Annotated in this window: 41 protein-coding genes and 2 pseudogenes; 20 read left to right on the top strand and 23 right to left on the bottom strand. The window is 44.8% G+C overall.

Annotated elements, in window-relative coordinates:
- Positions 1–97: 97 nt before the first annotated feature.
- The 3 genes from dpaL to AB6E78_RS15350 all read right to left on the bottom strand — a co-directional run bounded on the left by dpaL (position 98) and on the right by AB6E78_RS15350 (position 2,468).
- The gene (dpaL, locus tag AB6E78_RS15360; protein ID WP_017072480.1) at positions 98–1,276 is read right to left on the bottom strand and encodes a diaminopropionate ammonia-lyase; all 1,179 of its coding nucleotides are present in this window, start codon (positions 1,274–1,276) and stop codon (positions 98–100) included.
- A gap of 108 nt (positions 1,277–1,384) precedes the next feature.
- Positions 1,385–1,768: a RidA family protein gene (locus AB6E78_RS15355; protein ID WP_004732389.1), complete on the bottom strand. Its 384-nt coding sequence runs from the start codon at positions 1,766–1,768 to the stop codon at positions 1,385–1,387.
- Positions 1,769–1,790: 22 nt separating this feature from the next.
- Positions 1,791–2,468, bottom strand: a complete 678-nt coding sequence (locus tag AB6E78_RS15350; RefSeq protein ID WP_017068123.1) for a transcriptional regulator — start codon at positions 2,466–2,468, stop codon at positions 1,791–1,793.
- A gap of 324 nt (positions 2,469–2,792) precedes the next feature.
- Between AB6E78_RS15350 and AB6E78_RS15345 the strand changes: the two genes are divergently transcribed.
- From AB6E78_RS15345 to AB6E78_RS15320, 6 genes are all read left to right on the top strand, one after another.
- Positions 2,793–3,956 (top strand): Xaa-Pro peptidase family protein, encoded by a 1,164-nt coding sequence (locus AB6E78_RS15345; protein WP_017068124.1) that lies wholly within the window; start codon positions 2,793–2,795, stop codon positions 3,954–3,956.
- Between the two features lie 95 nt (positions 3,957–4,051).
- Complete coding sequence (locus AB6E78_RS15340) at positions 4,052–4,822, top strand: aspartate/glutamate racemase family protein (protein ID WP_017068125.1); 771 nt, start codon at positions 4,052–4,054, stop codon at positions 4,820–4,822.
- A 26-nt stretch (positions 4,823–4,848) separates the two neighbouring features.
- Positions 4,849–5,811 carry a DMT family transporter gene (locus AB6E78_RS15335; protein ID WP_048662518.1) on the top strand — a complete coding sequence of 321 codons (963 nt, stop codon included), beginning with the start codon at positions 4,849–4,851 and terminating at the stop codon, positions 5,809–5,811.
- Positions 5,812–5,891: 80 nt separating this feature from the next.
- Positions 5,892–6,887, top strand: coding sequence for a DMT family transporter (locus AB6E78_RS15330; RefSeq protein WP_048662517.1), 996 nt, complete (start codon positions 5,892–5,894; stop codon positions 6,885–6,887).
- Between the two features lie 3 nt (positions 6,888–6,890).
- On the top strand, positions 6,891–7,853 hold the full coding sequence (locus tag AB6E78_RS15325) for a DMT family transporter (protein WP_048662516.1): 963 nt from the start codon (positions 6,891–6,893) through the stop codon (positions 7,851–7,853).
- Between the two features lie 24 nt (positions 7,854–7,877).
- Positions 7,878–9,029, top strand: a complete 1,152-nt coding sequence (locus AB6E78_RS15320; RefSeq protein ID WP_048662515.1) for a M20 aminoacylase family protein — start codon at positions 7,878–7,880, stop codon at positions 9,027–9,029.
- Between the two features lie 98 nt (positions 9,030–9,127).
- On the opposite strand, the gene AB6E78_RS15315 is transcribed toward AB6E78_RS15320, so the two are convergent.
- The 3 genes from AB6E78_RS15315 to AB6E78_RS15305 all read right to left on the bottom strand — a co-directional run bounded on the left by AB6E78_RS15315 (position 9,128) and on the right by AB6E78_RS15305 (position 12,290).
- Positions 9,128–9,757, bottom strand: a complete 630-nt coding sequence (locus AB6E78_RS15315) for a bifunctional 4-hydroxy-2-oxoglutarate aldolase/2-dehydro-3-deoxy-phosphogluconate aldolase (protein WP_050052612.1) — start codon at positions 9,755–9,757, stop codon at positions 9,128–9,130.
- Positions 9,758–9,774: 17 nt separating this feature from the next.
- The gene (locus tag AB6E78_RS15310) at positions 9,775–10,743 is read right to left on the bottom strand and encodes a sugar kinase (protein WP_372132126.1); all 969 of its coding nucleotides are present in this window, start codon (positions 10,741–10,743) and stop codon (positions 9,775–9,777) included.
- 113 nt (positions 10,744–10,856) lie between these two features.
- Positions 10,857–12,290 carry a PTS transporter subunit EIIC gene (locus AB6E78_RS15305; protein ID WP_372132129.1) on the bottom strand — a complete coding sequence of 478 codons (1,434 nt, stop codon included), beginning with the start codon at positions 12,288–12,290 and terminating at the stop codon, positions 10,857–10,859.
- A gap of 260 nt (positions 12,291–12,550) precedes the next feature.
- Here AB6E78_RS15305 and AB6E78_RS15300 point away from each other — a divergent pair, with 260 nt between their 5' ends.
- Positions 12,551–13,750: an enolase C-terminal domain-like protein gene (locus tag AB6E78_RS15300; RefSeq protein ID WP_017065858.1), complete on the top strand. Its 1,200-nt coding sequence runs from the start codon at positions 12,551–12,553 to the stop codon at positions 13,748–13,750.
- Between the two features lie 221 nt (positions 13,751–13,971).
- On the opposite strand, the gene AB6E78_RS15295 is transcribed toward AB6E78_RS15300, so the two are convergent.
- A complete protein-coding gene (locus tag AB6E78_RS15295; protein ID WP_372059050.1) occupies positions 13,972–14,679 on the bottom strand; it encodes a GntR family transcriptional regulator in 708 nt (235 codons plus the stop codon).
- A 277-nt stretch (positions 14,680–14,956) separates the two neighbouring features.
- On the opposite strand from AB6E78_RS15295, the pseudogene AB6E78_RS15290 reads away from it, so the two are divergent.
- Positions 14,957–15,576, top strand: a pseudogene (locus AB6E78_RS15290) (HAD family hydrolase).
- Positions 15,577–15,781: 205 nt separating this feature from the next.
- Here the strand turns inward: AB6E78_RS15290 and AB6E78_RS15285 are convergent.
- Together AB6E78_RS15285 and add are read right to left on the bottom strand one after the other, a co-directional pair.
- The gene (locus tag AB6E78_RS15285; RefSeq protein WP_017061090.1) at positions 15,782–16,357 is read right to left on the bottom strand and encodes a sugar O-acetyltransferase; all 576 of its coding nucleotides are present in this window, start codon (positions 16,355–16,357) and stop codon (positions 15,782–15,784) included.
- A 165-nt stretch (positions 16,358–16,522) separates the two neighbouring features.
- Positions 16,523–17,521, bottom strand: coding sequence for an adenosine deaminase (gene add / locus AB6E78_RS15280; protein ID WP_372132133.1), 999 nt, complete (start codon positions 17,519–17,521; stop codon positions 16,523–16,525).
- A 127-nt stretch (positions 17,522–17,648) separates the two neighbouring features.
- Between add and AB6E78_RS15275 the strand changes: the two genes are divergently transcribed.
- Positions 17,649–18,596: a LysR family transcriptional regulator gene (locus AB6E78_RS15275; protein ID WP_017061092.1), complete on the top strand. Its 948-nt coding sequence runs from the start codon at positions 17,649–17,651 to the stop codon at positions 18,594–18,596.
- A gap of 118 nt (positions 18,597–18,714) precedes the next feature.
- The gene (locus AB6E78_RS15270; protein WP_372132136.1) at positions 18,715–20,169 is read left to right on the top strand and encodes a glutathione synthase; all 1,455 of its coding nucleotides are present in this window, start codon (positions 18,715–18,717) and stop codon (positions 20,167–20,169) included.
- A gap of 101 nt (positions 20,170–20,270) precedes the next feature.
- On the opposite strand, the gene AB6E78_RS15265 is transcribed toward AB6E78_RS15270, so the two are convergent.
- The 9 genes from AB6E78_RS15265 to AB6E78_RS15225 form a co-directional block, all read right to left on the bottom strand.
- A complete protein-coding gene (locus AB6E78_RS15265) occupies positions 20,271–20,651 on the bottom strand; it encodes a hypothetical protein (RefSeq protein ID WP_061032033.1) in 381 nt (126 codons plus the stop codon).
- A gap of 63 nt (positions 20,652–20,714) precedes the next feature.
- Complete coding sequence (locus AB6E78_RS15260; RefSeq protein ID WP_372132139.1) at positions 20,715–22,763, bottom strand: glycoside hydrolase family 3 N-terminal domain-containing protein; 2,049 nt, start codon at positions 22,761–22,763, stop codon at positions 20,715–20,717.
- Between the two features lie 272 nt (positions 22,764–23,035).
- Positions 23,036–23,539: a YgjV family protein gene (locus AB6E78_RS15255; RefSeq protein WP_146491109.1), complete on the bottom strand. Its 504-nt coding sequence runs from the start codon at positions 23,537–23,539 to the stop codon at positions 23,036–23,038.
- Positions 23,540–23,668: 129 nt separating this feature from the next.
- Entirely contained in the window at positions 23,669–24,295 is a 627-nt protein-coding gene (locus AB6E78_RS15250; protein ID WP_017068137.1) for a bifunctional 4-hydroxy-2-oxoglutarate aldolase/2-dehydro-3-deoxy-phosphogluconate aldolase, read from the bottom strand.
- A 9-nt stretch (positions 24,296–24,304) separates the two neighbouring features.
- Positions 24,305–25,297 (bottom strand): sugar kinase, encoded by a 993-nt coding sequence (locus AB6E78_RS15245; RefSeq protein WP_372132142.1) that lies wholly within the window; start codon positions 25,295–25,297, stop codon positions 24,305–24,307.
- Between the two features lie 3 nt (positions 25,298–25,300).
- Positions 25,301–26,713 carry a glucuronate isomerase gene (uxaC, locus tag AB6E78_RS15240; RefSeq protein ID WP_102394443.1) on the bottom strand — a complete coding sequence of 471 codons (1,413 nt, stop codon included), beginning with the start codon at positions 26,711–26,713 and terminating at the stop codon, positions 25,301–25,303.
- A gap of 12 nt (positions 26,714–26,725) precedes the next feature.
- The gene (locus AB6E78_RS15235; RefSeq protein ID WP_372132145.1) at positions 26,726–28,189 is read right to left on the bottom strand and encodes a fructuronate reductase; all 1,464 of its coding nucleotides are present in this window, start codon (positions 28,187–28,189) and stop codon (positions 26,726–26,728) included.
- A gap of 96 nt (positions 28,190–28,285) precedes the next feature.
- Positions 28,286–29,593, bottom strand: coding sequence for a TRAP transporter large permease (locus AB6E78_RS15230; RefSeq protein ID WP_017068141.1), 1,308 nt, complete (start codon positions 29,591–29,593; stop codon positions 28,286–28,288).
- 15 nt (positions 29,594–29,608) lie between these two features.
- Positions 29,609–30,121, bottom strand: a complete 513-nt coding sequence (locus AB6E78_RS15225) for a TRAP transporter small permease (protein WP_017068142.1) — start codon at positions 30,119–30,121, stop codon at positions 29,609–29,611.
- A gap of 299 nt (positions 30,122–30,420) precedes the next feature.
- Here AB6E78_RS15225 and AB6E78_RS15220 point away from each other — a divergent pair, with 299 nt between their 5' ends.
- From AB6E78_RS15220 to uxuA, 3 genes are all read left to right on the top strand, one after another.
- Positions 30,421–31,404, top strand: a complete 984-nt coding sequence (locus tag AB6E78_RS15220) for a TRAP transporter substrate-binding protein (RefSeq protein ID WP_372057303.1) — start codon at positions 30,421–30,423, stop codon at positions 31,402–31,404.
- Positions 31,405–31,511: 107 nt separating this feature from the next.
- Complete coding sequence (locus tag AB6E78_RS15215) at positions 31,512–32,294, top strand: FCD domain-containing protein (RefSeq protein WP_017068144.1); 783 nt, start codon at positions 31,512–31,514, stop codon at positions 32,292–32,294.
- A gap of 207 nt (positions 32,295–32,501) precedes the next feature.
- A complete protein-coding gene (uxuA, locus tag AB6E78_RS15210) occupies positions 32,502–33,689 on the top strand; it encodes a mannonate dehydratase (RefSeq protein WP_017068145.1) in 1,188 nt (395 codons plus the stop codon).
- A 99-nt stretch (positions 33,690–33,788) separates the two neighbouring features.
- Here uxuA and AB6E78_RS15205 read toward each other — a convergent pair whose 3' ends face one another.
- The gene (locus AB6E78_RS15205; protein WP_136978647.1) at positions 33,789–34,562 is read right to left on the bottom strand and encodes a helix-turn-helix domain-containing protein; all 774 of its coding nucleotides are present in this window, start codon (positions 34,560–34,562) and stop codon (positions 33,789–33,791) included.
- A gap of 97 nt (positions 34,563–34,659) precedes the next feature.
- Here AB6E78_RS15205 and AB6E78_RS15200 point away from each other — a divergent pair, with 97 nt between their 5' ends.
- The 4 genes from AB6E78_RS15200 to AB6E78_RS15185 all read left to right on the top strand — a co-directional run bounded on the left by AB6E78_RS15200 (position 34,660) and on the right by AB6E78_RS15185 (position 38,849).
- Positions 34,660–35,793 (top strand): multidrug effflux MFS transporter, encoded by a 1,134-nt coding sequence (locus tag AB6E78_RS15200; protein ID WP_372132309.1) that lies wholly within the window; start codon positions 34,660–34,662, stop codon positions 35,791–35,793.
- A 155-nt stretch (positions 35,794–35,948) separates the two neighbouring features.
- Complete coding sequence (locus AB6E78_RS15195; protein ID WP_065583851.1) at positions 35,949–36,467, top strand: TetR/AcrR family transcriptional regulator; 519 nt, start codon at positions 35,949–35,951, stop codon at positions 36,465–36,467.
- Positions 36,464–37,519, top strand: coding sequence for an alcohol dehydrogenase family protein (locus AB6E78_RS15190; RefSeq protein WP_372132149.1), 1,056 nt, complete (start codon positions 36,464–36,466; stop codon positions 37,517–37,519). Before AB6E78_RS15195 ends, AB6E78_RS15190 begins: the two co-directional genes overlap by 4 nt.
- Positions 37,520–37,754: 235 nt before the next feature.
- Positions 37,755–38,849: an HDOD domain-containing protein gene (locus tag AB6E78_RS15185; RefSeq protein ID WP_372132151.1), complete on the top strand. Its 1,095-nt coding sequence runs from the start codon at positions 37,755–37,757 to the stop codon at positions 38,847–38,849.
- Positions 38,850–38,945: 96 nt separating this feature from the next.
- On the opposite strand, the gene AB6E78_RS15180 is transcribed toward AB6E78_RS15185, so the two are convergent.
- The 4 genes and pseudogenes from AB6E78_RS15180 to AB6E78_RS15165 form a co-directional block, all read right to left on the bottom strand.
- Positions 38,946–40,466 carry an SgrR family transcriptional regulator gene (locus tag AB6E78_RS15180; RefSeq protein ID WP_372132154.1) on the bottom strand — a complete coding sequence of 507 codons (1,521 nt, stop codon included), beginning with the start codon at positions 40,464–40,466 and terminating at the stop codon, positions 38,946–38,948.
- 10 nt (positions 40,467–40,476) lie between these two features.
- On the bottom strand, positions 40,477–41,487 hold the full coding sequence (locus tag AB6E78_RS15175) for a Gfo/Idh/MocA family protein (RefSeq protein ID WP_372132157.1): 1,011 nt from the start codon (positions 41,485–41,487) through the stop codon (positions 40,477–40,479).
- A 113-nt stretch (positions 41,488–41,600) separates the two neighbouring features.
- Complete coding sequence (locus AB6E78_RS15170) at positions 41,601–42,500, bottom strand: homocysteine S-methyltransferase family protein (RefSeq protein ID WP_372057284.1); 900 nt, start codon at positions 42,498–42,500, stop codon at positions 41,601–41,603.
- A gap of 108 nt (positions 42,501–42,608) precedes the next feature.
- A pseudogene (locus AB6E78_RS15165) lies at positions 42,609–43,565 on the bottom strand (integron integrase).
- A 364-nt stretch (positions 43,566–43,929) separates the two neighbouring features.
- Here AB6E78_RS15165 and AB6E78_RS15160 point away from each other — a divergent pair.
- From AB6E78_RS15160 to AB6E78_RS15150, 3 genes are all read left to right on the top strand, one after another.
- On the top strand, positions 43,930–44,376 hold the full coding sequence (locus tag AB6E78_RS15160) for a DUF2846 domain-containing protein (RefSeq protein ID WP_372132160.1): 447 nt from the start codon (positions 43,930–43,932) through the stop codon (positions 44,374–44,376).
- 141 nt (positions 44,377–44,517) lie between these two features.
- A complete protein-coding gene (locus AB6E78_RS15155) occupies positions 44,518–45,450 on the top strand; it encodes a hypothetical protein (RefSeq protein ID WP_372132163.1) in 933 nt (310 codons plus the stop codon).
- A 135-nt stretch (positions 45,451–45,585) separates the two neighbouring features.
- Positions 45,586–46,215 (top strand): hypothetical protein, encoded by a 630-nt coding sequence (locus AB6E78_RS15150; protein ID WP_372132166.1) that lies wholly within the window; start codon positions 45,586–45,588, stop codon positions 46,213–46,215.
- The last annotated feature ends 102 nt before the right edge of the window (positions 46,216–46,317 follow it).

Here is a 46,317-nt window from a genome sequence, read left to right as displayed (position 1 = left end):
ACTCAGGCCTTGAAAGCCGCTTAACAGAAATGTCCAACTTTACGGGGTCACTTCAGTTTGCTGTGGCTTTGTTATTTTGGTGTCTTTTAGATATCAATTAGTTCGATTGATGCAAACCGTTCCAAACTATATCGCGGTAGCGTGCTTGGTTCGTGTCGCCTTCTGTACTAAAGACCATGATGGTTGCATCTCGGTTTAAACCTAGCTGATCACGTACTGCTTGGTCTGCACCTTCACGACAAAGTTGGTACAACAGACCTAACGTAATTGCACCTGACTCACCACTGACAATTTGGCTATCGCCGTGTAATGGGTTTCCTAAAACTCTCATACCATTCGCTGAAACACTGTCTTCAACCGATACAAAATGGTTGCTGCAATCGCGGAGTACTGGCCAAGTCACGGGATTTGGCTCACCGCAAGCAAGACCTGCCATAATCGAATTCAATTCACCCGATACATTGACCATTTCGCCTTTCACACCTGAGCGAAAGATACAGTCTGCTGCAGCTGGCTCAGCAATAATGGTTTCGAAAGTGCCCGCACCTAGCTTATCAACTAAGTAGCCCAATACACCGCCAGCCATTGCGCCAACACCTGCTTGTAAAAAGACGTGAGTGGGTGACCCAAACTCTGATGCCTGAACTTGTTCAACGGCTTCATCTGCCATTGTCATGTAGCCTTGTGAAATCCATGTTGGGATTTCTTCATAGCCGTCCCAAGCGGTGTCTTGAACAAGCATCCAACCATTGTCTTGCGCAGTTTGGTTCGCCATACGTACCGTGTCGTCATAGTTAACTTCTGTCACGATACACTCGGCACCTAGGCCTTGGATACGGTTTACACTCGCTTGAGATGAGCCTTTTGGCATATAAACTACGGCTTTTTGTCCCATTTCACGAGCTGCCCACGCTACGCCCGTACCGTGGTTACCCGCAGTCGCTGTAGTAAATACCAATGGTTTATCTAATTTTGAAGCCACCGTTTTAAGGTTGATCTCAGAGATATCAATACCTAGGTGTTTAGCTAATTGACGACCAAGTGCGTAAGAGCCACCCAGCACTTTAAAGGCATTTAAACCAAAGCGTTTTGATTCGTCTTTCACCAAGATGGCTTTGACGCCCAATTGTTTTGCCAAGTTAGGAAGAGAGACAAGTGGTGTAGGTTGGTAACCTTCGATCTGGCGGTGAAACTCACGCGCTTGTTGGGCTTGAGAAGCGGTGAATAGTTCGCAGACTTGACCAGTATAGAATGAATTTTTTGATAGTTTTAACATAGGACACACTTAGATACAGACAGATGAATTAAAGGTCATTAAGCGATGGTCAATGACCTTGTTTAGTCGTTCATAGCGACAGGTAGTATTGCGAAAAATGCTACGCGATTACTTGATGTAAGCGATCGCTTCCACTTCAACTAATGCGTCTTTTGGTAGACGAGCCGCTTCAACACAAGAGCGTGCTGGTGCATTCTCAGTCCCGAATACTTCTGTGTATACCTCGTTAAATGCGACGAAGTTTTCCATATCAGATAGGAAACATGTGGTCTTAATAACAGTGTCCAGTGAACCACCGCTTTGCTCTAGTACAGCTTTCAAATTTTCTAGTGACATACGAGCTTGCTCTTTAATGCCACCTTCAACAAACGCCATTGTTTTTGCATCAAGAGGCAGCTGACCAGAAGTGAAAATAAGGTCTTTGAATGCCATGCCTTGAGAGTATGGGCCGATTGCTGCAGGTGCTAGATCTGTATGGATTTTTGTTTTCATTTCATTTCTCTTTATAGGATTTTTAAGCTCTAAACTCGCGGATATATTTATAGATAGCGTGGCGAGTTATACCAAGACGTTCAGATACGAATGCTGTCGCCTCTTTCAATTCGAAAATACCATTCTCAAGCAATAGCTTGGTAATGGCTTTGTTTCGACCTTTCAAGTTGACTGACTCATCGTTGTCGACTTCAAAAATAGCGTGCTCAAGTGCTTGCTCAATCACTTCTGTTGTTGAAGCTCCAAAGTTCTCATGCACACCCACAGGGGCATGAGCAATGTCCGGCATTAAAGTTTTTATGATCTCAGGAAACGGGTGAGACAAATTCATGTTGATACAGAATAGTCCAATCGGTTTGCCATTTTCTCCAGCTAGCACACAGGTCGTAGATTTAAGCAGTGACCCATCTTTGCTGGTGGTGAAGTAACTCTTTGGCGTGACCTCACCAGTGCTCTCAAACACACTCAGCATTTTCAGCCCTAGATCGGTGATAGGTGACCCTACTTCTCGACCTGTGTGATGACCGTTCACGATCTTCACCACTGATTTTTCAAAGCTCTCGAATGAGTGAATCACTACCTCACAATGCGGACCAATAAAGTCGGCAATAGTTTCGGCTAAGCGAAAGTTCAGTGCGAGATGCTCTCTGTCATTGTCGGTGAATTCTACGTTAAACGATTTATATGCTGATGCGTTCATTTTAGACCACTGTTGTTAACTTTAATTGCCTTTCATTATCTTTGGTTACTCGATGGATTTCAAGTTGCCAATTAACTTTATGTAACTATAAAACTATACACTCGCTCCTTGCACAAGCCTAAAGTTACAAATAAGTACCTAAAATTGATCAAAATCAACAAAAATTCTGGTTCTAGATGCTTTTGGGTCACTATAGTTAACTGTGAGATTGTGGTCACATTATTTAACTAAAATGTCAGTAAGATGCTCATCGTAACGTAAACAAAATTGAACTATAGGGTCGGTTCGTAATTGCTGACCCAACAATAATAATTAGAGGCCCCAATGACTAACTACCTAAACCGAGGCTTTGAACAAGCTGAGTTTGAAAACAGAACATCACGCGCTCAAAAAGTTATGCATGAGATGAAGCTAGACGCGATGATTTTTACTACGGAACCAAACGTTCGCTATTTTACTGGTTTTCACACTCAGTTTTGGCACAGCCCAACTAGACCATGGTTCGTTGTTATCCCAGCAGAAGGTAAACCTATTGCTATTGTTCCTGAGATTGGTGCTAGCGGTATGGCAGGAACATGGGTTGAGAACATCATTACTTGGCCTTCACCAAGGCCAGAAGATGACGGCATTAGCTTGGTTGCAAGCACGTTGAACTCTTTACCTTGTCGTCACGGCAGAGTTGGCGCGACATTAGGGATTGAGTCTCACTTGCGTATGCCAGTAAATAACTACCTCAAATTAACCACCATGGTTAAGAAAGATTTTGTTGATGTGTCATTAGCGATGCATGAGCTTCGTCAGATTAAATCACAAGCTGAAATAGAAAAAACTCGCGAAATCTGTCGTATTACCAATGTGGGCTTTAGCAAAATTCCTGGGTATGCAAAAGCCGGCATGACCGAGCGTGAAATCTGTAAACAGTTCCGTATCGATATGTTGTTAGAAGGTGCAGATGAATGTCCTTACATCATCGCAGGCTCAGGACCTGATGGTTATGACAGCATCATCATGGGTCCTACCGATCGCATTATTGAACCGGGAGATGTGTTGATCATCGATACGGGTGCTGTACGCGATGGTTACTTCTCTGATTTCGACCGTAACTGGGCATTTGGTCATGCGAGTGAGCAAACCAAAGCGGCATACCGCGCTACTTACGAAGCGACCACGAAAGGCTTCGAGGCAGCGAAACCGGGCGCAACCACGACTGACATCTACAACGCGATGTGGGGAGTACTAGAAGCTAATGGTGCATTGGGTAACGACGTTGGTCGTCTAGGTCATGGATTAGGTATGGAACTGACAGAGCGTCCGTCTAACACCGCTACCGACAACACAGTACTTAAGCCTGGCATGGTGATGACGCTAGAACCGGGCATGGTTTACGCACCGGGTAAGTCGATGGTTCACGAAGAGAACATCGTGATTACTGAAGACGGCGCTGAATGGTTGAGCGAACGAGCTGAACCAGAACTGATCATTATTTAGCTAAAAATTTAGCACCGTACAAATTTAACACCCTACAAAAGCTGACTCTGGATTCTGGAGTCAGCACATAAAAACTATAAAAATACGAGTTTCTCATGCAAACAATAGAACAGTTTCGACAATTTGAAATCCCATTACAGCACGTTCAGGCTCCAAGGATTGGTCGAGTTCATATCGGTTTAGTGCAACTAAGTACTGACCACTCTTTAGAGATGGACTGGGCAAAATTACTGGGCACACAAGCAGGAGTGTTTAGCTCCCGTGTTTATTACAGCAGCGAAATGACTCCAGAAGCGCTCGACCAAATTGCGGTTGGTATCAGCGAAGCATCCGATCTAATAGCGACGGGTTTACCCATGGATGTCATGGCGTTTGGTTGCACTTCAGCTTCTATCATTATCGGTGAAGAAAAAGTCGCTAACCTTCTTACACAAAATCGCGGTGATATTCCCGCAACCAACCCATGGACAGCTGCTCAAGCCGCATTTAAGCACTTGGGTGCAAAGAAAGTTGCCGTGTTTTCCCCCTACCCAACAGAAGTGAATTTCCCTCTTTATCAACAACTGACTGCCGCTGGCTTTGAAGTCCCTGTTTTAGGTTCACTTGGCATTGAGAAAGACACTGACATCACGACGGTTTCAAAGGAATCGATGATGGAAGCGTTGAGCAAAATGTTGCCGGGCTCTGGTGCCGATGTGGTGTTTATGTCTTGCACCAACCTTCGTGTTCTTGACCACATTCAAGAGATTGAAGATCGATTTGGTATCCCAGTCGTGTGCAGCAACTCTGCGATGTTCTGGCACTGCATGCACTTAGTCGGCAACAAAGCTCAATGTCCAGGTTACGGACAATTGCTAAATCAATAGCAACCAATGAATAAAGGAATTTTAAGATGAGTAATACAACTAAAGGTTGGTTAGCTGCCATTTTCATTGGCATGCTTTGGGGTATTCCGTGGATCGTAGGGACACCTATTTTAGAAGTAATGGACGCACAAGTCTTGGTATGGGTTCGCTATACCGTCGCTTTCATTACTCTGTTTGTGATTATCCAAGTCAGCAATGCGATGGGTAAACCACAGAAAAAAGTCGATTTTAAACTTAATTGGGCAAACCGACACGACATCTTCTGGGCGGCATGTTGCGGCATTATTGGTCAAGGTGCTTTCAGTTTTCTATCGTTCCTATCTCTTGATTACATTACCGCTTCAGAAAACGGCGTGATCCAAGGCCTTATCCCAATCATCATTTTGTGTGTCGGTTTCCTTCGCCACGGCGAGCGTTTTACACCACTACAAATCTTGGCAGCTGTTGGCGCCTTCGTTGGTGTCGCTATTTTGGTTATGGACCCTTCTGTTGAAGGCAGCGGGTTTAACATTGGTCACTTGATCTGTCTGGGTAGTGCCGCGAGCTTCTCCACGATGGCTTACGCTCGTGCCAAGCTTGCTGAGAAATATGGTTCAGTGGCGACGATGTATCACCAGTTTGTTTTTGCGGCAATTGGCTTCGGTCTTTACCTACTGGTTGTCGGCGCCGATTTCTCTTCAGCTCTCGGTATTTTCAGTTCTCCACTTCGTATTGCTTGTATTGCAATTCTGGGTGTGGGTATTTCAGGTATCAGCTACCTAATCTACATCTATGCAATGGAACGAGTTGGCGTAGACGGAACGGGTATGGCACTTAACTTGATGCCTCTGTCTTCTTTCGTCCTGGCTGTGTTTGCTCTCGGTGAAGCGGTAACGCCAATGCGACTACTAGCGATTGCAGTCGTTATTGGCTCAATGATGTTGTTCATGAAGTTTGGTAAGGCGAAGAAAAAAGCGCCTCAGCTGAAAACGGCGACAGACGTTAACTAGCGAAAAACCACTAAATAAAATTATGAGTAATAAGGCGGTGTGCGCACCGCCGTTACCTAAAAATTATGGAAGATAGACAGATGAACACAACAAACAGAGACACATTTTTAGGATGGACTGCTGCCATTGCTGTTGCCTGTATCTGGGGCGTAACTGGGGTGGTATCTAAGCCGCTCTCTATGGCTGTTGACCCGATGACATTGGTATTTTTCCGCTACGTTACTGCGGTAATTGGCCTTTCCATCATTTTCTTTTTTACATCACGTAGTAAAAGCTTGAGCGCTGACTTGGGTTCTTCGTTAAAGATCGATACCAAAGATATTGGTCGCATTGCGCTTTGTGGCATCGTTGGACAAGGGGTGTTTTCACTGTTCAACTTCCTTTCTCTTTCTCACATTGGTGCGACTGAAAACGGTGTTATTCAAGGCATGCAGCCGTTCGCGACGGTTTTCTTTGGCATGATGTTTATGAACTTCCGCATGAACAAGATTCAGTGGGGTGCTTTTATTGCTTCGGCGGTTTGTATTTACGCAATGAGTGTTGGTCCGACAAACTCCATTGAAGGTGGTACGCCACTACTAGGTTACGTTTACGTGACGTGTTCAATGCTGGCGTTAGCGTGGACAGCTCACTTACGAGCTAGTTTAGCGGACAAATACGGTTCAGTTGTTTCTATGCTTTACCAATACATCTCAGTTGCAGTAATGGGCATCATCGTTGTATTGACCATGGGCTTAGACCTATCTCAGATTTACATTATCTTCTCTAGCCCGCTGTTAATTGCTTTGCTTATTTTCTTAGGTACGGGTATCTCTGGCGGTAGCTACTTGATTCAATTGTATTCTTTCAAGCGTATCGGTGTCGAAAAGGCAACGATGGCATTAAATCTCATGCCTTTGGTTGGCTACTTAGTGGCGGTTTTAACACTTGGCGAACAGATGGCAATGGGCAAAACCATCGTTGTTTCATTAATTGTGGTCGCACTTTACGTGTTCACGAAGTTTGAGACAAAGCAGGAAGAACAATCTTCAGAAAATTTAGCGTGCGATAAAAAAGCAACACCAGAAGCGAGCTAAGTGATGAAATCAGTGACTAAAGGTTGGATGGCAGCGATTGGCGTGGGGTTGTTATGGGGCTCTGAGGGCGCATTAGCTACCTTGCCATTACAAACCATTGATGCGCGATTGTTGGTGTGGCTACGCTACATGATGGCATTCTTTGTTTTATCTTTAGTCCTGATTTTCTCAGCAATGATCCACAAGAAAACTCAAAGCAAACCGAAGTTGGCGTTTAGTTGGGATAATCGGAGCGATCTATTCAAGTTGTTGGTATGTGGTGTCGTTGGCCAAGGTTTGTTTAGCTTTCTTTCGTTTCTCTCGTTGGACTATATTTCACTGTCAGAAAATGGCGTTATTCAGGGACTTGTTCCCATTGCTATCTTGGCGATAGGTCAGCTTTTTTACGGCGCTCGATTTACTCGTATGCAAATCGTCTCTAGCGGAATCGCTTTGGTTGGCGTCAGCATGTTAGTGCTAGCTCCTCCGTTTACGTCTCAAGATAGAGGAGTAAACATCGGGCACCTGATTTGTCTATTGAGTGTGCTGAGCTTTGCGTCGGTGACTCATTTGCGCGCTCAGCTTGCAGAAAAATACGGTGCAACTTGCACCATGCATTATCAATTTGGTTTTGCGGCGGTTGGATTTTTCATTTATTTACTGGTTTCAGGCATTGATGTACCAAGCCTGTTACTGGTAATTCGCCCTTCTTGGTCGTTACTCTGCATTATCGTGCTAGGTGGCTTTGTATCAGGGCTGGGCTACATCGCATACATATACGGCATAGAGCGTGTTGGTGTTGAAGGCAGCAGTATGGCTTTAAATCTGATCCCTATGTCTGCATTTTTCATCGCTGTTTTGGTGTTTGGAGAACCCATCACACCTTTTAGGGCGCTGGCTGTTGGCTTGATTATTGTGGCAATGATGCTGTTTGCTGCATCCAACAAGTCCCGCGAGATGACATCTAAAACAGTTTTAACAAATTAATTTTAAGTATTTATTGGAGTTTCCATGACTAACATTGCCAACGTTACAGAATGGCGCCGCCATTTACATCAGTACCCAGAGTTCGGTACTGAAGAGTTCATAACATCTGAATTTGTAGCGAACAAGCTCGAAGAGTTCGGCATTGAAGTTCACCGTGGTATTGGCGGAACAGGTGTGCTTGGAATTCTGAAAAATGGCACAAGCGATCGCTCGATTGGTCTACGTGCGGATATGGATGCGCTGCGCATTCATGAACAGAACACTTTTTGTCACGCTTCAAAACATGAAGGAGCGATGCACGCTTGTGGACATGATGGCCATACCGCGATGCTACTGGGTGCGGCGCAAGAGTTAGCAACCAGTAAGCAATTCGATGGCACTGTGTACTTCATTTTCCAACCAGATGAAGAGCGAGGCACAGGAGCGAAAGCGATGATCGCTGATGGCCTGTTCACTCGTTGGAATATGGATGCGATTTACGCGATGCATAACTTACCGGGTATCCCAGAAGGTAAATTTGTGACTCGTCCAAGCTCGCTTATGGCAAGTGAAAGCAGTTTTGAGATTGTGATCAAAGCGACGGGCGGTCACGCGGCGATGCCACACATGGGAACCGACCCGATTGTTGTTGGATCTCAGGTGGTCACAGCACTGCAAACCATCGTTTCGCGTAATTTGAGCGCCATTGATGAGACGGCGGTTATCTCGGTGACTAATTTTGTTACTAATGGCACCGTGAATGTGATTCCTTCGCAAGTGACTATTTCTGGTGACACTCGCAGCTTTACCGATCAAGCATTGCATAAAATTGAGAAAGCGATTGAGCGTGTCGTCGCTGGCCAGTGCATGTCGGCAGGTGTTGATTATCAATACCACTTCAACAACAGCTTCTTATCAACGATTAACACGCCTGAAGAGACGGCTCATGCAGTGAAAGCAGCACAAGCGGTTGTTGGTGAAGAGAATGTGAATGGAGCTTGTGAACGCTTCACCATTAGTGAGGATTTCTCGTTCATGTTACGCGAAGTAAAAGGGTGCTATATGCTAGTTGGGAATGGTGTTGGTGAATGTGGAGGCACTGCGCTCCATAACCCACACTACGATTTCAACGATAATATTCTGGAGCATGGTGTCGGATTCTGGAAGACTTTGGTAGAACAACAATTGTCACAGTAAGTTGATGAAAAAAAGAGCGAGAGGCTAACTTCTCGCTCTTTTTGTATCTAAGGTGTTCTCAAATTGGTGAACAGTTTGGCTGGCTTGGATTAGTTTGCTTAGCGATTCACTTGTTCAACAATCTCGCGTGTTAAGCGGGCAATCTCATCCCATTCTCCATTTTCAACGAGTTTCTTGTCGACCATCCATGTACCACCGCAGGCTAATACTTGAGGCACTGCTAAGTAGTTATCGATGTTTGATGGCGTGATACCGCCTGTAGGCATGAGTCGAATATCGCCGTATGGGCCAACGAGTGACTTAACCATGCTGATTCCACCTGAAGCTTCGGCAGGGAAAAACTTGAGAGTCGTTAGTCCCATCTCAAGTGCTGCTTCAACGGTGCTTGGATTGTTCACACCTGGAATGATATCGATGCCGATCTCTTGGCATGCTTTAACTGTGTTCGGATTAAAGCCCGGTGAAACCACAAACGTTGCGCCCGCTTCTTTTGCTGCGAGTGCTTGCTCACGGTTCAAGATGGTGCCCGCGCCGATCAGCATGTCAGGCTGAGCTTCTCGAAGCAGTCGGATAGCTTCAACAGCGGCGTCTGAACGGAACGTAATTTCAGCGGCGGGAAGCCCATTCTCAGCCAATACTTTGCCTAGAGGGATAATATCCTCTGCGTTATCAATGGCGATAACAGGGATAACTTTAAGTGCTTTTAGCTGTTCGTTAATTGTAGACATGGGTTTACTTCTTAATATCAGTTTGAAAGAGTGTCGGTGATGGGTTTTGGGATGATTGCGCCGTGATGTTGAATGACCAGTCTCGCCAGTGCATTGCCTTTGCGGCAGGCTTGCTGAACAGAGCCGCCAGATAGATAGCAAGACAAGAATCCGCCATTGAATGAATCGCCTGCTGAAGTGCTATCAACCACGGTTTCTACTGGCGTGGTTTCAATTAGGCTTGGTGTTTGGGCTGGAGTTTCACTGACCAAACAGCCTTCAGCACCGAGTTTTACAATGATGGTCTGCACGCCAAGCCTGTGTAGTCGGTCGATGGTGTCTTGAGGTGTTTGGTCGCCCCATAGTTGCTGTTCATCATCAAAGGTAACCAAGGCGATATCAGTGGTTTGATAACCCAGTCGATAGCACTCTTTAGTCGCGCTTTCTGATTCCCATAGTTTTGGTCGGTAGTTACTATCAAAGGCGATGGTAACGCCATGTTCACGTAGGCCTTCGATGATAGTGAGTAACTTTAACTGATCGCTGTGTGGCAATATCGCGAGGGAAATACCACTCAGAAACACCATATCAACATCGTGAAGTTGGTTGGCTATCTTATCGAAATCGGGGTGCTGTACCATGTAGCGAGCCGCCGAATCGTTGCGCCAGTATAGGAAGGTGCGCTCACCAACATCGTCGAGTTGAATGAGATAGAGCCCGGGTGAACGCTGCTCGTCAATAAGCACGAATTCGGTTGATAGTCCTTCATCTTGCCATCGGTTAAGCATCTCTTGGCTGATAGCGTCAGAGCCAAGCGCCGAGACATAGCTAGTTCGCATCGCTGGATTCGCAGTGTTATTGCAGTTCATGGGGTTGCTAACCGCAGCGCTGCGGTTCAAGTAGATTGCCGCGTTTAATGTGTCTCCACCATAGCTTTGATGCATGTCGCCAAATGGAGCCCCATTCAGTTCAATCATGCACTCACCGATGATTGCGATGTGGGTCATAATATAGCCTTAGAAAGGAAAGGTTGGGTTTGTTCGTATTGAGGAAAGCATGACCATAATGAGATATGGTCATGCTTTTTCGATTCTAATCTTACGGGAGTGAGACTAGCCGATTACTTGTTGTCTAGTTTTACGAACAACATCGTTAGGACGAAAGACAGTGCAAATACACCCACCACGCCCATCAGTGCTTGAATGAAGTTTTGCGTACCGCCTGCAAGGTAAGCTGGCAAGCTGAATACAGAAGAAAGAATGTAGCTTGTTAAGTGCGTATCGATTGTTACCGAGATAGCACCGAACACGCCTGCAGCCAAGCTCGCGGTCATCATCGCTTTGGTGTATTTCGTGAGTACACCAAATAGAGCCGGTTCCGTGATGCCTAAGATAGCGGTAACACTTGAGCCCATCGTAATTGAAGATTGCTCTTTAGAAACCGTTTTACGTTGCTTGTGCCAGATAGCCATTGTCGCGCCAGCAATTGCCATGTTACCCAAACACATGATTGGCATAAGTAGATCCTTACCATACAGTGCAAAGTTGTTCAGGCTGATTGGCGTCATGCTGTGGTGGATACCAAATACGATGGTGATCGGGCGAGTTAGACCAAACACAAAGCCTGTTAACGTCGGAGAGATTTCCAGTAGTGAGCTCATCACCCAACCTGCGCCATTACTTAGCCAGATACCAGCAGGGCCAACAAATGATAGCGTGATGGTCGAAGTTACCGTAAAGGCAAGCAGTGGTGTAAATACAGGCTTCGCAGAAGAAGGAACTAGGCGGTCAACTAACGGAGTCACTTTAGACAATAACCAGATTGCTAGAATCGCAGGAACAATCGCGCCGCCGTAGTTGAGCAGCTCAATAGGAACCACGCCAAGAACGGTCAGCTCCGGAGCAGCGCCTGCGTCTTTTAGCATTGTTGCTTTATCAACAAGCAGAGGCGCTAGCATTGCTGAAGAGACAGCAAGCGCAATGTATTCGTTTACTTTGAATACCTTAGCGGCAGAGAAAGAAACCAGCATAGGTAAGAAGAAGAACACAGCAACAGAGATCGAGCGGAAGAAATAAACTGTGTCTGAGGTTTCAGAGATAACATTGGTTGCAATAAGACCAGACAACAGGCCCATCAACATACCCGCGCCAGCGATTGCGGGTACAACCGGACCAAAGATGCCTGCGACAATACGCATCACGCTTTGGAACAGCTTGCCTTTCTCTAGCTCATCAGCCGGATTAGCGTCAGCTTGTTGAGTGTTTGATAGCGCGTTGAACCACTTCTCGACCTCAACACCGATGATGACTTGAGTTTGGCCTTGTTGAAGTACCACACCTTTCACATCTGCGATCTGCTTGATTGCTTCTTCGTCTACCAGCGACTCGTCTGCTAATTTGAATCTCAACCTTGTCATACAGTGCGTGATACTCACGATATTGTCTTCACCACCAAGTGCAGTGATTAATAACTGTATATTTTCTTTGAAATTTTTATTTTTCGATGATGACTTCGAGTTATTAATAACGGCATCACTTTTTTCTACCATTTGCATACTACACCTGTTATTGGAATATATTTAACTCGAGCAATCATAACGACAATCAATTTAAATCCAACGCAGTAGAAAGAGATCTCAATCACACTTAAAATTCGAAAAATTATTTTTCCACCGTTTTTAGCCAATTGGTATGTTTTGTTTATCAAAAAAATACTCTTAACGTACCAATTATTTTTACGAAAAATTAGTGCTTGAAATGTGCTTTTTAAAGCGGTTAGATAATAGGAGTTGACTTAAGTTTAGGTTATTTAATTGTGAAAGAAACTATTATATCTGATATCCATTGTATTATTACTAAGCCAGACAGACACAATCTCATTACCGTGGTAGTTGAAACGAATGAAGGCGTGACTGGGTTCGGTTGTGCGACATTCCAACAAAGACCGCTTGCTGTAAAAACAATGGTCGATGAATATTTAAAACCTATTCTTATTGGTAAAAACGCCAATAATATTGAAGACTTATGGCAAATGATGATGGTCAACGCTTATTGGCGAAATGGCCCTGTTATCAATAATGCAATTTCCGGTGTTGATATGGCATTGTGGGATATTAAAGCCAAATTGGCGGGTATGCCGCTACATCAATTATTTGGTGGTAAGTCTCGTGATGCTATTCCTGTATACACACACGCGACTAGCGACACGATGGAAGGTATTTATGAGCTGGTGGAGTCTTTCCTAGACAAAGGCTACAAGCATATTCGTTGTCAGCTTGGTTTCTATGGCGGTGTTCCAACCGATTTGCATACCACTCAAAACCCGACTGAAGGCTCGTACTACGACCAAGATCAGTACATGGACAATACTCTAACGATGTTTAAGTCGTTGAGAGAGAAGTATGGTAACCAATTCCATATTCTTCATGATGTTCATGAGCGCCTATTCCCGAACCAAGCGATACAATTTGCCAAAGAAGTCGAGCAATATAAGCCTTACTTCATTGAAGATATTCTGCCGCCAAACCAAACGGAATGGTTGGATAATATTCGTAGCCAAAGCTCAGTTTCATTAGGTTTAGGGGAGTTATTTAATAACCCTGAAGAGTGGAAATCTCTGATTGCTAATCGTCGTATTGATTTCATTCGTTGCCATGTTTCACAGATTGGTGGTATTACTCCTGCTCTGAAACTCGGCCATCTATGTCAGAACTTCGGTGTTCGTATTGCATGGCATTGCCCGCCAGATATGACGCCAATTGGTGCAGCGGTCAACACGCATTTGAATGTGCATTTACACAATGCTGCCATTCAAGAGCATGTCGAGTACAACGAGAATACGCACAAGGTATTCCCGAACGCTGCAGAGCCAATTAATGGCTACTTATACGCTTCTGAAATCGCAGGTATTGGTGTTGAAATCGACCAAGAGGTTGCAGCCGAGTTCCCTGTTATGTATCGCCCCCACGAGTGGACTCAAAGTCGCCTTCCTGATGGCGCGATTCACACTCCATAACTTATCGAGTTAATTAAAATGGCCGCTTAAAGCGGCCATTTTTTTGACTAGTATTAATTACTCAATTAAATTTATCAAAGGTCTATAAGTTATTTTTATATAGCAAGATTATAACTAATAAATATTTGAGTACAGTTATTAACTTATAGGTTTTTGATTGTAAATACTTAACTGGGTTAGTTATTTAAATTAACTAAAATGGTGGGAACCTAAATAAATTATTACTTCTTATCTCGGAAGCTCATGCTCTCACTGTTAAAAGGCGTGTGGTAGGTGCATTGGTAATTGATATCGATAATATCGCTGACGATGAACAGTTCACCCGATGCCAAGAAACCTCGGTTGGTGATATTCATCGCTGCTGCATTTTTTTTGCAGCCAAGTAGCTCTGCATCTTCTTTAGAAACATTGATCGCTTGGTAGGTCGTTAAGTAGCTATCGATCTGAAGGCCTTTCGCTAGCGCATGTTTCTGGATTGAGCTTTCAATGATCTCGGCATTCATCTCTGGGAAGACACTGACAGGGATCTTGGCTTCTTCAATCTGGACTACTTTATTGTTAATCAATCGAAGACGTCTAATTTTCCAAATGTAGTCATTGTCGTCTAAAGAAAAAATCTGCTGTTCGTGGTTATCGGGTAGCGCTTTATTTAGCTGGAGCTTTTTATAAGAGATCTCTTCAAAACTGTTTTCAGTAATGGAGTTGTACACCAGTGCTGTACCAATGAGAGAAGTGTTGACGAAGTAACCAGAACCCACCTTAGATTTCACCATGCCAATAGCCTCTAGCTTGGCTAGTGCTTTACGAATCGTGAAACGAGATAATCCATATATTTCAGACAGTTCTCTTTCTGCAGGAAGCTTATGGCTGATACTGTTTTGGCAAATTTTGCTCACAATATCTTGGACAACTAACTCGTACTTTTTCATAGATCAATAACTTTAAAGTGTATTCACTGTGACTAAAGAATAGTGAACTAAATCAGGGATTCAGTACGCTCTGAATGACTCATAATTGTAACATAGAAGGTTAAGTGGGTGATGATAAATAGGGTTAGTTAGGGGTACTAGTGACCACCTTTTGCGCTGACTTGATTACATCTTGTGATTCTAGTCCTCATTTTGTAAAACAAGATTATGAACTTTAACGTGCGGCATTTAATGTCTGTGTTGTTGCTATTTTAAGTGACTAATTCAGGAGTAGGGTATGAGTTCGAATCAAATCAAAATGTCGTATTTGATGTGGGTAATGTGATTGTGCGTTGGTCGCCGCTGGAAATTACTCAACTAACGTTTGGTAACATTGCCGACCCTGAAGCCCGAGCGCTTTCGATTTTCCAAAGTGCGATTTGGTCGGATTTGAACAAAGGGTTCTTAACCGAAAATGAAGCCAAACTTCGCTACCAACAAGAGCTCGATTTATCTTCATTAGAGTGCGACCGCCTGTTTTATTACGTTAAGAAAACGCAGATCTTATTGCATGGTTCTGTCGACCTTATCGAGCGCGTAAAGCGTGCTGGGTATGGTGTGTATGCACTTACCGACAACGTGGTCGAGATTGTTGAACACCTAAAAGCCACCTACGAATTTTGGCCTTTGTTTGATGGCGCAGCCGTATCCGCTGAACTTGGCATGCTTAAACCGCAGCCTGAGATTTACCAAGCGTTGCTTTCAAATAATGGACTGGAGGCTTCAGAAACGGTGTTCATTGATGATATGCCTTACAACGTAGAAGGAGCAAAAGCCGTAGGTATGGCGGGTATTCAGTTTATCGATTCTGCGCAATGTGAGAACGAACTTCGTGCTCTTGGCGTCGAATTTACGTGATCATGTAGCGAAATTCTCAAGCTATCTATTTTAGTCAGGTTTCTCTATGTAGATAATCTAGGTAGGCAAGATAAGTAGAAAAACGACGGATAGAAAAGACTGATAAAAGCTAAAATGAATCGATTAAAAAGAGGCGCTGTTTCATCATGAACATCGCCTCTTTTTCTATTTGTTCTTTTAATGAGCTTTATTTTTCTATTTAACTTTATTGCTCAGTATCCAAGTGTCGAATTAACTTCGCCGGCGTGCCACCGTATAGACAATCTGGCGGTACATCGCTGTTGACCACAGAGTTCGCCGCGATAACCGAGCGAGCCCCAATCTTCACGCCTTGGTTGATGACCGAGTTTCCACCAACCCACACATCATCTTCGATTGTTATCGGTAAACAGAAGGTTTCCCATTTACGACGGCTACGATAATCAAGGGAGTGTGATGGCGTATAGAATTGGACGCTTGGTCCAATTAAAACATTGTTTCCGACTTTGATTCTCGCACCATCTAGCATTACGACGTTCATATTGATGAAGGTGTCGTCACCAATCTCGATGGTTTTTCCAAACTCACAATGAAAAGGGGGCTGGATTAAGCTGCTACTCCCGACTTTACCGAATAGCTGCTCTTGCAATGTGTGTTGTTGATCTGGATTTTGATGGTTGTTGAAGGCCATTAACGCCTTTTTGGCATTGGTACGTATGGTATCAATTTCTTGGTCTGCACCATCATATACTTGCCCAGATAACATTTTATCGAGTTCAGTTTGATCGTTTGTATTACTCATGCTGCCCACTTTCCGAGAGTCTCGGTCTAAATGACGAATACTGCAAGATTAGCGATTTTTGGACATAAAAAAAGAGAAAAGCCTCAGCCTTTCTCTTCCTATTTTGTGCTTTAAGCACTAATGCTAAGTGAGCCCAGCTATTCAGCAAAAGGCGCGCTTTACCAATTAGATTTGCTCAACGAAACCCATTAGGTGCTGTTTCACTTCGTCTGAAGCAAAAGCGCTCTCTACAGAGTACTTGTAGATCTCTGCGTAGTCTTCTTGTGTTAGACCGAACGTTTCACATACACGCTTCACTTCGTTAGTCATGGTTGTGTTCGACACAGTGCGGTTGTCTGTGTTGATCGTTACAACGATGCCGTCTTTCTTGAATTCAGCAATTGGGTGGTCGCTGAATTTGTGAATACATTTAGTTTGCACGTTACTTGTTGGGCAAGTTTCAAGTGCAACTTGCTTCTCTTTAACGATGTTGTATGCGTCTTCGTTACCTTGGATGTGAACACCGTGGCCGATACGCTCAGCGTCAAGCAGTGTTACTGCATCGTAAACGTTCTGACCATGCCATTGCTCACCTGCGTGAACTGTCACACGGTAGCCTTTTTCGATCGCGTATTGCGTGTACTCAGGGAATTCAGCGCAGAAGCCCGGCTTTTCACCGCCAGCAATATCAAACGCAACCACGCCTTTACCTAGGTAAGGTTGGCCTGCGTCGATCACGTCTTTGATCGAATCTTTCGGGAACATACGCAGTACAGACATGATGTAGTTGCCCTTGATGTCGTATTTCTCTTCTGCACGCTTCATACCTTTAACCGCACTTGCGATGATCGTATCAAGAGACAAGCCCTTGTTTACGTGAAGAATCGGTGCAAAACGAACTTCTAGGTATTTAACGTTCTCTAGTGCTGCGTCTTCGTAAAGCTCAAAAGAGATACGCTCAATTGCTTCTTCCGTTTGCATCACTTGCAGTGGCAGGCTAAAGCAAGCTAGGTACTCATCAAGGTTTTTGCAATCTTCAGGCACTGTTAGAGACTTTACTACCGCTTCACGGTCTTCTGGAAGTTCGATTCCGTACTGTTTCGCCAGATCAATAATGGTGTCTGGACGAACACTTCCGTCTAGGTGGCAGTGCAGATCAATCTTAGGGAGTGCTAGAAAGTTCATGAGTATTCCTTAGGTCTATTATTTTTTTGAGTTATTAACTCATAGGTTACATGGGCTTAAATTAACAAGTTTGTGATATGATTTAAAGTGACATAAAGTCATCATTAATCTGAATCTAAGGAATATCATGGTAGATGTTAAAAGCTTACTCAAATGTGATATGAATTTACTGCTGTGTTTACATGTGTTGCTTGAAGAGCGCAGCGTGAGCAAAACGGCAGAGCGATTGTTCCTTAGTCAGTCCGCGGTGAGTAAGCAACTCACCAAGCTGCGTTCTTTATTTGATGACCCGCTGTTTGAACGTGAGTCAAAAGGCCTGTTTCCAACCCCGAAAGCCACCTCTTTAGCGCCTAAGATTCATCAGATCCTTCTGCAAGTTGAACAGCTAACCGTGCCGGATATTTTTGAGCCGAAAGACAGCGAACGCACTTTTAATATCGATCTAGTCGAAACCGCTTATACCGCGATTTACCCTAAATTTATGCCTAACGCGCTAGCTGATGCGCCGAACATTACGGTAAACAGCACTACTTGGAGCAGCGAAACTTTTAAGCGCTTGCTAAAGCGTGAGGTCGATTTTGGAATAGGGATTTTTGAGCTTGATGAAAGGGCGAGTACTCACATTCAAAACATTCCTGCTGAGCTAAACCACGTAGAATTGCTGCAAGATTATTCTGTGTGTTTGATGCGCAATGATCACCCAGTGCTTCAAGAAGAGTGGAATCTGCAAGCCTTCCTTAAATACCGTCATATTCAGTTAGTGACCGGTGGCGTTGGCGACTGGCTGCTACTGGAAATCTTGCAAGCCAAACAGCTTCAAATTAACAAAGCCGCCAACGTGTCGGACATCACCAGTGCAGTAAAGCTGTGCAAACAAAGTGATTTGCTGATGTGTTATCCGTACAACTCGGTTCGTGACTATATTGAGAGTGGCGAGCTGGTGATGAAGCCGATTCCCATTGAGTTGGTTCCCGGTGGTTTGTTTCTGCTTTGGCACCGTTACTTTGATTCTGAACCAAGCCACAAATGGCTTCGCGACCTTATAGTCAATAAGACCCAAGAACCTCAGCTGTAAACCGCGAGCTACGATGATCAAAACGGCGAAATAAGTTTTTTTAAATTTATTTCGTCTTTTTAGAATGAGCATCGTCTTATTACGGGTGCCAAATGCCCGCCAAGAATGAGATATCTAAATGAATCCAATGCCATCGATTTCGCAACAAGTTATTGAAGATGCTTGTGAGTGGGCAATTATGCACGGTGTCGCTTTTCGTCAGTCTGACAATACCGCGAGACATTGCCCTTTTAACCTTGCTCCAATGAGTATTGAGCGTGAGGTTTTTGAACACCTGTTGAAGGTGACGCCGCTGATCACCAAGCTCATCAATAATGTTTCTGAAGACCACGACTTTTTACAGTCATCATTGAGCGATATGGCGAAAGCCGATCCGTTTTTTGGTCGCCTGATGGAGTTGCACCGACAAGCCCATGGCAGTGCGGATGAGCGCTTGAATCCAGCGCGACAACCTTTGTTGTTGATGCGCACTGATTTCATGGACGATCGCCAACACGGTGCCAAAGTGATTGAGTTTAATGGCATTGCGGCAGGGATGGCGCCTTTTGGTCAACGCGCTACAGAATTCCACTCATTTATGCAAAACCAATGGCCAAACGTGTATAACAGTTGGTTGGAAGATTCGTCAGCAACGCCAGCTGAAAACCAAGGCTTAACCCAGCTGGCTTATGGTATCGCTAATGCTGCAAGGCAGGTGAAAGCCGACTTCAACGAGCCAGATAAACCGGTGTTCTTGATGGTGGTGCAGAAGAACGAAGACAACGTATATGACCAACATTTGCTTGAAGTTGAGCTACAAAAACAGGGCATTCGCACGGTTCGTCGTACCTTTGAACAATTGAGCTGTCAGCTTTCATCGGGTGATAATCAACGCTTGTTATTGAAAGATGTCGGCGCTGTCGATGTGGTGTACCTAAGAGCTGGCTACCAGTATTCAGATTACTGGGCTCCAGAGCTAAATGAATCGGTTTGTTGCCACACGCTAAGTCAGACTCGCTTGTTTATGGAACAACACCATGTCGCAATGAACGCAACCATCAGCCAGCAATTAGCGACCAGTAAAACCATGCAAATGCTGCTGACCATGATGTCAGCAGCAGAATACGCCCGCTGGGGTTTAACGCGAGAAGAAGCCGAACTGGTCAAGAGTGTCTTGGCCGATATGAAGCCTATCACCAATGAAGTAATTGAATGGTTTAACACCCAAGCTAATAAGCAAGAATGGGTGCTGAAAAACCAAGGTGAGGGCGGTGGCCATTGTGTCTTTGGTGACGATATCAGCGAGCAACTGAGCCAGCTTAAACCTGAAGAGTACGACGCGTGGGCATTGATGCAGCGCTTGTACCCGCATGAACGTGACGTGCCGACTATTGCAGTGCGTGATACTCAACAAACGTTCGTGACAGACTTAGTCAGCGAAGTGGGTTTGTTCACTGCTTACTTCAAAGGTGAACCAGTAACAGAGTTAGACGGCTATGCGGGCTATTTGATCCGCAGCAAACCCGCTAGCGAAAATGAAGGCGGGATCCACAGCGGCAAAGGTATTCTCGATTCGTTGGTGCTGATTGATTAGTTCCTGATTCCGACCGATAGCAGATAAAACAAAGGCCAGCGTGTGAACGTTGGCCTTTTTGTTGGTCTCGATTTTGTGGTTTGAACGAGTGCTTAGTCGCGTTATGCCGGAACCTTAAAACAAGAATCTTGATTGCTGTATTTTGGTACGAAACACAATTTGTCTGCCGACATTTTTAAGCCGTTTTGCATCTGGATATGTGTTACCGCCCAGATCACACAGCCGTGAGGCAAATTGAATAGCGAGCGAGTTTGAGTGAACAACACACCGTCATCATAGGCTGGTGTAATGTTCGTCGCTTTGCCTTGCCACGCCTTATGAGTGGTTTGCACATCAATATTTGGCACAATCAGTGAGAGCATTTCTGGCTCAACGTCTTTGACGACTTTCAAGCAGATACGACACCCATCGTAGTATTGTTCTATCCAGATTTTATGTGGAATAGCGTTGTCATCCCAACTCAGTTGTAAGATATGTTCCATGACTTTGTCCTTGGTATCTAAGAAGGAAAGGCAGTGCTCACACTGCCTGAATTAGCTCAAATATTATTCGTAACTTAAACCATGTCCGAACGGGTAAAGGGTGTCGGCTTGATCATACCCAGGGTAATCTGAGTCTTGGTTTTGAATGGCTTGGGCGCTGTTTGCTAAAGCAAATGGCAGTTTTCCTTGAGGAGCAAAGTTGCCTGAAAGCACTTCCATTAGGTTGCTGTCCGAGACACCAAATGTGGCTATCACGGCACCGGCTTGCTTAAGATTACTTTGATCGTCTAGCACGAAGGGTTGTCTAAAGTTGATGGACAAGACCGTTTTGTCAGCACCCACTTCGTCCATAACGGCTTTGATGTCGCTTAGGCTTGGTTCAATATGCCAAGATGCAGCTGCAGCCATTTCACTGAATGCAAGAATATCGAGTTCGTCTGGGTTAGCACCACCAAAGATAAGATCAGGATCTGAACCTTCGTTGGATACGCGAACACGAATAACCGCATAGTCCGTATCGGCTGGTACTGGTGGACGCGTTTCTCCCGCTTCGTAATCACCGGAAGTCACGGCAAAGTTGTACTTGTCGTCTCCAGCAATGTTTTCGTCCATTCCCATGACATACAGAGCAACAGGAGCCTGTGCGGTTGATTCAGCTAAAGGTAGAGTCTTATTGGTATTTTGAAGTAAGACGACAGACTTTTTCTGTGCGTAATCAGCGCGTTCTTGGTACTTCTCATTGCCTAAAATCTCTTGGGCTTTTTTCTCGTCAACGTAAGTGTTTTCGAAAAGGCCAAGCTTGAATTGTTCTTCAAGTAAGCGTGTTACTGATAGGTCGACACGTTCTTCGGTGATCAGATCCTTTTCGACCAGTTTCACGATGACTTCTTTATCATGGAAACCTGAAAGAACATCGACTCCAGCCTCGACCGCCATTGCAACTTGCTCATCAATTGTTTTGTGTTCCACACCCCATGCTCGCTCACCAATAATGCCAGTATCTGAGTTCACGTTACCTGTGTAGCCCAATTCGTCTCTGAGCAGGTCGGTGACAATACCTTTTGAAAACGACATGCCAACATCGTTTGGCATCCACTTTTGATCTACAGGGATGCCGTAGTAAGGCATGATTGAAGAAGCGCCAGCCTCAATCGCGGCAATAAACGGTTTTAGGTGGTAATCAAAATTGTTCTTTGGATAGACTTGGTTCTTACCAAAGTCATAGTGTGGGTCAGCGCCGTTTTCTTGTGGACCGCCGCCAGGGAAGTGTTTGATGGTTAGCGCGATACTGTCTTCGTTAACCTCACCGCCATCTTGCAAGCCTTTGATCAGTGAACGCATAATGTCAGATGCTAAATCGGCATCTTCGGTAAAGGTTTCGTGTACTCGATACCAGCGAGGCTCTGTCGCCAAATCCATCATGTATCCGTACATACTGCGCAGGCCAATTGAAGACCATTCTTCATTCATGATGCCAGCAAATTCAGTGATTAAATCCATGTCGCGAGTGGCTGCTAAACCTGCCTCTTTAGGCCAAGCAGAAAAGGCACCTGAAGAAACGTTGATCCCTGCTTTTGCCGATGGGTCAATGTGGTTACGAGCATTGGACTTGAATAGAGCGGGGATACCCATTCGAGTTTGTTCACGCAGTTCTTGAACACTATTCATGAACTGGGCAGCTTCTGTTGGGGTTATCTGACAGCCTGAACGGCCAGCACCACAATCAGGTGTGTTAGTTGGGGTTTCAACTACGCTGTTACGGAAGATAAAGCGCGTCATTTGAGCATCGGCAATCATGTCTTGCCCGGCACTGCTAACAAGCCCACCCTCGGCTGAGTTTAAGGTGTCAATGAGCATCATGCCGGCTTTCTCGTCTAGCGTCATTCGGCTAACCAAGTCTGCTGCTCGCTCTTCTGGAGATAATCGCCAGTCTTCAAAGGGTTCCAGTGTTCCATTGCCGTTAGAATCTCGGAACTGGTAACCCTCAATGTTCAATACATCATGAACACGAGAGTGAACTTGGGGTTGCTGGAGGTTATTGTCGCTATCAGATGAGTTGCATCCCGCAAGAAGCAACGCGATTGCTATAGGTGTCAGGGTAAGACGCTTCATGGTCACGATCCTATTGTTAGTATAATAATAAGCACATGACCAATTTTAATAATTAACGGATTATTGGTTAACCAAAATAAAGCAAACTAAAGATTTGGATCACCATATAAATTTAATTGGTGATTTAATTCAATTTAGTACTGGAAATATATTGACGACGCTTAAATAACGTAAACTTAATTAGATTTGATTTTTTGATATCCAATTAATTCCCCATTTAATTAGTGGTGTATTACTTCCATATTTTAAATCTAGAATAAAAAATTTATTGCCTATTTTATAGTTAACAATCTGCGCTGATGTAAACGATAGATAGTGACTATGTTGGTGACTATAAAGGTGATTTCGACAAAAGAGCCTCCAATTGAACCAATCCAAATGTTATGGCTAGCCCAACAGAAGGAATTGAATAAGATTAATGATCTCAAGGCGATGCCTTGTCTTGAAAAGAGTGCCCATGTCGCAACGGACGAACCAACAACCGTAATAAACTCAAAGAAATGGTTCATGTTGGGCAAAGTCATGCACCACATCAAGCCAATAAAGAACCACATCACTTTGCGCGATTGAGTTTTTATCGATACGTAACTGCGAATAGCATTAATAATTACGCCTATAGCAGCCACTATGGCACCCATTAATATGAAATGGATACTCATTACAAAACAAAAGATCATCATCTGGTAGCGAAAACGCATATCATCTTTTTGCCAAAAGGCCATTACACCGATACAAAAAGCCAGGCCGCCAACTCCTTGTGTTATCCAGTTTTCCATATTTAGCCTTTATTTTTAAGATGCTATCGAGCACGATTAAATATTAACTTTGAAAGAATAATGCTCAACCATAAAATAACCCTCCAAAAGGAGGGCTAGATATAACGTCAAAATGCTATTGCACTAGGTTTAATTGACTAACTTAACGGCTTCACGAGTTAAATGAGCCAGCTCTTCCCAATTGCCTTCTTCAATCAGCTTCTTATCTACCATCCAAGTACCACCGCATGCGAGTACTCGAGGTATCGCTAGGTAGTCTTTAATATTGTTTGGGTTAATGCCACCTGTCGGCATGATCTCAATATCCGTGTAAGGCGCAAGAAGTGACTTAACCATGTTGATGCCACCTGATGCTTCAGCAGGGAAGAACTTCAATGTGGTTAAGCCCATTTCTAGAGCGGCTTCTACTGTACTCGGGTTGTTGACCCCAGGAATGATATCAATACCAATCTCTTGGCAGGCTCTTACCGTGTTTGGATTAAATCCAGGAGAGACGACGAACGTTGCGCCTGCTTCTTTAGCCGCAATAGCTTGCTCACGATTGAGCACAGTGCCTGCGCCGATCAACATATCTGGTTGTGATTCACGAAGTAGACGAATAGCTTCAACTGCAGCTTCCGAACGGAATGTAATTTCTGCTGCAGGTAAACCATTTTCAGCTAACACTTTACCCAGAGGGATGATGTCTTCAGCGTTGTCGATAGCGATCACAGGGATAACTTTCAGTGTTTTCAGTTGTTGTTTGATGTTAGACATTGGTATTCCTTAAATGGCTGTGATGGCCGCTTGAGTGAGTTCTTTTGCAATAATGGCACCACGATGTTGGATAACGACGCCTGCCATGGTATTGCCGCGCTGGCATGACTTTGTTAAGTCTTCGCCCGCAAGGTAAGCCGATAAAAATCCGCCATTGAATGAGTCTCCTGCCGAGGTCGTATCAACGACATGATCAACAGGCAGGGTTGGCACCGCTAGTGGAGCCGAAGCGGCACCAGAATCTGGGTGTATGTTACTTTGAATGGTGGCATTTTGAATGAGACAGCCATCTGCACCCAGTTTGACGATGCATCGCTTAACACCCAGCGTCGTTAGACGTTCGATAGTTTGTTCTGGAGAGCTATCGCCCCAAATTAATTGTTCATCATCGAATGTGACCAACGCTAAATCCGTCAATGTATACATGGCCTGGTAGCTGTTTTTGACGGTTTGGTTTTCGTCTTGTGGCCAAAGTGCAGGGCGGAAGTTACTGTCGAAGGCAATCTCAACACCTTGTGCCTTCAACTCAACCAAGATGTTCAATAGCTCGATACGATCTTGTTCAGGCAGAATCGCTAATGTGATGCCGCTGAGAAAGACCATATCGACATTGCGCAGTGCCTGCTTTATCTGATTGAAATCTGGGTGCTGTAGCAGGTAGCGTGCAGCCGACTGGTTTCTCCAGTACAGAAAGGTACGTTCACCTGCGTCATCAAGCTGAATTAGGTATAGACCCGGAGTACGTTGGCTGTCTTGTAGAACAAGGTCCGTCGACACCCCCTCTTGTTGCCAGCGTTCTAACATTCCCTTGCTAATCGGGTCTGCGCCCAAAGCCGTGACGTAGGACACTTTTATTTCATCTTGATGGAGGTTCGCCTCGCAGCCGCGGACTAGATAGACCGCAGCATTGAGTGTGTCCCCGCCAAACGTTTGATGCATTGAGCCGAACGGTTTGCCGTTCAGCTCGATCATGCACTCACCAATAATAGCGATATGTTTCATCGGTTACGCCCTCTCTTCGAAGTAGCGTTTTGCGTTACCAAAGCAGATGTCTTCGACCATAGGGCCAAGCAGTGACATGTCGTTTGGTACCTCGCCGTTTTCAGCCCAACGACCAAGCATGTCACACAGAATTCGGCGGAAGTATTCGTGGCGTGTGTACGACAAGAAGCTGCGAGAGTCAGTCAGCATGCCGACAAACTGGCTAAGCAGACCAAGTTGAGATAACTGTTCCATTTGGCGTTGCATGCCGTCTTTCTGATCGTTGAACCACCAACCAGAACCAAACTGAACTTTGCCCGCGATGCCGCCACCTTGGAAGTTACCAATCATGGTTGCCATCATCTCGTTATCGCGAGGGTTTAAGCAGTAAAGAATGGTGCGAGGTAACTCGTTGCTTTGATCCATTTCGTCTAACAGGTGAGCCAATTCGAAGGCAAACGTCTTATCGCTGATCGAATCAAACCCTGCATCTGCGCCTAACAGTTGGAACATGCGCGTGTTGTTATTGCGCTGAGCACCAATGTGAAGCTGCATTACCCAACCCATTGCGGCGTAGCGCTTGCCTAACCACACCTGAACCGCTGTTGAAAACTGCGCACATTCTAGATCGGTGAGCGTTTCGCCATTGAGGCGTCGAGTTAACAGGGCATCCAAATCCGATTCTGATGGAATAGGTGCGTAGCGAACCACTTCAATACCGTGGTCAGCCGCACGACAGCCATGGGCATTAAAGTGGACTAAACGCTTGTCTAGCGCACTCAACAGATCATCAAATCGACGGATCTCGATATCGGCTACTTGACCAAGTTGGCGCAGGTAATCGACAAAGGTGTCGAGTTCGATTTTGAAGGCTTTATCTGGGCGCCAGCTTGGTAACACTTGTACATCAAATGAATTGTCTTGAGCGATCGCCTTATGGTGTTCAAGAGAATCAATTGGATCGTCTGTCGTACCAGCCATCACCACATTCATCTGCTTCATGATGCCGCGAGCACTAAATTCTGGTGTCGCTAATAGCTCGTTGCCTTCGTGCCAAATTTGGTCTGCGGTTTCTGGACCAAAGAGAGTGCCAGTAATACCAAATGGGCGGCGTAGTTCTAAATGAGTCCAATGGTAAAGTGGGTTGCCCAAGGTTTGAGGGACGGTTCTAGCCCAGGCCATGAACTTATCATAATCGCTTGCGCCTCCAGTAATCAGACGCTCATCAATCCCTGCTGAACGCATACCACGCCATTTGTAGTGGTCACCTTCAAGCCAAATCTTAGACATGTTTTCGAACTGACGATCTTGAGCCACTTCTGCCGGGTTTAGATGGCAGTGATAGTCATAAATCGGCTGGTGGCTTGCGTGTTCATGGTACAAACGACGTGCAGTCTCATTCGACAGTAAAAAGTCTTCACATAAGAAATTCTTCATTGTTTGTACTCCTTATAACGCAGCCACGGTCGCAACGGCACCGTGTTCAATTAATGATTGGTACGCTGAACTTACCGTATCAATGACCTGCGGGTCTTGGCCTAGCTCGGCAGGGAAAATCGCTTCAACCGCAAGTAATGCTGGAACCACAGAAACATTGAGTCCATGCTGGTCGCAGATCTGGCGAAGTGTGTCTGCCATTGGATCGCGGACATCAATCTCATTGCCTTGCTCATCAACGCCAGATACATAGCGCATCCAGCCAGCGATGGCGGTTGCAAGCCACGAGAAATCTGAGCCTTGATCTAAATGGAATCGTAAGCTGCCACCCATACGTTGAGGGATCTTCTGGCTGCCATCCATCGCAATCTGCCACGTCTTGTGCTTCAAGCTTGGGTTAGTGAAGCGGTTGATCAGCAAGGTTGCGTAACCTTCTAAATCAGTCCCTTCAGGCATCGTTAACGAAGGTGCCTGTGATTTCATCATCATGTCAAAAGCGGCTTTTCGGTAGCCAGCATCCGTCATAGTGTCGGAAATATGGTCGTAGCCACCAAGATATCCAAGGTAAGCAAGGAAAGAGTGACTGCCATTGAGCATACGCAGTTTCATCTCTTCGTAAGGCACCACATCTTCTACGAACTCTGCGCCAGCGACATTCCAATCTGGACGACCTGCCACAAAGTTATCTTCAATCACCCATTGGCGGAAGGGTTCACAGGCGATGCCACATGGGTCTTCACAACCAAGCAGTTCTGCAATTTCTGTCAGTGTTTCTTCTGTTGCTGCGGGTACGATACGGTCAACCATGGTGCATGGGAAGGTGACATTGGTTTCAATCCAATCACGTAATTCTGGGTCAAGCAGTTGAGCAAACTCAATGATCGCTGCTTTTGCTACATGACCGTTCTCTTGCACGTTATCGCAAGACATGACCGTGAATGGTGTTAAGCCACGTTCACGTCGAATTTTGAGCGCTTGCACAATGTAACCTAATGCTGATTTAGGTTCGCTTGGGTTAGCTAGGTCAGCGATGACTAATGGGTTATTTTTGTCGAGTTTTCCTGTCGCTGGGTCTGCGCAGTAGCCTTTCTCTGTGATGGTCATAGAAACGATAGCCACTTGAGGTTCGGCCATTTTTTCTAATACGGTTTCGATGCCGTCTAGGCTTGGGTGAAGAGATTCGGCCACTGAGCCGATCACTTTAACGTCTGTGGATTCAGCGCCTTTTTCAGCAACCGTGTAAAGGTGATCTTGCGTGCGAAGTGATTCAATTAAGTCTTCGCCTCCGAATAGGTTAATTTCGCAAATACCCCAATCAGTGCTGGTCTTGCTGAGCATTTCATTGGTGAACAACGCTTGATGCGCTCGGTGAAATGCACCGAAGCCAAGGTGCACGATACGGCTTTGGAGTGCTGAACGGTCGTAGTCAGGTCGTAGTACAGTGTTTGGCAGCGTAGAGTTAGCAACAGTCTTCATTATTCAGTTCCTTTTCCCGCCAGCGAACCAGCGGGATTTTATTATTTGATAAAGCGTTTGAGTGTTTAGCAGTCTTAGAATCTATCTGTGACCAAATTACGAACCGTAGCCCAGTACCAATTCAGGTAGGAACAAGCTCAGCTCAGGGATAAAAGTAACGGCCATTAGGGCTGCAATAAGTGCGGCATAGAATGGCAATAAAGGCTTGATGACTTTGTCGATGGCAATGTTGGCAACCGAACAACCGATGAACAGAGCACTACCTACTGGCGGTGTACAGATACCGATAGCAAGGTTGAAGGTCATCATGATGCCGAAGTGGACAGGGTCGATGCCTAGGTCTAGCGCGATTGGTAAGAAGATTGGTGTGAAGATAAGAACCGCAGGGGTCATATCCATAAAGATGCCAACAATCAACAGAATCACGTTGATAATCAGTAGGATCATTAGTGGGTCTTCGGAAACCGCGAGTAGAGCATCGGCAATCATGTAAGGGACATCGGCGTTCGCCATTGCCCAAGACATGCCCATTGATGCGCCAACCAGTAATAGAACGATAGATGTTGTTACTGCAGACTCAAGGATGATCTTTGGAATATCACCCCATTTCACTTCGCGGTAGACAAGCACAGCTAAAACAAACGTGTATACCACAGCAATTGCGGAAGCCTCAGTCGCAGTAAAGATACCGCCAATGATGCCGCCCATGATGATGCCGATCAGTGCTAAAGAAGGTGCTGCTTTTAGGAAGGTATTCCATACCATTGATGTGGAAGGACGAGCTGCGACTGGGTAGCCACGACGTTTCGCGATAATACCTGCCACCATCATGATGCTCAGCCCCATCAATAGGCCTGGGATGTAGCCTGCTAAGAACAATGCTGCAATAGAGGTACCACCAGAAACTAATGAGAACACGATCAGCGTGTTGCTGGGTGGGATAAGCAAGCCCGCAGGACATGACGTAATATTTACCGCAGCCGAGTAGTTTTCGTCATATCCATCTTTCTTTTGCAGAGGAGACATAGTGCCACCAACTGCAGCAGCCGATGCAACCGCTGAGCCTGAGATAGACCCAAACATCATGTTTGCCATCACGTTTACGTGGGCGAGTGAACCTGGTAGACGACCACCCAACACTTTCGCGAAGTTGATCAAACGCAGCGCGATGCCGCCTTGGTTCATGATGTTGCCCGCCAAAATGAAGAACGGAATTGCTAATAGTGCAAAGTTATCAAGGCCTGCCGCCATACGTTGAGCAACTACAGCAATTGCAGGCTCAAGCGGTAAGCTCATTAAGATGGTTGCTAGTGACGATAAACCAATCGCAAAAGAGACCGGTACACCGATTGTAAGCAGTACAGCGAAACTACCGAATAATGTCAGTATTACTTGCCATTCCATTGTGAAATCCTTCTATCAATCAAGTTGTGAGTCGGTGATCAAATCGTCACCTGACATTAATTGTTTAACGCGTTCGTAGGTAAATACGACTGAGTAAAAAATCATCAAAGCGCCACTAACCGGTAAGCAGAAGTAGATGTAGCCCATTTCTAAACCTAGAGCGGGAGTCAGTTGTCCCATCGCAAGTGTTTTAGCTGCAAGTTGGCTGCCACCGTGTACCAGAACGATATAAGAGAAAGAAGCGATGGCTATTTGGATAATGATTTCGTTGATTAATTTACGTTTGCCAGTCAGCTTCATCGTAAGTAGGTCGATGGCAAGGTGGCGTTTCAGACCTGTTGTGTAAGCAGCACCAATCAGGGCTACCCACATAAAGAGGTAACGAGCGAGCTCGTCGGTAACAGTACTTGGTTTGCCAATAACATAGCGGGATAGAACCTGCCATATCACGCATAGCACCAAGAAAGACGATAGAGACACTGTAAAGGCGGCCAACCCTCTATTTATGTAACTGACCAATTTATTCATGTTTATTTCCTTTCAACAAAATTGCGTATCTCATAACAATTGGTTTACCAATGTAAGAAATTGTTTCTATGTAGGGATGGGATGTTCAAAAATCTGGCTGAATCATAAGCTATTCATTTTTTGGTTGGCGTGAGCAACTTCACAAATGATTTTGGTTGACCAATTTATGGGTTTTTATTGTGACTTTGGTCAATCAATTTTAATTTCAGCTTTGACGGTTCCTTTTTTGAGCCCCAATATGAGCCCATAACAAAAAACACCCTACATTTTGGATAACCAATCCACGGAGAATAAGAATGATGATGACGCGTAAAACTTTGATTAGTGCGGTTGTCGGTGCTGCTTTGACTTTTGGAGCAACAGCTTCTGCTTATGCAGCGACAACATTGAAACTGAGCCATAACCACCCTCGTGACCATGCAGTACATGAAGCGATGACGTTTATGGCGAAAGAAGTACGTGAATTGACTGATGGTGAGGTGCGTATTCGTATTTACCCTGATGCTCAATTGGGTACACAGCGTGAATCTATGGAGCTGATGCAGAACGGCGCTTTAGATATGGTGAAAAGTAATGCTGCTGAGCTAGAAGCTTTTTCTCCTGCTTATTCATCATTCAACATGCCTTACTTATTCCGCGATCAAGCGCACTACTACAGTGTGACTGATGGTGAAGTAGGCCGTGACATTCTTAACTCTTCTCGTGATAGCGGCTTTATTGGTGTGACTTACTACGACGCTGGTGCGCGTAGCTTCTATACCAATAAGCCAATTAACACACCAGAAGATCTGAAAGGTTTGAAAGTTCGTGTTCAACCAAGCCCATCAGCAATTGCGATGGTGAAAGCGTTAGGCGGTAACCCAACGCCACTAGCTTACGGTGAGTTGTACACAGCACTGCAGCAAGGTGTCGTAGATGCGGCTGAAAATAACATTCCTTCTTTCAGCTTGAGCCGTCACAGTGAAGTGTCTAAATACTTCAGCTTAGATGAGCACACGATGGTTCCGGATGTGTTGGTTATCTCAACCAAAGCATACGATAAACTGACTGCAGAACAACAAGGTGCGCTAATGAAGGCGGCAAGTGATTCATCTGAATTGATGAAAAAATTGTGGGCTGAATCGGAAGCAAAAGAGCGTGCTAAAGCCGAGAAAATGGGCGTTACTTTTGTGGAACCAGACAAGGCTGCGTTCGCACTAGCGGTTCAACCTATGTACGACGCGCTAGATAAAGCGGACCCAGAATTGAGCGCATTGATTGACCGTATTCAGGCTGTTGAATAACGAGCAAATATAGAAAAAAGAGTAATACAAAAACAAGGTGTTACTGCATTTTAAGATATAGAGGTTGACCAATTATATTTGGTCATTATGATGGCGAGAGAAATACAATGGAAAGAAGTGACAATATCATCATGATGCCTTTCGAGCCGAAAAGACCTTATCAGGAGATAGGGTTAGTACTAAGAAAAGAACTGATTGAAGGCCTGTATAAGGTCGGAGATAGGTTACCTCCAGAACGCGATATTGCTGATCGTCTAGATGTAAGCCGCACTGTAGTGCGTGAAGCGATCATCATGCTAGAGCTTGAAAACTTAGTTGAGGTAAAAAAAGGGTCAGGTGTTTATGTCCTGAACATTCCTACTCATTCTCGCGAGAATGTGGTCAGCGATGACGCTGGTCCATTCGAGATGCTGCAGGCCCGCCAATTACTGGAAAGTAATATCGCGGAGTTTGCGGCAACTCAGGTCACTCCGGGCGACATCATTAAGATGCGCTCTGCACTCGAACTCGAGCGCGAAGAGCTTGCAAGCGGCACTACCGATTGCAGCGGAGATGAAAGATTTCACATGTGTATTGCAGAGGCAACTCAAAACTCTGTGCTGGTAGATATGTTGAAACAATCCTGGGATCGACGCGAAAAGAGTCCAATGTGGAATAAACTCCACTCTCACATCAGTGGTCAAGATTACCGTGAAGAATGGTTAGATGATCACGCTCGTATCCTCGCCGCCTTACAGCGCAAAGACCCTGTCGCTGCTAAGAACGCAATGTGGCAACACCTTGAGAATGTTAAACAGCGTTTGTTAGCGCTGTCAGACATTGATGACCCAAACTTTGATGGTTACTTATTTAGCTCCAACCCAGTGGTGCTGCTTAGCTCAGAAAGCTAGTTCTGAAGCTAATGTTGAATTCAGCGACAAGGCTCCTCTTGAAAGCTGATTCATTCAATAGGTTGTAGATAGGTAATCGTCTTTAGACCGGCGTAGACCGGTGCTATCTCGGGCAGTAATTGTCATTGCTGCCATTAAGAAGTCGTTATTGCATTTAGCTTGATTAATTCGAGCCGGCTAAGTGCGTCTTAAAGAAAGGTAAGTCTCATGGAACAAACGTGGCGTTGGTACGGCCCTAATGATCAAGTTTCGCTAGACGATATTCGTCAAGCGGGCGCAACTGGTATTGTGAATGCACTGCATCATATTCCAAATGGTGAAGTTTGGACAAAAGAAGAAATCCTTAAGCGTAAAGCCATTATCGAAGAGAAAGGTTTAACGTGGTCGGTTGTAGAAAGCGTGCCTGTGCACGAAGAGATCAAAACTCAAACTGGCAACTACCAGCAGTGGATTGATAACTATAAGCAAACTCTGTCTAACCTTGCTGAGTGTGGCATCGATACGGTTTGTTATAATTTCATGCCAGTGTTGGACTGGACGCGTACCGATTTAGAATTTGAAATGCCTGATGGCTCGCGCGCACTGCGTTTTGACCAAATCGCGTTTGCGGCATTTGAGCTGCATATCTTGAAACGTCCAGGTGCAGAATCGGACTATTCAGAATCAGAGCAAGCTCAAGCGTTGGATTACTTCAACAACATGACGCCAGAGCAAATTCAGCAACTGACTAATAACATCATCGCTGGCCTGCCAGGCGCTGAAGAAGGTTACACACTAGAAGCGTTTCAAGCACAGCTAGATCGCTATGCGGGAATCGACAAAGACAAGCTACGTGAGCACATGTCTTACTTCCTCGCTGAGCTGATGCCTATCTGTGATGCGAATGGCTTGAAGATGGCGGTTCACCCAGACGATCCACCGCGTCCGATTCTAGGCTTGCCTCGCATCGTTTCAACGATCGAAGACATTGATTGGTTGACCGAGCATGTACCGAGCAAAATGAATGGCTTGACGATGTGTACGGGTTCATACGGTGTTCGTGGCGACAATGATCTGGTTAATATGATCAAAAAGCACGGTGACCGAATTTACTTTACGCACCTGCGTTCAACTAAGCGTGAAGAGAGCAACCCAATGACATTCCACGAAGCAGCGCACCTCGATGGTGATGTGGACATGTACAACGTTGTGATGGCTATTTTGGATGAAGAAAATCGTCGTGCAGAAGTGGGCGATCACCGCTTAATTCCAATGCGTCCGGATCACGGTCATCAAATGCTGGATGACCTTAAGAAAACCACTAACCCAGGTTATTCGGCGATTGGTCGATTGAAAGGCTTAGCTGAAGTTCGTGGTTTAGAGATGGCATTGAAACGCGCTTTCTATACCAAGTAACGACGGCATCTAGCTTTAAAATACTTTTAAAAACCAGAACTCATGTTCTGGTTTTTTGTATCTGAGCTAAGTAAAACTTCAGAGTTTGGATAACAACAATCACGCCCCTAACTTGGTAAAGGCCAACGGGGTTTGTCCGGTTTGCTGTTTGAAAAAGGCGATAAACGCACTGTTGGATGAGAACTCTAGCAAATGTGCCACATCACCAACTTGTCGGTTTTCTGAGAGCAGTTCAATCGCTTTAAACAAGCGCCATTGCTGTCGCCACTCTTGGTAAGTCATGCCTGTTTCGGCTTTGAATAATCGAGTAATCGTTTTGGTGCTTGCGCCAACCGAGTTCGCTAATGTCGAGAGGGCTGGGGCAAGAAAGGAAGCGGTTCGGACTTGTTTGCAAAAGCTTTTAAAGCGGCGATCTGTCGGTAGTGGCAAGATAAACGAGTGTTGGTTAGCACTGTAAAACTCTTCCCAGAATAGGTTGGCGGTATTGGTGGTTTGCTCGCGAGCAACGTCCCAATCCCAGAAAGCCATCTTATTGATCAGGGCTTTTAAAAGCTCATTCACTTCCACAATTTCAATCGCTTCTGGGCAGGTGTAAATACTGCTATCAAAATAGAGCGACCGATAAGCAACCACATTGGTCATCTGCGCGCGATGTTTGGTATAAGGAGGGATCCACACGGCTTTAGTCGGCGGCAAAATGCAAATGGCGTTTTCTAAGGTCAAGGTGATGCAACCCTGCGGAGCATACAGCAACTGTCCTTTTACGTGGTGATGTATTCCTGAGTCATGCTGACCTAGCTCTGCCGCAATCCCTATTACGGGCGCAGGTAAGCTGTCTGCATCAAACTCAATGGTTTCGCTGATTAATGCCATTTGTCCCAATCTTGTTGTTTTTGGTTTTAATGTTGTTAACGAGCCAAGGTTAGTTTCCCCTAGACTCCTCGTCAAGTTCACTGGTCTTGGAAAAATGATGAAAACAAAACCTTCTTTATGGCAAATGGTGCTATTGCTGATGTTCCCTCAAATCGCAGAAACCATCTATAGCCCGACTCTGGATTCAATATCGAAATCCTTTGATGTCAGTTACACACAAGCTGCTCAAACCCTATCGATTTACTTCTCTGCATTTGCGGTGGGTGTGGTGGTATGGGGCGTGTTAGCTGACAAGTGGGGGCGCCGACCAACCATGTTATTGGGCATGGGGTTATTCGCTTGTTCAGCACTCATTGCTATGCAAACCAATAGCTTTGTTTGGTTGATGATAGCCCGAGCCATGGGCGCTTTCGGGCTTGCGGTTGGCTCGGTTGTGACACAAACTATGTTGCGAGATGCCTTTAGCGGCGCTGAACTGGCCAAGGTGTTTGGTTACATGGGGATGGGGCTGTCGATTAGCCCAATCATCGGGCTGCTTCTTGGCGGTCAATTAAGCCAAGCGGGCGGGCATCAATATGTGTTTATTGCCCTGTTTATTATGGTGTTAGTGCTGTTGGCACATAGCCTATGGTCATTGCCTGAAACGCAACAATCTAAGCAGTCATTGCAGTTAAAGTCACTCAGTATTCACATGGTCAAAGATAGCGATATATGGATGTCTGCGTTGCTGGTCGCGTCGTTCAATATTGCACTGTTTTCCTATTATCAATTGGGTTCATTTGCCTTCATTCAACTTGGATTTAGCGTTGAGCAGTTTGGCTACAGCGGCATTGTGCTTGGGTTCGGGACTCTGTTGGGAAGCTTGGTGAACAAGACATTGTTGAAGAGACAAGTGTCTTCAATGTCTCTGATTGGTATCGCAGCAGGGCTTCAAACATTAGGTGCGGTGGGTGTGTATTTTTCACAACACACGATCTGGTTCTTGCTTCCAATGATGTTGGTGGTTATGGCGTTTGGCATTGCGATTCCCAATGTATTGAGCCGAGCGTTGGTACGTTACCAATCTCAAGCAGGAAGTGCAGGCGCACTGTTTGGTTTGATGTATTACACCTTGATCGGCTCAGGGCTCGCTTTAGCGGGAATGCTCCAAGATCTAGGTGTAGTGTTGGTACTTTGTGGCGCGTTATCTGTTCTGGTGACGATACGCAGTCGACTCCAGCTTAAACGCTAAGTCTCTCATCTGTATTGATAAATTCCGTGTCCTGTTTGGCGCGGAATTTATCATTTCTTGGTTTGTAAATTTGGATATTGACAGGGGTAGAGTGATCGTTCTACTCTGTAGGTAGAACAATCATTCTACCCTTTGTCGGGTATTGAGAGAGCACTATGTTGAGAGAACAGATTGCAGCAAGCTTAGAGGTGGCATTTAGCCAGCAAGGTTTTGCTGAGCCGAGCGTTGCACAGCTGAAAACGGCGTGCGATGTAAGCTTAAGAACCTTGTATAAACATTTCCCTTCAAAAGAAGCGATGATCGTTGGTGCCTTGGAATATCGACACCAACGCTACTTAGATTTCTTGTTGGAAACGTCGCCTGAAAAGGGGCTCGCATCGGTTACTCATATCTTCAACAAGCTCCAACAATGGTTAGAAGAGTATGCGCCACATGGGTGCATGTCGATGAATGCGATGGCCGCGTTTCCCGATAATGAGCTTATCAGCCAAGCGGTTACACAGCATAAAGAACAAGTTCGTTTGCTAATAGGCAAGCAGAGCCTGCGAGAGGATCTCGCGACACCGCTGTTTTTACTTCATGAAGGCGTATCAAGCGCGTGGCCAGTATTAGGCGAAGAAGCGGTGGCATCAGCACAGAATATGGTGACAAAATTACTCGAGGAAACACGATGAAATTCGAACTACCGAAAACAATGAAAGGCGTAGAGATGTTGGGTCACGGTGGAGCAGAAATGCTTGGCTACCGCGGAGATATCGCGGTTCCAAAAATTGAGCCTAATGAAGTGCTGATCAAAGTCATGGCAGCAGGCGTTAATAATACTGACATCAACACGCGAATCGGTTGGTATGCAAAAAGTGATGATTCAGACGATGCCAGTTGGTCGGGTGAAGCGTTGAAATTCCCTCGCATCCAAGGTGCCGATGTGTGCGGTTTTATTGTAGCTGTTGGTAACGAAGTCTCGGCTGATCGTATTGGTGAGCGTGTTCTGATTGAACCTTGTTTAACCGAAGTGTACGGGCGAGATCTACCACAGCCATGGTATTTCGGCTCTGAGTGCGATGGCGGTTTTGCTGAATACACCAAAGTAGCAGCTAAGCACGCTTACGCGGTGAACAGCACAATGTCGGATGTTGAGCTGGCGTCTTTCCCATGCTCTTATTCGACCGCAGAAAACATGCTGACTCGCGCCAACGTGGCTGAAGCTGATCGCGTGCTGATCTCAGGTGCATCGGGCGGTGTGGGCTCTGCGGCTATTCAGCTAGCAAAAGCTCGCGGCGCGTATGTTATTGCCATCACTAGCCCAAGCAAGAACCAACAGTTACTTGAACTTGGCGCTGATGAAGTGATTGCCCGTGATTCAGATTTGGTTAACGCGCTAGGCGAAAGCAGCGTGAATGTGGTGATCGATTTAGTTGCTGGTGACAAGTGGCCAGAGTTTCTTGAAGTCCTAAAACCGCATGGCCGTTATGCTGTGTCTGGTGCGATTGGTGGTGCAATGGTTGAGCTTGATGTGCGAACTTTGTATCTCAAAGACCTCAGCTTTTTTGGTTGCACGGTTTTAGAACCGCAAGTATTCCAAAACTTGGTTAATCGTATCGAGAAACAGCAGATTGGCGCCATCGTTGCAGATTCTTATCCGCTAGGCGATATCCATAAAGCGCAAGATGAGTTCTTAAAGAAAAAACACGTTGGTAAGATCGTGTTGAAAGTCGCTCAGAGTTAACTTTAGACGGTGTCACGCATCTAATCTATGTAAGAGCGAGCCAGTATCATGTGCTCGCTTTTTTGTTTCTGGCGAATGCTGGCGGGCTCAGTCTTGCAACCCGTTGAGTAACAGATCCTATACAGCTGAAAAGTTAATGATTCATTTATCATTGTGTGGTTTATGAATTAACTGTGCGATAATTACCGCCATTATATATCCCGAACTGTTTGATAATCATCTAGGAGCCGTATTGATGTTTAAAAGGGTATTGCAGGCACTATTCTCACCTTTTGTTGATTCAAAAAACAAACCCTCTGCAGAGCCTGCCCAACAAGAGCAACAACAAACCGTTGCTACTGATTCTGTTCAGTCTTCAATCTTTGTTCCGCCGTCGTCCACTCAGCCATCATCATTAATCGTCGATAAGACGCTTAGCCTTCACGATGGTGAGTTCCTTGATTATTTGTTTGGAGAGTCTCGCCTTCGCACGGAGTCAGACCCATTTAGTGATTTTGTCGCTTGTCAGATCGAACGTTTGATTCGCTCTCCAAAAGCCCTGCTTAATGAACTGCCAGTGATGCCAGCCTCTGTAACCACGTTAATGGCAGAATTACAGAGTGATGAGTTTGATGTCGATGCACTGTTAAGAGTGATTGAGCGCGAGCCGAGTATGGCTGCCGATGTGATTAAACTGGCTAACAGCGCCTTCTACAAACGCAGTGAAAAACAAGTTACTGACTTAAAAACTGCTTTCCTCAATATGGGTTCACAAGGGCTAATTGAAGGCGTGGTGAATTCTTACATGAAGAACTTTACGCCGGGCAACAACATTTACTGGCGTCATTTCGGTGAGAAAATTTGGAATCACAGTGTTCAAACCGCGTCTTTCTCTAAGGAGTTGATGAAAGACTCTTCATCTCAAGAAGAGCAAGCAGCGGCGTATTTTGTTGGGTTAATTCGCAACTTAGGCAAGATGATCATTTTCCAGATGATGGTAGAAGCCTTCAAGCATGTTGATCCTTCTGTTCCACCTAACTCGTTAGCATTGAAGCGCCTGATGAACAGCTACTCCATTCGCCTGACTTACACCATTGCTAAGTTCTGGGAACTGCCAGAATCAGTGTTGACCGCGATTGGCTACCAAGAGTCGAGCCGATACGAATGCACGCCACTTGGTCAAGCTGTGTTTGAAGCTAACTACTTGAGTGAGTTGTTTTATTTACTAGAAGAACAAACGATTGAAGTCGAGCAGTTTAAGCGCAGATGCAAAGAGACCCTAACTTTGCCTGCGGCATACAACGTGGCTAACCGTATCTATAAAGAGTCTGAATTATCGCTAGTGAGCTAACCCTTAGCCTATTCGACCTACGCTGTGACTGAACATAATGATTGGTTGCAGCTTGGTTGGGCTAGGTTGTGAAATACATTCAGCTACGAAATACGCTTACAAATGGCTAATCCACAGCTTGTCGAGTTCGCACCAACCGAAACCATTTACTTGTGCGCCGTGTATCTTTTCAGAAACCTCTAAGTTGAACGCCTCTTGCTTGAGCTCAACCACAACTCCAGATTCATGCAACCAATGCCGAAGCACCAACAGTGCATTCATTGCTAACTCAAAGTTGGGCTGGTTTGTTATTGAGGCTAAGCCTTGTTCGATTGTCTCTAGCATCTCAGAAGGTAAAGTTAATTCCTCAAACGGGAAGCGAGTGAAAAAGCTTAACCACGAAGTGAAGGTGTCGTTCTCATCAATAATACTGCACAGCGCGACGTCTTTGGTAGTTAGGTAGTGAGTTAGGTAGTGCCCATATTCCACGCTGGTTTTGTGGTCGCCAGACACTGACAACTGATCGAAAAGGGCTTGGCATTCAGAGGTGTCTTCAACGGTGAACTCACGAACGGTTGAAGACAACATCGGGCTTTGAATCTTAAAGAAGGTTGAGCCGAAATCCGGTTGGGAAGAATGGTCATCGCCACGCACGCTGGTCGTTTTCTCGGGCAGTTTCACGCACACCTGATTTTGAGCGCAGGCTTTGCTCTGTGCCCATTCAGGATAGACCCACAACTCGACTCGATTCAGAATCGGCGTGCTGTGTGAATAGGCGCTATTGCGGCTCAATCTCAACATCTTGCTTGAGAAGATGTCTAATGAGAACGCGCCAGATCCAATCAGCCTATCAGTCGGTGATGAGTGATCGAATACGGAGGCTTCAGCCCTAGCAAGTAGGCGCGGTAAATGCCAATCAGGTTGATTCAACTTTACGACAACCACATTGCCTGCCGAGACAGAGACCTCATCAATATGCTGATAACAGCGACGCCATATTTTGCTTTGGCAGAGCGAGTTAAGGTTGCGCGCTATGTCTTGAGGTTCGAGTGTTCTTCCGTTATGAAACTGAACACCATTACGAATTTGAAAGTGCCACTGTGTCGCATCTTGATTAGGCTGCCAATGATAAGCCAGATCGCCGCTGAGTTTGCCGTGCTTAACGGAGGTTAGGCGTTGGCAAACTTGCATCACTAAGAAGCGTTCGGTGCGTCTAAGTACTCGTTGAGGGTGAAGAGCCTCTAGCTCTCGGTGAAAAGGGATATACGCGATATTTTGCGCCGACGGATTGGTGCTGCTTAGAAAGGCTTGCAACTCAGCGCCAGCATTGCGGCCGTTGAAGCTTAAGGTGTTAAACACCTGTTCTATGTTGCCTGCGTCAGCTTGGGCTTGTGCGTATTGGTAACACGCCTCAATGGGTTCAACCAGACACGTGAGTTGTGCCTTCTTGCTGCGACCTGAGCTGGCTTGCCACTTAATCCAACCTTGTGCTGTCATCGCTTTGAGTAAGGTCTGAACGTGACGTTCACTCACGTGCAGCAGTGTGGCCAGTTGGTTGACCTGACAATGTGATACTCCAGGCCCAAAAGCCTGAAATATCTTTTCATACAGTTCAAGCTTACGCTTAAGGTTGCCCAATTTGCTTTTCCTAACGACGAGGTTGAGTTAAATGTGAATAGCCAGAATCAATCAGTGCGTTTTCCATCGTATCGAGAACTCGAGAGGTTATCTCTGAGCTCAGGATATTCGATTCAGTTTTGCCTTGAAGCACCAAATCTGAAAAATGGTCGATTTCAAACTCGAATCCATTCCCTGTCACTCGGTAGTTAATGGTCGACTTTTTGCCTTGATGTTCAATCTCAATAAAGGCCGGATTCCACCATTTTTCGTGAATGGTGATTTTGGTTTCAGGTCCACTCAAGTGTGCTGTTCGGGGAAGGTTTTGCACTGTTGATGCCGATATCTTACCGCTTATATCACCAGAGAATGTAAAGCATGCATTGGTATCAACATTCGCTCCCTCATAAAGACACGACATCTCTACCTGAGGTTTTGAAGGGTTTACACCCAGCGTTCGGCACAGATCGTAAAAGAACCAAAGCCCATAGACCCCAACATCGAGTGTTGCTCCGCCTGACAAATCCGGATTGAAGATAAACAAATCGGGCTCATAGTCATGATGATTACCAAAGCTAGCTTCGATTGAATCTATCTGAATGTTGTTATCGACCAAGAATGATTGGAGCTCACGATATGCGGGAAACACCACGGTTTTCATTGCTTCTAACAGCATCACGCCATTTTGCTTCGCGAGAGCTTTCATCTCAAGCCAGTCAGCAAGGTTGGTAAAAGCCGGCTTCTCGACCAATACATGTTTTTTATTCTTTAGAAACAACTCAGTGAGTGGCTGGTGGTATGGGTGAACCGTAGCGATGTAAACCGCTTCAACACTTGGGTCATTCGCCATCTCTTCATAAGAACCATAAGCCTTGTCGCAAGCAAACTTGTTGGCGAACGTGGCTGCGCGTGAGTGATCTCTGGCGGCAACCGCATCAAGCTCACCATGCAGACAATGCTCTGTGACTGCGGTAGCGAATCGATTGGCGATATTGCCTAGCCCTGCGATACCCCATTTAATTTTTCGTTGCGTGTCGCTCATCAGTTACTCCAAATCGTTGTTTTGTATCAGTGTACTCAGAGACGTCACATACAAATAGAGAACAGATTTCTCAACCTGTTCTCTATTTATTTTATTCTAGTTGAAGCTCAGGATTAGCTCTGTATTGAGTGTTTCCAATCGGCTAGGGCTTTAATGTGTTTTGGCCCGATGCCACAACAGCCACCGATAATATTCGCGCCCAGTGCATGCCAGCGTTTAGCGTAAGTTAAGTAACCTTGGCCATCCAGCTCACGCATCTCCTGAAACATATCATTCGCTTCATGTTCGTTGCTGATAGGCGCAAAATTGTTGGCATAGACACCAACTTCTAAATCACTGCCTAGCTCATCGATCACTTTCTTGGCATCGATAATGGCTTGATCCATCACTTCAGGCACTGAACAGTTAAACATAATGCCTGTCGCGTTTGATTGGCAGGCAAGTTTGATGGCGTCTGTTACGCTCTCGCCAGAACGAATATTGGCAGAATCGCCCTTGGTATCTTCCAAACTGAATGCGTAGTAACAAGGCTTATCGGACTGTTTAAGTACCGCATGAATGGATTCGAACTCTTGCAGGCTGCAGATGGTTTCCGCTATCCAAAGATCGATGTTTGGATCCTGGGCATCGTAAAGCGTTTGAATGATTGGCGCTGCCTCTTCTACCTTAAATAAGTCTGGTCGGTAGCTGCCAAATGGCGGTGGAATCGCGCCCGCCACTTTTACGGTGTGAGAAGCATTGTTAGCAACTGCTTTAGCCAGCTCACCAGACAGTGTGGCTAGTTCAAAACCGCGTTGCTCGAACAGCTCTTCACCCAAATGAAAAGGCACACAGGCGTAGCTATTAGTGATTAGGATTTCAGCACCTGCATCGACAAAGTTTTGATGCGCTTGGCTAACAAATTCGGGTGCTTCAATCAGCGCTTGAGCACTCCAAAGCGGTTGAGAAAATGGCGCGCCAATTTCTTTGAGTTCTCGGCCCATGCCGCCATCAAGTATGGTTAGTGTTTTCATATTCAATACTATCTAAACAATTGCTGAAGTTCTGCCGCCACCATATCAGACAACCTTGTCAGACAGAAGCCATCAAGCCAAGGTTCAACTATCGATGAGGGAGTTTCGTTATAAGCCGTCTAGCGGGCTAGTCGTGCCACTAAAGTGTTGCCCAATAACGTGAGTGTAAATCTGAGTTGTCTTAACATCACTGTGCCCCAGTAGCTCTTGAACCGTTCTGATATCGGAGCCTGACTTTAGAAGTTGCGTAGCAAAACTGTGCCTGAAAGTATGACAACTAATTCGCTTGTGGCGCAATTTATTAGAGTTAGTCGCCTTCTTCAGCGTTTTTCGGAGTACCGAATCATGTAGGTGGTGTCGGCATACGATCCCCGACTCAGAGTGTTGAGTGACGGATTTTGATGGGAATAGGTACATTCAAGCAAGTTGTCGATAGGCACTAGGGTATTTTTTACCTAATCGGTGAGGCAAAGATGGCCCAAACCCATTCAAGTTATCTTTAGCGAGCAGAACTGCAACTTGTGAAATTTTGTCTTGTATAGCTTCAGTGAGTGAAAAACTTAAAATTGTCACTCGGTCTTTATTTCCTTTCCCATTGTGAACAGTGAGAGACCCTTGTTTTAGATCTATATCTTGTACTCGAAGCCTCAGGCATTCCGATACTCTCAAACCTGAACCATACAACAAGCGAAAAAACAGTTGATATTTAGGATCTATTTCATTGATCACCGAGATAGCTTCCGCATGATTGAGTACGCTAGGAATTTTTCGAGACCGAGTCGCATAGCTAAACCCTAAGTCTCCTAGAGGTTGCTTAATAAATTGATTGTATAAATAGGCTAGAGCATTGAGAGCTACCTTTTGAGTATTGATGGCTACTTTTTGTTGATTAGCTAAATGAGAAAGAAAGGAGACAACTTCAGCGGCATGCATCTGTTCAGGGTGTTTAAGCTTATGAAAATGAATGAAGTATTTTATCCAGTAACAGTAGGCTTTGATTGTCTTGCGACTACAGCCTCGCATCGTCATATGTTCGCAAATTGCCTGCATGAATTGACTCGCCATATATTCCCCTCACAAAATCTGTACATACAGACAGTTTATTGCTTGTTGAATAATTAATGACTTAAAAAAGAGTGGTTTTTAACTCTGATTGAGCACGAATTTAACGAGAGGCTTATTTTAAATTATTGATTATACTGCAGATTTATGGGTGGTTAAGAATGAGGCCGAGCGTTACATAGTCGGCAATATGTGCTTGCACGTTTTCACACTTATTGTTTAGACCCACTTTTATATTAAATGCATAGCATTCAGTTGGTTATGAGTGACCTTTTTGATATGTTAAGCGGATGGATTCGTGCTTGCACAATATTAAAATGTTATGTTCAATTCTGATAAGTTGAAACTTCAGGAGGAAGGGTTATAAATGAAAGTTTTATTAATTATATTTAGTGTCGTGTTATTCACAGGGTGTACTGTAATACCATATAAAGATTTAAATTTAGATACCACATCAAATTTTAAATCGCCAACAGATGGTCAAGCCGGTGTTTATGTTTACCAGTGGAAAACAGGGATTCTGGGCGCGGGTTTGGATGTCGATTTTGAGATAAAAGGCCACCCTGAATTGTCACTTAACACTGGTGAATATGGTTACTTCGAGGTATCACCTGGAGACTATGAATATAAATTATCTGGTGGAATATTCGATCAATATATTCCGGTAAAGTTTGAAGCTAATCAAAATTATTTCTTTCGTGCTTTTTTACTTAATCTTTCTGATCACTCTGTTTTGATTAGGGATCAGGTTGAAATAAATGAAGCAAAGCAAAATATTCTAAATGGTCGTTATGAAGAACATACCGTAGACTAAATGCTGAACATAACAAACGCTTCAACAAAGGACGCAAAAAGCTTGGCTTGCGCTCCTTCGTCGCTAATTATAGCCAAGCTTTTTCGCGCCTGTTAAGCGGGCGTTAGTTGCTATCAAAAATTTCGAGTAAAGGATTTCAAAATGATTGACAATTTGCCAGATCCAAATGAATTTAAAAATCTAAGTATTCAATACTTAGCGCAGTCTATAGACCATATTTTTAAAACAGAGTTAGCAATTTATCCGCCTGTTATTGTTACGGGGTTTGGTGATAGTGATTTGGAAGAGGAATGGGAATCTAGACAAGGAGTTCTTGGGAATTCACTGATAATGCTATTTCTTTGTATCGAGAATTTTTTTAAGTATGAAGTCAGTAAATTAAAGCCATACGAGTTATTAACTGATGAGTCTAAGAAGCATATAGAAACGGCAGAGTTAATTGATTTTGAGGATTTATACTTAGAAGGATTAGAAGTTCTAATTATAAAGTATCAAAGAATCACAGGCACCGTTCTTGATGGTAAGGCGCTAACGATGCTTGAGGAGCTTAGGGTTAGACGCAACAAATTTACGCATGGTTTACACCGAGACTTTATTGAACCAAATTATATTGTAGAAGCTATTGCTGAATTCTTAACTTTAATCTGGGGTACATCTTGGATCTCAGATTTTAGAGAAGTTATGGTTACAGAGCCACTTTATGGGCTTTTTGATGACGATGAAGAGAATATGCAACTACTTCAGTACTTTAAGTTCTTTGAAGATTATCTTTCACAGCGAAAATTCAAAAAGCTAATTGGTATGCCTATAAGTGGTAGAAGATACCTTTGTCCTCATTGTCAAGAGAACGTAATAGAAAGTGGTAGTCAAATTGATGCAAATTATGCTTGCTTAGAGCCAAATGAACCAGAGTCAATTGAAATTCACTGTTGGTTGTGTCACGGGTATTCTGAGGTGGAAAGGCGAGAATGCTCACAAGACTCATGCAGATCTAATGTTATTTATCCCGAGGATTCATGCAAGATACATGTTAATAATATTTGTTTAACCTGTAGTGGTGAGCAAGGCAACTAACAATCGCATCAACACGATTTGCTACACTCGGCGTTGTCAGTTTGCCTTTAGTTTTAGTGATTAAGGCAGTAAAATTCAGCTATGTCTGTATCGTAGCAAACGTGTTATGCAGGCGTTAGCTTCTTTGGAGGTCAATTGGAAGATTTGGTATTAATCTTAAACATTGCTGTGGTGGTATCCATATCCATCGGCGGCTTTCTTGTTAGAAACTACTTTCCCAAATATCTATCTGAAAAAGCCAAAAACTTAGCGACAAAAGAAGATATTGGACAGATTACAGATCAAGTAGAATCCATTAAACGTCAGCATGCTGTTGAACTCGAAAAAATAAAAACAGAACTAGATGTGAAAGGTGCTCTTCGTCAGTCATTTCAATCTAAGAGTTTGGACGCGCTGACTGCAATTGATGAGTTACTCGTAGAAATTCATCTATACAGCTGGAAACAACTCGCAGAACGATCACCAAATGAACATTACGTTTGGAGTAATGTCGATACTTTAGTCGACAATCGACATTTTCATTATTATCGCGTCGCTATAGATAAAGTTAAAATGGTTCACGGTCTTTACCTTACTTCAGCAGCAAAGCAAGCTCTGTCAGACTTATCTCAAGCTATAGGTATGCTATCTAGTATGGAACTTGCTCTCAGCAATGATCCTGACGAAGCAATTTTAGAATCAGCAGTTCCAGGTTATTCGTCAGCCATTGAGTCTGTCGAAAAGTGCAGAAAGAAACTAATGCACGAGCTGGGAGTACAAAGCTAACAAACGACTATGGCGTCAATGATTAATTTTTGGCAGTGTTTTCATCTCACATGGCGCCATCTCTCAGCATAGAGTTAAGAGTCACAACCATCTTTCGAACAC

This window comes from Vibrio sp. 10N.247.310.98 (genome assembly GCF_041467395.1).
GTDB classification, from domain to species: Bacteria; Pseudomonadota; Gammaproteobacteria; order Enterobacterales; family Vibrionaceae; genus Vibrio; species Vibrio crassostreae_C.
Note: the sequence above shows the minus strand (reverse complement) of the source record. Positions and strands in the feature narration are given on the sequence as shown.

Excerpts from the sequence above, each read along its gene's own strand:
- AB6E78_RS15245 (WP_372132142.1), bottom strand. The coding sequence starts at position 25,297 with ATGAAACATATCGCTATTATTGGTGAGTGCATGATCGAGCTGAACGGC.
- AB6E78_RS15350 (WP_017068123.1), bottom strand. The coding sequence starts at position 2,468 with ATGAACGCATCAGCATATAAATCGTTTAACGTAGAATTCACCGACAAT.
- AB6E78_RS15220 (WP_372057303.1), top strand. The coding sequence starts at position 30,421 with ATGATGACGCGTAAAACTTTGATTAGTGCGGTTGTCGGTGCTGCTTTG.
- AB6E78_RS15155 (WP_372132163.1), top strand. The coding sequence starts at position 44,518 with ATGATTGACAATTTGCCAGATCCAAATGAATTTAAAAATCTAAGTATT.
- AB6E78_RS15260 (WP_372132139.1), bottom strand. The coding sequence starts at position 22,763 with ATGAAGCGTCTTACCCTGACACCTATAGCAATCGCGTTGCTTCTTGCG.
- AB6E78_RS15345 (WP_017068124.1), top strand. The coding sequence starts at position 2,793 with ATGACTAACTACCTAAACCGAGGCTTTGAACAAGCTGAGTTTGAAAAC.
- AB6E78_RS15270 (WP_372132136.1), top strand. The coding sequence starts at position 18,715 with ATGAATCCAATGCCATCGATTTCGCAACAAGTTATTGAAGATGCTTGT.
- AB6E78_RS15315 (WP_050052612.1), bottom strand. The coding sequence starts at position 9,757 with ATGTCTACAATTAACGAACAGCTAAAAGCACTTAAAGTTATCCCTGTT.
- AB6E78_RS15195 (WP_065583851.1), top strand. The coding sequence starts at position 35,949 with ATGTTGAGAGAACAGATTGCAGCAAGCTTAGAGGTGGCATTTAGCCAG.
- AB6E78_RS15175 (WP_372132157.1), bottom strand. The coding sequence starts at position 41,487 with ATGAGCGACACGCAACGAAAAATTAAATGGGGTATCGCAGGGCTAGGC.
- AB6E78_RS15285 (WP_017061090.1), bottom strand. The coding sequence starts at position 16,357 with ATGAGTAATACAAACGATCAAACTGAACTCGATAAAATGTTATCTGGG.
- AB6E78_RS15190 (WP_372132149.1), top strand. The coding sequence starts at position 36,464 with ATGAAATTCGAACTACCGAAAACAATGAAAGGCGTAGAGATGTTGGGT.
- AB6E78_RS15250 (WP_017068137.1), bottom strand. The coding sequence starts at position 24,295 with ATGTCTAACATCAAACAACAACTGAAAACACTGAAAGTTATCCCTGTG.
- AB6E78_RS15340 (WP_017068125.1), top strand. The coding sequence starts at position 4,052 with ATGCAAACAATAGAACAGTTTCGACAATTTGAAATCCCATTACAGCAC.
- uxaC (WP_102394443.1), bottom strand. The coding sequence starts at position 26,713 with ATGAAGAATTTCTTATGTGAAGACTTTTTACTGTCGAATGAGACTGCA.
- AB6E78_RS15310 (WP_372132126.1), bottom strand. The coding sequence starts at position 10,743 with ATGACCCACATCGCAATCATCGGTGAGTGCATGATTGAACTGAATGGG.
- AB6E78_RS15320 (WP_048662515.1), top strand. The coding sequence starts at position 7,878 with ATGACTAACATTGCCAACGTTACAGAATGGCGCCGCCATTTACATCAG.
- AB6E78_RS15235 (WP_372132145.1), bottom strand. The coding sequence starts at position 28,189 with ATGAAGACTGTTGCTAACTCTACGCTGCCAAACACTGTACTACGACCT.
- AB6E78_RS15265 (WP_061032033.1), bottom strand. The coding sequence starts at position 20,651 with ATGGAACATATCTTACAACTGAGTTGGGATGACAACGCTATTCCACAT.
- dpaL (WP_017072480.1), bottom strand. The coding sequence starts at position 1,276 with ATGTTAAAACTATCAAAAAATTCATTCTATACTGGTCAAGTCTGCGAA.
- AB6E78_RS15205 (WP_136978647.1), bottom strand. The coding sequence starts at position 34,562 with ATGGCATTAATCAGCGAAACCATTGAGTTTGATGCAGACAGCTTACCT.
- AB6E78_RS15185 (WP_372132151.1), top strand. The coding sequence starts at position 37,755 with ATGTTTAAAAGGGTATTGCAGGCACTATTCTCACCTTTTGTTGATTCA.
- AB6E78_RS15325 (WP_048662516.1), top strand. The coding sequence starts at position 6,891 with ATGAAATCAGTGACTAAAGGTTGGATGGCAGCGATTGGCGTGGGGTTG.
- AB6E78_RS15275 (WP_017061092.1), top strand. The coding sequence starts at position 17,649 with ATGGTAGATGTTAAAAGCTTACTCAAATGTGATATGAATTTACTGCTG.
- uxuA (WP_017068145.1), top strand. The coding sequence starts at position 32,502 with ATGGAACAAACGTGGCGTTGGTACGGCCCTAATGATCAAGTTTCGCTA.
- AB6E78_RS15160 (WP_372132160.1), top strand. The coding sequence starts at position 43,930 with ATGAAAGTTTTATTAATTATATTTAGTGTCGTGTTATTCACAGGGTGT.
- AB6E78_RS15225 (WP_017068142.1), bottom strand. The coding sequence starts at position 30,121 with ATGAATAAATTGGTCAGTTACATAAATAGAGGGTTGGCCGCCTTTACA.
- AB6E78_RS15215 (WP_017068144.1), top strand. The coding sequence starts at position 31,512 with ATGGAAAGAAGTGACAATATCATCATGATGCCTTTCGAGCCGAAAAGA.
- AB6E78_RS15355 (WP_004732389.1), bottom strand. The coding sequence starts at position 1,768 with ATGAAAACAAAAATCCATACAGATCTAGCACCTGCAGCAATCGGCCCA.
- AB6E78_RS15330 (WP_048662517.1), top strand. The coding sequence starts at position 5,892 with ATGAACACAACAAACAGAGACACATTTTTAGGATGGACTGCTGCCATT.
- add (WP_372132133.1), bottom strand. The coding sequence starts at position 17,521 with ATGAACTTTCTAGCACTCCCTAAGATTGATCTGCACTGCCACCTAGAC.
- AB6E78_RS15230 (WP_017068141.1), bottom strand. The coding sequence starts at position 29,593 with ATGGAATGGCAAGTAATACTGACATTATTCGGTAGTTTCGCTGTACTG.
- AB6E78_RS15295 (WP_372059050.1), bottom strand. The coding sequence starts at position 14,679 with ATGAAAAAGTACGAGTTAGTTGTCCAAGATATTGTGAGCAAAATTTGC.
- AB6E78_RS15305 (WP_372132129.1), bottom strand. The coding sequence starts at position 12,290 with ATGCAAATGGTAGAAAAAAGTGATGCCGTTATTAATAACTCGAAGTCA.
- AB6E78_RS15170 (WP_372057284.1), bottom strand. The coding sequence starts at position 42,500 with ATGAAAACACTAACCATACTTGATGGCGGCATGGGCCGAGAACTCAAA.
- AB6E78_RS15255 (WP_146491109.1), bottom strand. The coding sequence starts at position 23,539 with ATGGAAAACTGGATAACACAAGGAGTTGGCGGCCTGGCTTTTTGTATC.
- AB6E78_RS15335 (WP_048662518.1), top strand. The coding sequence starts at position 4,849 with ATGAGTAATACAACTAAAGGTTGGTTAGCTGCCATTTTCATTGGCATG.
- AB6E78_RS15200 (WP_372132309.1), top strand. The coding sequence starts at position 34,660 with ATGAAAACAAAACCTTCTTTATGGCAAATGGTGCTATTGCTGATGTTC.